The organism is Methylobacterium sp. 1A, assembly GCF_058072805.1.
On sequence record NZ_JBYQVE010000001.1, the window covers coordinates 3,365,915 to 3,421,186 of the forward strand.

The 55,272-nt window shown below is 68.2% G+C and carries 53 protein-coding genes, 1 tRNA gene and 2 pseudogenes (2 of these 56 only partly in view); 21 read left to right on the forward strand and 35 right to left on the reverse strand.

Annotated elements, in window-relative coordinates:
* The 5 genes from ACX9MN_RS16395 to ACX9MN_RS16415 form a co-directional block, all read right to left on the reverse strand.
* Window positions 1-807 carry the 5' portion of an NAD(P)H-dependent glycerol-3-phosphate dehydrogenase gene (locus tag ACX9MN_RS16395; RefSeq protein WP_100252081.1) on the reverse strand. 192 nt of this gene lie to the left of the window's left edge, so only the first 807 of its 999 coding nucleotides appear in the window; it begins with the start codon at window positions 805-807; its stop codon lies off the left edge, out of view.
* A complete protein-coding gene (locus ACX9MN_RS16400; RefSeq protein WP_020093223.1) occupies window positions 804-1,661 on the reverse strand; it encodes a GNAT family N-acetyltransferase in 858 nt (285 codons plus the stop codon). Before ACX9MN_RS16400 ends, ACX9MN_RS16395 begins: the two co-directional genes overlap by 4 nt.
* Complete coding sequence (gene tsaD, locus ACX9MN_RS16405) at window positions 1,658-2,722, reverse strand: tRNA (adenosine(37)-N6)-threonylcarbamoyltransferase complex transferase subunit TsaD (protein ID WP_091978264.1); 1,065 nt, start codon at window positions 2,720-2,722, stop codon at window positions 1,658-1,660. Before tsaD ends, ACX9MN_RS16400 begins: the two co-directional genes overlap by 4 nt.
* A 134-nt stretch (window positions 2,723-2,856) precedes the next feature.
* Window positions 2,857-3,066: a TOBE domain-containing protein gene (locus ACX9MN_RS16410; RefSeq protein WP_020093225.1), complete on the reverse strand. Its 210-nt coding sequence runs from the start codon at window positions 3,064-3,066 to the stop codon at window positions 2,857-2,859.
* Between the two features lie 95 nt (window positions 3,067-3,161).
* Window positions 3,162-3,500 carry a DUF2293 domain-containing protein gene (locus tag ACX9MN_RS16415; protein WP_042670839.1) on the reverse strand — a complete coding sequence of 113 codons (339 nt, stop codon included), beginning with the start codon at window positions 3,498-3,500 and terminating at the stop codon, window positions 3,162-3,164.
* A 102-nt stretch (window positions 3,501-3,602) separates the two neighbouring features.
* On the opposite strand from ACX9MN_RS16415, the gene ACX9MN_RS16420 reads away from it, so the two are divergent.
* Window positions 3,603-3,905, forward strand: a complete 303-nt coding sequence (locus ACX9MN_RS16420; protein WP_020093227.1) for a hypothetical protein — start codon at window positions 3,603-3,605, stop codon at window positions 3,903-3,905.
* 111 nt (window positions 3,906-4,016) lie between these two features.
* On the opposite strand, the gene rpsD is transcribed toward ACX9MN_RS16420, so the two are convergent.
* On the reverse strand, window positions 4,017-4,634 hold the full coding sequence (gene rpsD / locus ACX9MN_RS16425) for a 30S ribosomal protein S4 (protein WP_010686187.1): 618 nt from the start codon (window positions 4,632-4,634) through the stop codon (window positions 4,017-4,019).
* Window positions 4,635-4,827: 193 nt separating this feature from the next.
* Here rpsD and ACX9MN_RS16430 point away from each other — a divergent pair, with 193 nt between their 5' ends.
* Window positions 4,828-5,307 (forward strand): GNAT family N-acetyltransferase, encoded by a 480-nt coding sequence (locus tag ACX9MN_RS16430; protein WP_020093228.1) that lies wholly within the window; start codon window positions 4,828-4,830, stop codon window positions 5,305-5,307.
* 128 nt (window positions 5,308-5,435) lie between these two features.
* Here ACX9MN_RS16430 and ACX9MN_RS16435 read toward each other — a convergent pair whose 3' ends face one another.
* The gene (locus tag ACX9MN_RS16435) at window positions 5,436-7,070 is read right to left on the reverse strand and encodes an alpha-D-glucose phosphate-specific phosphoglucomutase (RefSeq protein ID WP_020093229.1); all 1,635 of its coding nucleotides are present in this window, start codon (window positions 7,068-7,070) and stop codon (window positions 5,436-5,438) included.
* A 217-nt stretch (window positions 7,071-7,287) separates the two neighbouring features.
* On the opposite strand from ACX9MN_RS16435, the gene ACX9MN_RS16440 reads away from it, so the two are divergent.
* The gene (locus ACX9MN_RS16440) at window positions 7,288-8,400 is read left to right on the forward strand and encodes an alpha/beta hydrolase (protein ID WP_489724938.1); all 1,113 of its coding nucleotides are present in this window, start codon (window positions 7,288-7,290) and stop codon (window positions 8,398-8,400) included.
* 55 nt (window positions 8,401-8,455) lie between these two features.
* On the opposite strand, the gene scpA is transcribed toward ACX9MN_RS16440, so the two are convergent.
* The 9 genes from scpA to ACX9MN_RS16485 form a co-directional block, all read right to left on the reverse strand.
* Window positions 8,456-10,621 carry a methylmalonyl-CoA mutase gene (scpA, locus tag ACX9MN_RS16445; RefSeq protein ID WP_056523306.1) on the reverse strand — a complete coding sequence of 722 codons (2,166 nt, stop codon included), beginning with the start codon at window positions 10,619-10,621 and terminating at the stop codon, window positions 8,456-8,458.
* 117 nt (window positions 10,622-10,738) lie between these two features.
* Window positions 10,739-11,458, reverse strand: coding sequence for an SURF1 family protein (locus ACX9MN_RS16450; RefSeq protein WP_489724939.1), 720 nt, complete (start codon window positions 11,456-11,458; stop codon window positions 10,739-10,741).
* Between the two features lie 74 nt (window positions 11,459-11,532).
* Window positions 11,533-11,928 (reverse strand): cytochrome o ubiquinol oxidase subunit IV, encoded by a 396-nt coding sequence (gene cyoD, locus ACX9MN_RS16455; protein ID WP_020093233.1) that lies wholly within the window; start codon window positions 11,926-11,928, stop codon window positions 11,533-11,535.
* Entirely contained in the window at window positions 11,925-12,557 is a 633-nt protein-coding gene (gene cyoC, locus ACX9MN_RS16460) for a cytochrome o ubiquinol oxidase subunit III (RefSeq protein ID WP_020093234.1), read from the reverse strand. Before cyoC ends, cyoD begins: the two co-directional genes overlap by 4 nt.
* Before the next feature lie 4 nt (window positions 12,558-12,561).
* On the reverse strand, window positions 12,562-14,562 hold the full coding sequence (gene cyoB / locus ACX9MN_RS16465; RefSeq protein ID WP_020093235.1) for a cytochrome o ubiquinol oxidase subunit I: 2,001 nt from the start codon (window positions 14,560-14,562) through the stop codon (window positions 12,562-12,564).
* Window positions 14,563-14,637: 75 nt separating this feature from the next.
* Window positions 14,638-15,870 (reverse strand): ubiquinol oxidase subunit II, encoded by a 1,233-nt coding sequence (cyoA, locus tag ACX9MN_RS16470; RefSeq protein WP_056523297.1) that lies wholly within the window; start codon window positions 15,868-15,870, stop codon window positions 14,638-14,640.
* A 139-nt stretch (window positions 15,871-16,009) separates the two neighbouring features.
* Window positions 16,010-17,341 (reverse strand): MFS transporter, encoded by a 1,332-nt coding sequence (locus tag ACX9MN_RS16475; RefSeq protein ID WP_020093237.1) that lies wholly within the window; start codon window positions 17,339-17,341, stop codon window positions 16,010-16,012.
* A 168-nt stretch (window positions 17,342-17,509) separates the two neighbouring features.
* Window positions 17,510-19,696, reverse strand: coding sequence for a glycosyltransferase family 2 protein (locus tag ACX9MN_RS16480; protein WP_091978268.1), 2,187 nt, complete (start codon window positions 19,694-19,696; stop codon window positions 17,510-17,512).
* Entirely contained in the window at window positions 19,696-20,739 is a 1,044-nt protein-coding gene (locus tag ACX9MN_RS16485) for a hypothetical protein (RefSeq protein WP_091926348.1), read from the reverse strand. The genes ACX9MN_RS16480 and ACX9MN_RS16485 overlap by 1 nt, the downstream gene beginning before the upstream one ends.
* A 476-nt stretch (window positions 20,740-21,215) precedes the next feature.
* Between ACX9MN_RS16485 and ACX9MN_RS16490 the strand changes: the two genes are divergently transcribed.
* Window positions 21,216-21,290, forward strand: a tRNA-Val gene (locus tag ACX9MN_RS16490).
* Between the two features lie 217 nt (window positions 21,291-21,507).
* Here the strand turns inward: ACX9MN_RS16490 and ACX9MN_RS16495 are convergent.
* Window positions 21,508-21,726, reverse strand: coding sequence for a hypothetical protein (locus ACX9MN_RS16495; protein WP_489724940.1), 219 nt, complete (start codon window positions 21,724-21,726; stop codon window positions 21,508-21,510).
* Between the two features lie 39 nt (window positions 21,727-21,765).
* Window positions 21,766-22,095 carry a hypothetical protein gene (locus tag ACX9MN_RS16500; RefSeq protein WP_331327886.1) on the reverse strand — a complete coding sequence of 110 codons (330 nt, stop codon included), beginning with the start codon at window positions 22,093-22,095 and terminating at the stop codon, window positions 21,766-21,768.
* Window positions 22,096-22,392: 297 nt separating this feature from the next.
* Between ACX9MN_RS16500 and ACX9MN_RS16505 the strand changes: the two genes are divergently transcribed.
* The 5 genes from ACX9MN_RS16505 to ACX9MN_RS16525 all read left to right on the forward strand — a co-directional run bounded on the left by ACX9MN_RS16505 (window position 22,393) and on the right by ACX9MN_RS16525 (window position 26,070).
* Entirely contained in the window at window positions 22,393-22,896 is a 504-nt protein-coding gene (locus tag ACX9MN_RS16505; protein ID WP_489724941.1) for a hypothetical protein, read from the forward strand.
* On the forward strand, window positions 22,893-23,390 hold the full coding sequence (locus ACX9MN_RS16510; RefSeq protein WP_489724942.1) for a hypothetical protein: 498 nt from the start codon (window positions 22,893-22,895) through the stop codon (window positions 23,388-23,390). Before ACX9MN_RS16505 ends, ACX9MN_RS16510 begins: the two co-directional genes overlap by 4 nt.
* A 247-nt stretch (window positions 23,391-23,637) precedes the next feature.
* The gene (locus tag ACX9MN_RS16515) at window positions 23,638-23,775 is read left to right on the forward strand and encodes a hypothetical protein (protein WP_020093244.1); all 138 of its coding nucleotides are present in this window, start codon (window positions 23,638-23,640) and stop codon (window positions 23,773-23,775) included.
* Between the two features lie 170 nt (window positions 23,776-23,945).
* The gene (locus tag ACX9MN_RS16520) at window positions 23,946-24,725 is read left to right on the forward strand and encodes an SDR family oxidoreductase (RefSeq protein WP_020093245.1); all 780 of its coding nucleotides are present in this window, start codon (window positions 23,946-23,948) and stop codon (window positions 24,723-24,725) included.
* A gap of 61 nt (window positions 24,726-24,786) precedes the next feature.
* A complete protein-coding gene (locus tag ACX9MN_RS16525) occupies window positions 24,787-26,070 on the forward strand; it encodes an amidase (protein WP_100252089.1) in 1,284 nt (427 codons plus the stop codon).
* Window positions 26,071-26,094: 24 nt separating this feature from the next.
* Here ACX9MN_RS16525 and ACX9MN_RS16530 read toward each other — a convergent pair whose 3' ends face one another.
* Window positions 26,095-27,300, reverse strand: a complete 1,206-nt coding sequence (locus tag ACX9MN_RS16530) for a serine hydrolase domain-containing protein (protein WP_081636480.1) — start codon at window positions 27,298-27,300, stop codon at window positions 26,095-26,097.
* Between the two features lie 233 nt (window positions 27,301-27,533).
* On the opposite strand from ACX9MN_RS16530, the gene ACX9MN_RS16535 reads away from it, so the two are divergent.
* The 4 genes from ACX9MN_RS16535 (at window position 27,534) to ACX9MN_RS16550 (ending at window position 29,981) form a co-directional block, all read left to right on the forward strand.
* A complete protein-coding gene (locus ACX9MN_RS16535; RefSeq protein WP_234082999.1) occupies window positions 27,534-27,884 on the forward strand; it encodes a GCG_CRPN prefix-to-repeats domain-containing protein in 351 nt (116 codons plus the stop codon).
* A gap of 124 nt (window positions 27,885-28,008) precedes the next feature.
* Window positions 28,009-28,263 (forward strand): hypothetical protein, encoded by a 255-nt coding sequence (locus ACX9MN_RS16540; protein ID WP_020093249.1) that lies wholly within the window; start codon window positions 28,009-28,011, stop codon window positions 28,261-28,263.
* A gap of 65 nt (window positions 28,264-28,328) precedes the next feature.
* Window positions 28,329-28,931 (forward strand): nucleoside deaminase, encoded by a 603-nt coding sequence (locus ACX9MN_RS16545; RefSeq protein WP_091978272.1) that lies wholly within the window; start codon window positions 28,329-28,331, stop codon window positions 28,929-28,931.
* Between the two features lie 246 nt (window positions 28,932-29,177).
* On the forward strand, window positions 29,178-29,981 hold the full coding sequence (locus ACX9MN_RS16550) for a class II aldolase/adducin family protein (RefSeq protein ID WP_091978273.1): 804 nt from the start codon (window positions 29,178-29,180) through the stop codon (window positions 29,979-29,981).
* Between the two features lie 219 nt (window positions 29,982-30,200).
* Here the strand turns inward: ACX9MN_RS16550 and ACX9MN_RS16555 are convergent, their stop codons facing one another.
* Window positions 30,201-31,100: a LysR family transcriptional regulator gene (locus ACX9MN_RS16555; protein ID WP_091978274.1), complete on the reverse strand. Its 900-nt coding sequence runs from the start codon at window positions 31,098-31,100 to the stop codon at window positions 30,201-30,203.
* Between the two features lie 142 nt (window positions 31,101-31,242).
* Here ACX9MN_RS16555 and ACX9MN_RS16560 point away from each other — a divergent pair, with 142 nt between their 5' ends.
* A complete protein-coding gene (locus ACX9MN_RS16560; RefSeq protein WP_489724943.1) occupies window positions 31,243-33,405 on the forward strand; it encodes a malate synthase G in 2,163 nt (720 codons plus the stop codon).
* Window positions 33,406-33,576: 171 nt separating this feature from the next.
* Here the strand turns inward: ACX9MN_RS16560 and ACX9MN_RS16565 are convergent.
* The 4 genes and pseudogenes from ACX9MN_RS16565 to ACX9MN_RS16580 form a co-directional block, all read right to left on the reverse strand.
* A pseudogene (locus tag ACX9MN_RS16565) lies at window positions 33,577-33,819 on the reverse strand (EscU/YscU/HrcU family type III secretion system export apparatus switch protein); the annotation flags it as partial.
* A 330-nt stretch (window positions 33,820-34,149) separates the two neighbouring features.
* Entirely contained in the window at window positions 34,150-34,734 is a 585-nt protein-coding gene (locus tag ACX9MN_RS16570) for a histidine phosphatase family protein (protein ID WP_489724944.1), read from the reverse strand.
* Window positions 34,735-35,211: 477 nt separating this feature from the next.
* Window positions 35,212-35,595: a hypothetical protein gene (locus ACX9MN_RS16575; RefSeq protein WP_489724945.1), complete on the reverse strand. Its 384-nt coding sequence runs from the start codon at window positions 35,593-35,595 to the stop codon at window positions 35,212-35,214.
* Window positions 35,596-35,692: 97 nt separating this feature from the next.
* Window positions 35,693-36,757 (reverse strand): annotated as a pseudogene (locus ACX9MN_RS16580) (P-loop ATPase, Sll1717 family).
* Between the two features lie 432 nt (window positions 36,758-37,189).
* Between ACX9MN_RS16580 and ACX9MN_RS16585 the strand changes: the two are divergent.
* Window positions 37,190-38,098 carry an ADP-ribosylglycohydrolase family protein gene (locus ACX9MN_RS16585; RefSeq protein ID WP_489724946.1) on the forward strand — a complete coding sequence of 303 codons (909 nt, stop codon included), beginning with the start codon at window positions 37,190-37,192 and terminating at the stop codon, window positions 38,096-38,098.
* Here ACX9MN_RS16585 and ACX9MN_RS16590 read toward each other — a convergent pair.
* The 4 genes from ACX9MN_RS16590 to ACX9MN_RS16605 all read right to left on the reverse strand — a co-directional run bounded on the left by ACX9MN_RS16590 (window position 38,088) and on the right by ACX9MN_RS16605 (window position 43,509).
* On the reverse strand, window positions 38,088-38,429 hold the full coding sequence (locus ACX9MN_RS16590) for a hypothetical protein (RefSeq protein ID WP_489724947.1): 342 nt from the start codon (window positions 38,427-38,429) through the stop codon (window positions 38,088-38,090). The genes ACX9MN_RS16585 and ACX9MN_RS16590 overlap by 11 nt on opposite strands.
* 489 nt (window positions 38,430-38,918) lie before the next feature.
* The gene (locus ACX9MN_RS16595; protein ID WP_489724948.1) at window positions 38,919-39,401 is read right to left on the reverse strand and encodes a hypothetical protein; all 483 of its coding nucleotides are present in this window, start codon (window positions 39,399-39,401) and stop codon (window positions 38,919-38,921) included.
* A gap of 116 nt (window positions 39,402-39,517) precedes the next feature.
* Window positions 39,518-41,494 carry a hypothetical protein gene (locus ACX9MN_RS16600; protein ID WP_489724949.1) on the reverse strand — a complete coding sequence of 659 codons (1,977 nt, stop codon included), beginning with the start codon at window positions 41,492-41,494 and terminating at the stop codon, window positions 39,518-39,520.
* A 1,010-nt stretch (window positions 41,495-42,504) separates the two neighbouring features.
* Window positions 42,505-43,509 carry a tyrosine-type recombinase/integrase gene (locus tag ACX9MN_RS16605; protein WP_489724950.1) on the reverse strand — a complete coding sequence of 335 codons (1,005 nt, stop codon included), beginning with the start codon at window positions 43,507-43,509 and terminating at the stop codon, window positions 42,505-42,507.
* Between the two features lie 316 nt (window positions 43,510-43,825).
* On the opposite strand from ACX9MN_RS16605, the gene ACX9MN_RS16610 reads away from it, so the two are divergent.
* From ACX9MN_RS16610 to ACX9MN_RS16620, 3 genes are read left to right on the forward strand one after another with little or no spacing between them, the layout of a single operon-like run.
* Entirely contained in the window at window positions 43,826-45,073 is a 1,248-nt protein-coding gene (locus ACX9MN_RS16610) for a chemotaxis protein (protein ID WP_489724951.1), read from the forward strand.
* The gene (locus ACX9MN_RS16615) at window positions 45,070-46,662 is read left to right on the forward strand and encodes a flagellar hook-length control protein FliK (RefSeq protein WP_489724952.1); all 1,593 of its coding nucleotides are present in this window, start codon (window positions 45,070-45,072) and stop codon (window positions 46,660-46,662) included. Before ACX9MN_RS16610 ends, ACX9MN_RS16615 begins: the two co-directional genes overlap by 4 nt.
* On the forward strand, window positions 46,622-47,167 hold the full coding sequence (locus ACX9MN_RS16620; protein WP_132367638.1) for a transglycosylase SLT domain-containing protein: 546 nt from the start codon (window positions 46,622-46,624) through the stop codon (window positions 47,165-47,167). The genes ACX9MN_RS16615 and ACX9MN_RS16620 overlap by 41 nt, the downstream gene beginning before the upstream one ends.
* Before the next feature lie 236 nt (window positions 47,168-47,403).
* Here ACX9MN_RS16620 and ACX9MN_RS16625 read toward each other — a convergent pair whose 3' ends face one another.
* Both ACX9MN_RS16625 and ACX9MN_RS16630 read right to left on the reverse strand, forming a co-directional pair.
* Entirely contained in the window at window positions 47,404-47,811 is a 408-nt protein-coding gene (locus ACX9MN_RS16625; RefSeq protein WP_042670689.1) for a hypothetical protein, read from the reverse strand.
* 198 nt (window positions 47,812-48,009) lie between these two features.
* Window positions 48,010-48,201, reverse strand: coding sequence for a hypothetical protein (locus tag ACX9MN_RS16630; RefSeq protein ID WP_489724953.1), 192 nt, complete (start codon window positions 48,199-48,201; stop codon window positions 48,010-48,012).
* 87 nt (window positions 48,202-48,288) lie between these two features.
* Between ACX9MN_RS16630 and ACX9MN_RS16635 the strand changes: the two genes are divergently transcribed.
* Window positions 48,289-48,561, forward strand: coding sequence for a hypothetical protein (locus ACX9MN_RS16635; RefSeq protein WP_489724954.1), 273 nt, complete (start codon window positions 48,289-48,291; stop codon window positions 48,559-48,561).
* Window positions 48,562-48,616: 55 nt separating this feature from the next.
* Here ACX9MN_RS16635 and ACX9MN_RS16640 read toward each other — a convergent pair whose 3' ends face one another.
* Window positions 48,617-49,234 carry a cell wall hydrolase gene (locus ACX9MN_RS16640; protein WP_331298492.1) on the reverse strand — a complete coding sequence of 206 codons (618 nt, stop codon included), beginning with the start codon at window positions 49,232-49,234 and terminating at the stop codon, window positions 48,617-48,619.
* A 136-nt stretch (window positions 49,235-49,370) separates the two neighbouring features.
* Window positions 49,371-49,697, reverse strand: coding sequence for a DMT family transporter (locus tag ACX9MN_RS16645; protein WP_020093265.1), 327 nt, complete (start codon window positions 49,695-49,697; stop codon window positions 49,371-49,373).
* A 337-nt stretch (window positions 49,698-50,034) separates the two neighbouring features.
* Here ACX9MN_RS16645 and ACX9MN_RS16650 point away from each other — a divergent pair, with 337 nt between their 5' ends.
* Window positions 50,035-51,264 carry a serine hydrolase domain-containing protein gene (locus tag ACX9MN_RS16650; RefSeq protein ID WP_020093266.1) on the forward strand — a complete coding sequence of 410 codons (1,230 nt, stop codon included), beginning with the start codon at window positions 50,035-50,037 and terminating at the stop codon, window positions 51,262-51,264.
* A gap of 49 nt (window positions 51,265-51,313) precedes the next feature.
* Here ACX9MN_RS16650 and ACX9MN_RS16655 read toward each other — a convergent pair whose 3' ends face one another.
* Window positions 51,314-52,735: an HdeD family acid-resistance protein gene (locus ACX9MN_RS16655; protein WP_489724955.1), complete on the reverse strand. Its 1,422-nt coding sequence runs from the start codon at window positions 52,733-52,735 to the stop codon at window positions 51,314-51,316.
* A gap of 634 nt (window positions 52,736-53,369) precedes the next feature.
* Between ACX9MN_RS16655 and ACX9MN_RS16660 the strand changes: the two genes are divergently transcribed.
* Window positions 53,370-53,798: a Ros/MucR family transcriptional regulator gene (locus tag ACX9MN_RS16660; RefSeq protein ID WP_020093268.1), complete on the forward strand. Its 429-nt coding sequence runs from the start codon at window positions 53,370-53,372 to the stop codon at window positions 53,796-53,798.
* Between the two features lie 221 nt (window positions 53,799-54,019).
* Here ACX9MN_RS16660 and ACX9MN_RS16665 read toward each other — a convergent pair whose 3' ends face one another.
* Both ACX9MN_RS16665 and ACX9MN_RS16670 read right to left on the reverse strand, forming a co-directional pair.
* Complete coding sequence (locus ACX9MN_RS16665; protein ID WP_244491817.1) at window positions 54,020-54,973, reverse strand: PAS domain-containing protein; 954 nt, start codon at window positions 54,971-54,973, stop codon at window positions 54,020-54,022.
* A gap of 140 nt (window positions 54,974-55,113) precedes the next feature.
* Window positions 55,114-55,272, reverse strand: partial view of a hypothetical protein gene (locus ACX9MN_RS16670; RefSeq protein WP_489724956.1) — the 3' portion only. 12 nt of this gene lie beyond the right edge of the window; the window shows 159 of its 171 coding nt (coding positions 13-171); the start codon falls outside the window, past its right edge; it ends in the stop codon at window positions 55,114-55,116.

Here is a 55,272-nt window from a genome sequence, read left to right on the forward strand (position 1 = left end):
GCTCGCCCCGGCGCCGAGGCGCTGGCCGAAGGCGAAGTTGCGCGATTGCGGCGAGGAGGCGGTGAGCACGAGATCGCCGAGGCCGGAGAGCCCCATCAGCGTCTCGGGCCGGCCCCCGAAGGTGCGGGCGAAGCGCATCAGTTCGGCGAAGGCCCGGGCGATCAGCGCCGCCCGGGCGCTCTCGCCGAGCCCGCGCCCGGCCACGATCCCACAGGCGATGGCGAGCACGTTCTTGCCGGCGCCGCCGATCTCGACGCCGCGCACGTCGTCGGTGTGGTAGAGGCGGAAGCTCGGTCCCGACAGCAGCGCGCTCAGGGCGGCGGCGCGGCCGGCATCGGCCGCCGCCAGGGTCACGGCCGTGGGCAGGCCGCGGGCGACGTCGATCGCGAAGCTCGGGCCGGACAGGACCGCCACGGGCGTTCCCGGCGGCAGGACCTGCTCGGCCACCGCGCTGAGGAAGCTGTCGCTGCCGCGCTCGATCCCCTTGGCGCAGAGGATGACCGGCCCGGCCGTCGCCAGGGGTCCGCGCAGGGATTCCAGCACGCCGCGCACGGTCTGGGCGGGCACGACCAGGAGCGTCGCCCGGGCACAGGCGAGGTCGGCGGCCTCGCCCGTCGCCCGGATCGCCGGGTGGAGCGGCACGCCCGGCAGGTAGCGCGGGTTCTCCCGCTGGGCCTGCAGGGCGGCGGCGGCCCCCGCGTCGCGCAGCCAGAGGGTGACGGGATGGCCGGCCCCGGCGGCGGCGTTGGCCAGCGCCGTGCCCCAGGCCCCGCCGCCGACGACGTTGATCGGGGTCTCGGCGCTCATGCCGCTTCCTCCCTGTCGGCGCAGTCCAGCCGGTAGAGCACGTGGTCGCGCAGCGGCCCCTCCGGCACCGCCGGGTGCGGGAATGTCCCGGCCGCGCGCATGCCGAGGCGCTCCATCACGGCGCGGGAGCGGCCGTTGCCGGCCGCCGTGAAGGCCACGACGCTCCGGATCCCGCAGCGCTCCGCGAGGTCGGCGCGGGCGAGCCGCGCGGCGCGCGTGGCGAGGCCGCGGCCCCAGGAGTCGCGCGCGAGGCGCCAGGCCAGCTCGACCGTCGAACCGGGCCGGTCGCCGCCCGGGAAGGGCAGGGGCCGCAGGATCCGCATCGCGCCGGCGAAGCCGACGAACCGGCCCGCGTGTTCCAGGGCCCAGGGGCCGAACCCGTCCGCCACGAAGCGGCGGTCGAGGAGGCCGGCCTCGGCCTCGCTCTCCGTCGCGGTCCGGGTCCGGGGACAGTGGGCCATCACCGCCGGATCGGCGTTGAGCGCCGCGAACGGCGCCGCGTCCTCCGGGCGCCAGCGGCGCAGGGTCAGGTCGCCGTCGCGGAGAGCCGCGGGCACCGGCGCCAGGGCGATCTTGCCGCGCCACGCGAGCGAGCGGCGGTTGAGGAGGGCGAGATCCGCGCGCCCCGCGAGCACCGCCTCGCCGAGCGCGATCGCCAGCTCCAGCTGCGCGAGGGGCATGGTGGCGTGGGCGGGCGGGCGGACATGGTCGCGCCAGGCACCGCCGCAGGCGTGGTCCAGGAGGATGCGGGCGAAGCAATGGTCGAGCCGCACCGGCCAGCCCGGCCGGGCGGCCCCGGGCAGGCGGCGCTCCACCAGGTCCCGCCAGTGGGCGCGCCGGTCCGCCGCGCTCATCCGGCCGGGACCGCCGCGCGGGCCGGGGCGGCCGCCAGCGGCCAGCGGGGCCGCGCCGGGGCGGTGAGGTCGTCCACCAGCCCGAGGCGCAGGCGCTCCAGCCCGGCCCAGGCGATCATCGCGCCGTTGTCGCCGCAGAGGGGCAGGGGCGGGGCCACGAAGCTCAGGCCCGCCTCGCCCGCCAGGGACGCGAGCGCCCGCCGGACGGCGCCGTTGGCCGCCACGCCCCCCGCCGCCACCAGGGCGGTCGGGCGTCCGGCGACGTCCGAGAAGGCGCGCAGGGCGACCCGGGCGCGGTCCACCACCACGTCGACCACGGCGGCCTGGAAGCTCGCGCAGAGATCGGCGACGTCGCGCTCGGCCAGCGGGGCGATCCGCTCGGCCTCGATCCGCACGGCGGTCTTGAGGCCCGAGAGGGAGAAGTCGGCCTCGCGGCGGCCGAGCATCGGCCGGGGCAGGGCGAAGCGCTCGGGATCGCCGGCCTCGGCCACGCGCTCGACCTCGGGGCCGCCGGGATAGCCGAGGCCCAGGAGCTTGGCGACCTTGTCGAAGGCCTCGCCGATGGCGTCGTCGACGGTGGAGCCGAGGCGCACGTAGTCGCCGACGCCGCGCACGGCGACGAGCTGGGTGTGGCCGCCCGAGACCAGGAGCAGCAGGTAGGGGAAGGCGATGCCGTCGGTGAGCCGCGCCGTGAGGGCGTGGGCCTCCAGGTGGTTGACGGCGAGCAGGGGCTTGCGGGTCACGAGCGCCAGGGTCTTGGCGGTGACGAGGCCGACCAGCACGCCGCCGATCAGCCCGGGCCCGGCCGCCACCGCGATGCCGTCGAGGTCCCGGAAGCCGGTCCCGGCCCGGTCGAGGGCGCGGGCGATCAGCCGGTCGAGCACCTCGACATGGGCGCGGGCGGCGATCTCCGGCACGACGCCGCCGTAGGCCGCGTGCTCGGCGATCTGACTGAGCACCTCGTTGGCGCGGATCTGAGCGCCACCCTCCTCGTCGACCGACACCACCGCGGCGGCGGTCTCATCGCAGGTGGTCTCGATGCCGAGCACGGTCTTCTGCACGCGCGGAACTCCTTGGTCCGGGCTCATCCTATCCGGCGGCGGCGGCGGCGCGAAGGCGGCCGGCCCCCGCCCGGGCCCGGAGCGTGGTGAATGCGCGCCGCCCTCCGTCCAGGAGGGCGGCGCGCGAGCCGTCGTCAGTCGACGGCGACCATGACGTCGGAGGCCTTGATCACCGCGTAGGCGGGACCGCCGGCGACGAGCTTGAGGGCCTCGACGGCCTCGTTGGTGATCGAGGCGGTGACCACCTGGCCGGGGCTGATCTCGATCCTCACGTGGGAGGTGGTCGCCCCCTTCTCCACCGAGACAACCGTACCCTTGAGAACGTTGCGCGCGCTGATCTTCATGGTCTTCTGCCAATCTCCACGAGCGGCACCGGAACGGGCCGCGGGGCGGCCCCGGGCCGGTCTCCTACAGCATGGCGGAGCCCGGCGCGACCGCCTCAGCGCGGATCGGCCCCGGGCGCGCCGGGCTCGTCCTCGGGGACCGGCGCGGCGCCCCAGGCGGCGAGCGCGGCGTTGAGGTCTTCGAGGACGAAGTGCCGGGCGCTGTCCCGGTCGTAGCCTTCCGCGAGGAGTTCGTCGTAATCCGTGAAGACGTGGCGCGCGTAGGCCACGAGGGCGAGGCGGGCCGCCGTCTCGGGGGCGGCCCGGCGGAGGCCGGGGCTCGCCAGCGCCCGGTCGAGGGCGGCCTCCGCCTCGAAATCCGGCAGGCGCGGGGCGAGGCGGGCCAGGGCCGCGGCGACGGCCTCCCGGCGGTTCAGGGGCGGACCGGCGCTCACCGGGGATCTGCCGTCGGCATGATTTTAAAGGTGTGATCGGGTAGGATCGCCGCCAGATGAGGCGGGGCCGGCACAGGATCCTCCGCCGGGGAGATCACGTCCATGGCAATTCTTCGTCCCGCGCTGCTTCTCGGCCTCCTGCTCGGGGCGACGCCGGCGCTGGCCCAGAGCCCGGCTCCGGGCGCGGGCCCAGGCCCCGCCGCCCCGGCCGGCCCCATCGTGGGCGGCCGCCGGGTCACCCCCATGAGCCAGACCAAGCCGACGGGCAACGCCGCGGCCACCGGGTTGCCGCAGCCCGTGAGCCAGGCCGAGATGATCAAGGCTCAGAAGGCCGCCGAGGCCCGCTCGAAGGCCTGGGACAGCAAGATGCGGCACACGATGGGCTCGATCTGCCACGGCTGCTGAGGCCCGCGCCCCGTCCCGGGTGCCGGAGGCCGGCCTTCGGGACGAGGGTATCGAAACGCGAAGGGGCCGCCCGAACGGGCAGCCCCTCCATCGGTCGCCGGGGCGACAGGATCAGCGGGAGTAGAACTCGATGACGAGGTTCGGCTCCATCTGCACCGGGTAGGGCACCTCGGACAGGCTGGGGATGCGGGTGACGCGGGCGGTCATCTTGGCGTGGTCGGCCTCGATGTAGTCCGGCACGTCGCGCTCGGAGAGCTGCGTCGCCACGATGACGATCTCGAGCTGGCGGGACGACTCCTTGACCTCGATGAGGTCGCCGGCCTTCACCTGGTAGCTCGGGATGTTGACGCGGACGCCGTTCACCTTGACGTGGCCGTGGTTGACGAACTGGCGCGCGGCGAACGGGGTCGCGACGAACTTCGCCCGGTAGACCACGGCGTCGAGGCGGCGCTCGAGCAGGCCGACGAGGTTCTCGCCGGAATCGCCGCGCAGGCGGATCGCCTCGGCGTAGTAGCGGCGGAACTGCTTCTCGGTGATGTTGCCGTAGTAGCCCTTGAGCTTCTGCTTGGCGCGCAGCTGCGTGCCGAAGTCGCTCATCTTGCCCTTGCGGCGCTGGCCGTGCTGGCCGGGGCCGTACTCGCGGCGGTTGACGGGGCTCTTCGGGCGGCCCCAGATGTTCTGGCCCATGCGGCGGTCGAGCTTGTGCTTCGCCTGAATCCGCTTCGACATATCTTCCGCGTCCTCTCGTGACGAGAATGAGGAACGCGCCCTCCTTTTCCCGGCCCTTCGCGGTCCGGGACGACAGGGCGGGAGGATCCCGCCCACGGGTGCGCGTGAAAACGCGACGGGGCCCCGTGCGGAGCCCCATCGACGGGCGGGTCTTTAGGGGACGGACGCGCCGCGGTCAACCGTGAGAGGTCAGATGAACGAGTCAGTCGCGCTCCGGCGCGGTGCGCCCGCGGACGCGGACGCGATCCGGGCGCTGGTGGAGGCGGCCTACACGAAGTGGATCCCGGTGATCGGCCGCCTGCCGATCCCCATGCGGGCGGACTACGCGCAGGCTCTGCGGGACCACCGCTTCGACCTGCTGGTGGCCGGCCCGGATCTCGCCGGCCTGATCGAGACGCGGACCGAGGCCGATCACCTTCTGGTCGTCAACGTCGCGGTGCATCCGGCCTTCCAGGGCCGGGGCTTCGGCAGCCGGCTGATGGGACGCGCCGACGCGGTCGCGGGCGAGGCCGGGCTGACGCGACTGCGCCTCTACACCAACAAGAAGTACACGGCGAACCTGCGCCTCTACGGGGCACTCGGCTACCGGGTGGAGCGGGAGGAACTCTACGACGGACCGGGCCGGACCCGCGACGACGACGTCACCGTGCACATGGTGAAGGACCTGGTTTGAGGAAATCGGCGCCGGCCCTGCCGCCATCGCGCCCGCAGCGAAGCGACCCGGAGTCGCGCCGCCGTCGAGCGTGGCGCCTCTGGGTCGCTTCGCTCCCCACGCAGAGACGGCACGTCTGCCGGCTCCCCTCAGGTCACCACGCTCGGCTCAGGCCTTCCGGTGCGCGGCGCGATCTCGGCGATCGCGCGGGCTGCGGCGGCCACCGGGGCCAGCACCTCGGCCACGGCCAAGTCGAGCCGGTCCGGCGCGTTCTCGTAGCGCTCCAGGTAGACCCGCAGCGTCGCCCCGGCGGTGCCGGTGCCCGAGAGCCGGAACACCGCCCGCGCGTCCTCGGCGAAGCCGATCCGGATGCCCTGGCGCTCGGTGAGCGAGCCGTCGACCGGGTCGCGGTAGGCGAACTCGTCGGCCGTCGACACCGTGAGGTCGCCGATCCGCGTGCCCGGCAGCCCGGCGAGCTTCTCGCGGAGCGCGTCCATCAGGCCGTTGGCGGCGTCGGAATCGACCTCCTCGTAATCGTGGCGGGCGTAGTAGTCGCGCCCGTAGGCGCGCCAATGCGCCCGCACCAGCGCGTCGGCGCGCTCGCCGGTGGCGGCCAGGATGTTGAGCCAGAGCAGCACCGCCCAGAGCCCGTCCTTCTCGCGCACGTGGTTCGAGCCGGTGCCGGCGCTCTCCTCGCCGCACAGGGTGATGAGGCCCGCATCCAGCAGGTTTCCGAAGAACTTCCAGCCGGTGGGTGTCTCGTAGGCCTCGATGCCGAGGGCGGCGGCGACCCGGTCGGCGGCGCGGCTCGTAGGCATGGACCGCGCGACACCGGCGAGCCCGCCGGCGTAGCCCGGCGCCCGGTGGGCGTGGGCGGCGAGCAGGGCGAGGCTGTCGCTCGGCGTCACGAACAGGCCCGGCGCCACGATCATGTTGCGGTCGCCGTCGCCGTCCGAGGCCGCGCCGAAATCCGGCGCGTCCGGGCCCTGCATCAGGTCGAACAGGTCGTGGCAGTGGACCGGGTTCGGGTCCGGGTGGTGGCCGCCGAAATCCTCCTTCGGCACGGCGTTGACCACCGTGCCGGCGGAGGCGCCGAGCATCCCTTCGAGGATCGCCGTCGCGTACGGCCCCGTCACCGCGCTCATAGCGTCGAAGCGCATGCGGAAGCCGGAGGCGAACAGCCGCGACACCGCGTCGAAGTCGATGAGCGTGCGCATCAGCTCGGCGTAATCGGCCACCGGGTCGATCACCGTGACCGTCATGGCGCCGAGGCGGGTGTCGCCGAGCGTGTCGAGGTCGAGGTCCGGGGCCTCGACGAGGCGGTACTCTGTCAGCGCCTTGGCCCGCGCGAAGATCGCGTCGGTGACGGATTCCGGTGCCGGGCCGCCGTTGGCGGCGTTGAACTTGATGCCGAAATCGCCCTCCGGGCCGCCCGGGTTGTGGCTCGCCGAGAGGACGATGCCGCCGAGCGCCTTGGCCTTCCGGATCACGCAGGAGGCGGCCGGCGTCGAGAGCAGGCCGCCCTGCCCGACCAGAACCCGGCCGAAGCCGTTTCCGGCGGCCAGCCGCAGCGTCTTCTGCACCACCTCGCGGTTGAGGAACCGGCCGTCGCCGCCCAGCACCAGGGTGGCGCCCGCCCTGTCGGGCAGGGTGTCGAAGATCGCCTGGACGAAGTTCTCGACGTAGTTCGGCTGCCGGAACACCGGCACCTTCTTGCGCAGGCCGGAGGTGCCCGGCTTCTGGTCGGGGAAGGGCGTAGTGGCGACGGTGGTCGGAGTCGTCATAAGCGGGCGTCTCCCGGGATCCTGCGCCTCAATGCCCGCCCGGAGGCGCGGCGTCACCAGCCCCGGCGACAGGGGCGGGCTTTTATCACGCGGATTCGCCGGATCGGGCGACGGAACCCGCGGCCTGTCCGCCGCCGGCCGCTCCGGAGCGTTGCGCCCGCCGGCACCCGCCGGTTCAATCGCCCGAGCCGCCAGACAAGGCGGACCGGAGGAAACCATGGCGGACAGACCGATGCGGACAGATCCGAACGCGGCACGACCGGGCCGGGGCCTGGCCCGGCGCGAGTTGGTCGGGGCGCTCGCCGCCGGAGCGGCGGTCGCGGCCTCGGCGGCCCCTGCCGTCGCGGCTCCCGCGGCCCGGCTGGCCACGGAAGAGTTCCGCCTGCCCTGGAGCGAGCCGGGCGTCGACATCTACGTGCGCAACAAGCGCCCGGCCGGCACCGACACGTTCCCGGGCGACCGGATCCTGCTCTACGTGCACGGCTCGACCTACCCGTCCTCTACGGCCTTCGACCTGCCGCTCGGCGGGATGTCGGCCATGGACTACCTCGCGGGCCTCGGCTTCGACGTCTACTGCGTGGACCTGCCGGGCTACGGCCTGTCGGGGCGCCCGGCCGCCATGGACGCGCCGCCGGACGACAACCCGCCGCTGATGCGCACGCCCGACGCCGCCAAGGTGGTGGGGCAGGTCGTCGACTTCATCAAGAAGCGGCGCGGCGTCGAGAAGATCGACCTGATGGGCTGGTCCTGGGGGACCTCCACCATGGGGCTCTACACCAGCACCCACAACGACAGCGTCAACCGCCTCGTCCTCTACGCGCCGCAATGGCTCGCGCGCACGCCGGGCCTGATCGGCGGCGGCGGCAAGGTGGGGGCCTACCGCACCGTCAGCCGGGACAGCGCCCGGGCCCGCTGGCTGACCGGGGTGCCCGAGGACAAGAAGGCCGACCTGATCCCGGCGGGTTGGTTCGACCAGTGGGCCGACGCGACCTTCGCGACCGACGCGGCCGGCGCGAAGCGGTCGCCGCCGGTCCTGCGCGCGCCGAACGGCACGGTCGTCGACAAGGACGCCTACTGGGCGGCCGGCAAGCCGCTCTACGACCCGGGCGAGATCCGCGTGCCGGTGCTGATCATCCACGCCGAGTGGGACGCCGACCTGCCGAGCTACCAGGCCCAGGAATACTTCGCCAAGCTCACCCACGCCCCCTACAAGCGCTTCGTCGAGCTGGGGGAGGGCACCCATACGGTGATGATGGAGAAGAACCGCATGCAGTTCCTCCACGCCGTCGGGGCGTTCCTCACGGAGGCGGACCCGCAGGCGCTGAACTGAGGCGCTTCGGCACAAGGTCCGCGGCGGCCAGCCCGGCCGCCGCGGGAGGCGCGCCCTACTCCGCCGCCTGCCGGGCCGCGTAGCCCAGCCGCTCGTTCAGCGCGCGGATCAGCTTGGCGGCGGCCTCGGCGATCACCGTGCCGGGCGGGAAGATCGCCGCCGCGCCCGCCGCCGTCAGCGCCTCGTAGTCGCCCGGCGGGATGACGCCGCCGATCGCGATCATCACGTCGTCGCGGCCCTGCTCGGTGAGCGCCGCCTTCAGCTCCGGCACCAGCGTCAGGTGGCCGGCCGCCAGCGACGAGACGCCGACGATGTGGACGTCGTTCTCCACCGCCTGCCGGGCGGCCTCCGCCGGCGTGGCGAAGAGCGGCCCGATATCCACGTCGAAGCCGAGATCCGCGAAGGCCGAGGCGATCACCTTCTGGCCGCGGTCGTGACCGTCCTGACCCATCTTGGCGACCAGGATGCGCGGCCGGCGGCCGTCGTTCTCCTCGAACGCCTCGACCAGCGCCCGGACTTCCTCGACCACAGGCGACATGCCCCCCACCTCGCGCTTGTAGACGCCGGAGATCGAGCGGATCTCGGCGCGGTGCCGGCCCCAGGCCTTCTCCAGGGCCTCGGAAATCTCGCCCACCGTCGCCTTGGCGCGGGCCGCGTCGACGGCGAGTTCGAGCAGGTTGCCGGTGCCGTCGGCGGCCTTCGTGAGTGCGTCGAGCCGGTCCGCGACCGTCGCCTCGTCGCGCTCGGCGCGCAGGCGCTTGAGCTTGTCGATCTGGAGCCGGCGGACGTTGCCGTTGTCCACCCGCAGCAGCTCGATCGCCATCTCGTCGTCGGCCCGGAACTTGTTCACGCCCACGATGGTCTGGCGGCCGGAATCGATCCGCGCCTGCGCCCGCGCGGCGGCCTCCTCGATGCGCAGCTTCGGGATGCCGGCCTCGATCGCCTTGGCCATGCCGCCGAGCCCGTCGACCTCGCGGATGTGCTCCCACGCCCGGGCGACCATGTCGGCGGTGAGCTTCTCCACGTAGTAGGAGCCGCCCCAGGGATCGACGATCCGGGTGGTGCCACTCTCCTGCTGGAGGAACAGCTGGGTGTTGCGGGCGATCCGGGCCGAGAAGTCGGTGGGGAGTGCCAGCGCCTCGTCCAGCGCGTTGGTGTGGAGCGACTGCGTGCCGCCCTGCGTCGCCGCCATCGCCTCGATGTTGGTGCGGGTGACGTTGTTGAACACGTCCTGGGCGGTGAGCGACCAGCCCGACGTCTGCGAGTGGGTGCGCAGGGCGAGCGACTTCTCCGACTTCGGATCGAACCCCTTCACGAGCTTCGCCCAGATCAGGCGCGCGGCCCGCATCTTGGCGACCTCCATGAAGAAGTTGGTCGAGATCGCCCAGAAGAACGACAGGCGCGGGGCGAACTGGTCGATGGTCAGCCCGGCCGCCAGCCCGGCCTTGATGTACTCGACGCCGTCGGCGAGCGTGTAGGCGAGCTCCAGGTCGTTCGTGGCGCCGGCCTCCTGCATGTGGTAGCCGGAGATCGAGATCGAGTTGAATTTCGGCATGTTCTTCGACGTGTAGGCGAAGATATCGGAGATGATCCGCATCGATCCCTTCGGGGGATAGATGTAGGTGTTGCGGACCATGAACTCCTTGAGGATGTCGTTCTGGATCGTGCCCGCGAGCTTCTGCGGCGGCACGCCCTGCTCCTCGGCGGCGACGATGTAGAGGGCGAGGATCGGCAGCACGGCGCCGTTCATCGTCATCGACACGGTCATCTCGTCCAGCGGGATGCCGGAGAACAGCGTGCGCATGTCGTAGATCGAGTCGATCGCCACGCCCGCCATGCCGACATCGCCCGAGACACGGGGATGGTCGGAATCGTAGCCGCGGTGGGTGGCGAGGTCGAAGGCCACCGACAGGCCCTTCTGCCCGGCCGCGAGGTTGCGGCGGTAGAAGGCGTTCGAATCCTCGGCCGTGGAGAAGCCGGCATATTGCCGGATCGTCCAGGGCTGGGTGACGTACATGGTCGGGTAGGGGCCGCGCAGGAACGGTGCGATCCCCGGATAGGTGTCGAGGAACTCGATGCCCTCCCGGTCCTCCGGCCCGTAGCGGCCCTTCACCGGGATGCCCTCCGGCGTCATCCAGGGCTCGCCGAGCGCCGGGGCCGACACCGCGAGCGATTCGCCTGAGAACGGGACTTCGGCGAAGTTCGGGATGCGGGAGGTCATGGCGTTGACTCGTTGTGGCGTTTGTCACGCCATTATAGGGACCCGCTCGGAGCGGGCTACTCCCCTATCGGTCAAGCCTCGCGCGGAGGCCGCGCGGCGCCGGCGCCCCAGCAGGCCTCAGCGGGCCTCGACGTCCCGGTCCCCCGGGCCGCGCCGCAGCAGGTAGATCACGGCGCCGGCGAGCATCAGCGCCATCCCGTACCACGTGATCGCGTAGACGAGGTGGTTGTTGGGGAAGGCGATCACCGTCAGCCCGCCCACCGGCAGGCCGCCCGGATTGGGTGTCGCGTCCGCGTCCACGAAGTAGGGGGCGACGTCGGTCAGGTCCCGGGCGGCGGCGATCGCCGCCACGTCGCGGGAATACCAGCGGCCGTCCTTCGGATCGTTGGCGCGCAGGAACGCCCCCCCGGGCTCGGTCAGCCGCAGGAGGCCGGTCACCGCGGTCTCGCCCGCGACCTGCCCGGCCGCCCGGGTCGCCGGGTCCCGCCGGTCGCCGGGCACGAAGCCGCGATTGACCAGCACGACGGTCCCGTCCGGCCGCCGCAGGGGCGTCAGCACCCAGAAGCCGCCGCCCAGCTCGGTGACGGCCTGAACCAGGGTCTCGCGCTCGTGCAGGAAAGTGCCGGAGAGCCGGACGTGCCGGTAGGCGTCGTCGGGGCCGACGCGCGGCCACGCGGCGGCGCCGGGCGCCGGCACGGGCGGCGCATGGACCCGGGCATCGACCCGGGCGATCAGGTCGAGCTTCCAGGCCCGCCGCTCCACCTGCCAGGTCCCGAGCCCCAGCAGCACCAGGAAGACGAGGCCCGCGCCGGCGCCGAACACGGCGCGCCGCAGCAACGAGAGCGGGGCCGGGGAGGGGCCCGGATCGGACCCCCCTCCCGACCCCGCGGGTCTCGAAACCGAACGCGCGCTCAGCGGGCGTTCTTCATGACGTCGTGGGCATCCATCGGCATCATGTTGTGGTTGAGGTGGTACATGACCCACACCGAGCCGGCGAGCATGATCACCACCAGCGTGATGGTGAAGATCAGCGCCATGAAGGTCCAGCCGCCCTCCGACTTCGTGCTCATGTGCAGGAAGTAGATGACGTGCACGACCATCTGGACGCCGCCGAGCGCCAGGATCACCAGGGTGGTGACGAGGCTGTTGTCGAGCACGTTGCCCATCACCAGCCAGAACGGGATCACCGTCAGGATCACCGACAGGACGAAGCCCGTCATGTAGCTCTGGAAGGTGCCGTGCCCGCCCTCGCTGTGGGCGTCGTGGTGGCCGTGCCCGGCGGCGGCGTTGTGAACGTCGGCGCTCATTCGAGCACTCCCATCAGGTAGACGACGGTGAAGACGCCGATCCAGATCAGGTCGAGGAAGTGCCAGAACATCGACAGGCACATCAGCCGGCGCTTGTTCTCGACGATCAGGCCGCGCTTGCTGACCTGCACCATCAGCACGACGAGCCACAGGATGCCCATCGAGACGTGCAGGCCGTGCGTCCCGACCAGGGTGTAGAACGAGGACAGGAACGCGCTGCGCCAGGGCGGCGCGCCCTCGTGGAACAGGTGGACGAACTCGCGGATCTCCAGGGCCACGAAGGCGACGCCGAACAGGCCGGTGATGGCGAGCCAGATCTGCGTCTGCTTCACCCGGTCCCGGTCCATCTCCAGCATGGCGAAGCCGTAGGTGATGGACGAGAACAGCAGCATGGCGGTGTTCACCGCGATGCCCGGCAGGTCGAAAAGCTCCTTCGGGGTGGGGCCGGCCGCGTAGCTGCGCCCGAGCACCCCGTAGGTCGCGAACAGGGTCGCGAAGATGAGGCAGTCGCTCATCAGGTAGAGCCAGAACCCGAGCATGGTCGAGCCCTCGGAATGATGGCCCTCCTCGTCGGTCTGGTAGAAGACCGGCGCCGCGGCGCCGGGGGGTGCAGTCTCCGCGTGCATCATCGGATCACGCCATCTCCAGTTCGCGCGTCCGCTGACCTTCCGTCCGACTGACGACGTCGGCGGGAATGTAGTAGTCGCGATTGTAATTAAAGGTGTGGGCGATCGCCACGACGAAGATCGCCACGAAGCTGAGGATCGCCAGCCACCAGACGTACCAGACCATGGCGATGCCGAAGGTGAAGTTCAGCGCCGCCAGGATCGCGCCGGCCGCGGTGTTCTTGGGCATGTGGATCGGCCGGTAGCCCTTGAGCGGGCGGTCGAAGCCGCGGTTCTTCATGTCCCACCACGCGTCGGAATCGTGGACCACCGGCGTGAAGGCGAAGTTGTAGTCCGGCGGCGGCGAGGAGGTGGACCATTCCAGCGTCCGGCCGCCCCACGGGTCGCCGCTGAGGTCGCGCAGCTTGTCGCGGTTCCGGATCGAGACCACGAACATGATGATCTGCGAGGCGATGCCGCAGGCGATCAGCGCCGCGCCGAAGGCCGCGATCACGAACCAGATCTGCAGCGACGGGTCGTCGAAGTGCTGCATGCGCCGGGTCACGCCCATCAGGCCGAGCACGTAGAGCGGCATGAAGGCGACGTAGAACCCGGTCACCCAGAACACGAGGGCCATCTTCCCCCAGAACTCGTCGAGCTTGAAGCCGAAGGCCTTGGGAAACCAGAAGGTCACGCCGGCGAACATGCCGAACAGCACGCCGCCGATGATCACGTTGTGGAAGTGCGCGATCAGGAACAGCGAGTTGTGCAGGACGAAGTCCGCCGGGGGCACAGCGAGCAGGACGCCGGTCATGCCGCCGATCACGAAGGTGACGATGAACGCCACCACCCACAGCATCGGCACCTCGAACCGGATCCGGCCGCGGTACATCGTGAACATCCAGTTGAAGATCTTCGCGCCCGTCGGGATCGAGATGATCATGGTCGTGATCCCGAAGAAGGAGTTCACGTCCGCGCCCGAGCCCATCGTGAAGAAGTGGTGCAGCCACACGAGGTAGGCGAGGATGGTGATCACCACCAGCGCGTAGACCATCGAGGTGTAGCCGAACAGGCGCTTGCCGCAGAAGGTCGAGGTGATCTCCGAGAACACGCCGAAGGCCGGCAGGATCAGGATGTAGACCTCCGGGTGACCCCAGATCCAGATCAGGTTGAAGTACAGCATGGCGTTGCCGCCGAGGTCGTTCGTGAAGAAGTGCGTGCCGACGTAGCGGTCGAGCGACAGCATCGCGAGAACGGCCGTGAGGATCGGGAAGGCGGCCACGATCAGGATGTTGGTGCACAGCGACGACCAGACGAAGATCGGCAGCTTCATCATGGTCATGCCGGGCGCCCGCATCTTCACGATGGTGGCGATCAGGTTGATCCCTGAGAGCAGCGTCCCGATGCCGGCGATCTGCAGGGCCCAGATGTAGTAGTCGACGCCCACGCCGGGGCTCATCGCCGCCCCCGAGAGGGGCGGGTAGGCCAGCCAGGTGGCGCGGGAGAACTCGCCGACGAAGAGCGAGACCATCACCAGCATGCCGCCGGCGACCGTCATCCAGAAGCTGAAATTGTTCAGGAACGGGAAGGCGACGTCGCGGGCGCCGATCTGCAGCGGCACGGCGAAGTTCATGAGCCCCGTGACGAACGGCATCGCCACGAAGAAGATCATGATCATGCCGTGGGCGGTGAAGATCTGGTCGTAGTGGTGCGGCGGCAGGAAGCCCTGCTGGTCGCCGAACGCGACCGCCTGCTGCGAGCGCATCAGGATCGCGTCGGCGAAGCCGCGCAGCAGCATGATGCCCGCGAAGATGCAGTACATGATGCCGATCTTCTTGTGGTCGATGGACGTGATCCAGTCACGCCACATCGGCCCCCAGAAGCGGTAGTAGGTGATGACGCCGAGCACGGTGAGGCCGACGACGGCCACGCCGGCGAACGTCCCCTGCAGGATCGGCTCGTGATAGGGGATCTGCTCGATCGTGAATCGCCCGACGAGCAGCTGCTGTAGGTCCAGGTTTGCGAACATGGGATCGGCCCGTTCAGTGGGTTCGACGGCGACCGCCGGTTGTGTGTGTGGAGTCCGCTGTCAGCACGCGCGGCCTCACTGGTTCAGCTGCTTCGGGGCGATCTGGATGCCCCCGCTCCGACCCCCGCCGGAGCCCTGGCCCGTGGCGTCGGGCGGCGTCGTCTGGCCCCGGACGTCCGGGTTGCCCATGTCGGGTCGCGGCTGCATGCCCTGCGGCTGCGTCTGGCCGTGCGGCGCCGTTCCGGAGGCCGGCGCCGTCGCGCCCGGCCCCTCGACGCCGCGCTCGGCGAGCCGGTTGTCGTACCGGAGACGCGCGTAGTTCTCCGCGGCCTCCGCGCCGGTGGCGCCGCCCTGCGCGTCGATCTTCGCCATCTCGCCGACGCACATCTGGTCGGGCCGGGGGCACATGCCGATGATCCGGTCGTACAGGCCCTTCATGTAGGACTTGTAGAACCGCGCCGGCTCGGCCTCGCTCGGCTCCTCCAGCTTCAGGTAGGCCTCCTGGGTCAGCTCGCCGCCCTCGGCCTTGGCCTTGGCGATCCACTGGTCGAACTTGTCGTCGGTCAGGCCGTGGAACTTGAAGAACATGTTGGAGAAGCCGGCGCCGCTGTAATGCGCCGAGCGGCCCTCGTAGGCGCCCTCACGGTTGATCACCGCGTGGAGCTGGGTCTGCATGCCCGGCATCGCGTAGACCATGCCGGCGAGCGTAGGCACGTAGAACGTGTTCATCACGTCGGTGGCGGTGATCTTGAAGCGGATCGGCCGGTCCACCGGCGCGGCCAGCTCGTTGACCGTGGCGATCCCGTATTGCGGGTAGAGGAAGAGCCACTTCCAATCCATGGCCACGGCCTCGACCTCGAGCGGCACCGTCCCGGCCGGGACGTCGCGCTTCGGGTCGATCTTGCTGAGCGGCCGGAACGGATCGAGGGTGTGGGTCCCGATCCACGTGAGGGCGCCCAGGGCGATGATGATCATCAGCGGCGCCGTCCAGATCAGCACCTCGAGCTGCGTCGAGTGGTGCCATTCGGGATCGTAGACCGCGTCCTGGTTGCTGGCGCGGTAGCGCCACGCGAAGATCAGCGTGAAGGCGATCACCGGGACGATGATCAGGAGCATCAGCCCGGTCGCCGCCAGCACGAGGTTGCGCTGCTGCTCGGCGACGTAGCCGGCCGGGTGCAGGACCACGAAGTTGCAGCCGCCGAGCAGGGTCAGGAGCGGCAGGGCGAGGAGCGGCAGGAGGCGCCGAGCGCGACCGCCTCGGCGGGTCGCGGTGTCGGTCCTGTCCGGTCGATGGATCGTGGATGTCACAGCACGCGTCTCGTCATCCCAGGCCGCTGCCGCGGCACTTCTGCCATGCCGCTGCCGCGGCGCTTCTGCCGTACCGCGCGAGGCGGCGTTCCAGTCAGCTCACGGGCGGGCCGGGCGGCCTGCGCCGCCGGCCGCCGACTCACATCTGGCGCAGTTCCGACCGGTCGGTGAACAGGGCCACGAGGCTGCAGACCGCGCCGGAGAGGAGGTAGACGCCGATCATCGCCAGGCCGTAGCGCTGCGACAGGAACAGGGCCACCAGGGGCGCGAAACCGGCCCCGATCAGCCACGCGAAGTCGGAGGTCAGCGCCGCGCCGGTGTAGCGGTAGCGGTTGCCGAGGCGGGCGCTCACCGCTCCCGCGGTCTGGCCGTAGGCGAGGCCGAGCAGCATGAAGCCGATCGTGACGTAGATGGTCTGGCCGATGGCGCTCTCGCCGAACAGGAGCGGCGCGATGATGCTGCCGACGGCGAAGAAGCCGATCAGCGAGCTGCTCATGATCAGGCAGTTGCGCCGGCCGATCTGGTCGGCGATCAGCCCCGAGGCCGCCACCGCGCCGGCGCACACGATCGCGCCGGAGAACTGCACGATCAGGAACTCGCCCGGCGAGCGGGTCGTGCTGTTCAGCGCGAGCCACGCGATCGGGAAGATCGTCACGAGGTGGAACAGCGCGAAGGCGGCGAGCGGCACGAAGGCGCCGCGGACCACGTCGCCGGCGTGGTGGCGGAACAGCTCCAGGGCCGGGACCGGGCGCAGCCGGTCGAGGTCCATCATCCGGGCGAACTCGTCGGTGGCGACGAGGCGCAGCCGGGCGAACAGCGCGACCACGTTGATGGTGAAGGCGCAGTAGAACGGGAAGCGCCAGCCCCAGTCGATGAAATCGGCCTCGTCGAGATTGACGATGAAGAACGCGAACAGGGCGCTCGCCACCATGAAGCCCAAAGGCGCGCCGAGCTGCGGGATCATCGCGTACCAGCCGCGGCGCTCCCGCGGGGCGTTCATGGCGAGCAGCGAGGCGAGGCCGTCCCAGGCGCCGCCGAGGGCGAGGCCCTGCAGGATCCGCAGGCCGGCCAGGATGTAGACCGCCGAGATGCCGATGCTGTCGTAGCGCGGCAGGAAGCTCACCGCCGCCGTCGACCCGCCGAGCAGGAACAGGGCCGTGGTCAGCTTGACGCTGCGGCCGTGGCGCCGGTCGATCGCCATGAACAGCACGGTGCCGAGCGGCCGGGCGATGAAGGCGAGGGCGAAGATCGAGAAGGCGTAGAGGGTGCCCTTCAGCGGGTCGACGAAGGGAAAATACACCTTCGGGAAGACCAGCACGCAGGCGATGCCGAACACGAAGAAGTCGAAGTATTCGGACGCGCGTCCGATCACCACGCCGATAGCGATCTCGTTGGGGTGGACCTTGTGGTCTCCCATCGCCTGCTGGGCGTCGCGCTCCAGGCCCGCGACCGTAGGGGTGTTCGCACTCATCTCTGATTGTCGCCCTCGCCGCGCGCCCGTGGGGACGCCTTGGCCGGAACTGCCTCTTGCGGCATGTCCAGAGGTACCGCAACCGGCTCCGGACGCAAGTTTACCCACTGACGCATGCATAGCACCGCGCGGTCGCGACCACCGGTGTCGCCACCGGGTGAGGACCGCTCACACGCGGTAATGGGCGGAATTCCGTGACAGGTTGATGTTGTAATAGGGGTCGGCACGCAGCTCCGGGCCCCAGCGGTCGAGCATGGTCAGCACCTCGCCCTCGAAGCGCTTCTGCTTCTCCGGCGTGTCCTCGGCCCCGCGGCTCTTCGACTCGTGATGAATCAATTTCGCGAAGGGGGTCCAGACGATCCGGTAGCCGGACCGGCGGATCTTCAGGCAGAGGTCGACGTCGTTGAAGGCGACCTTCAGGGCCTGCGCGTCGAAGCCGCCGACCTCCGCGAACACGTCCGCCCGCATGGCCAGGCACGCGCCGGTGACCGCCGAGACCTCGTGGGCGATGACCATGCGGCAGAAATAGCCCGGATCCGCGTCCGCGACGCCGAGATGGCTGTGGCCGGCCACGCCCCCGATCCCGAGGACGATGCCGCCGTGCTGGATCGTGTGGTCCGGGTAGAGGAGCTTGGCCCCGACGGCCCCGATCTCCGGCCGCACGGCGTGGCGGACCAGCTCGGCCAGCCAGCCGGGCTCGAGCACCTCGATGTCGTTGTTGAGGAACAGGAGCACCGCGCCGGTGGCCGCGGCGGCGCCGCGATTCGACAGATCCGAGAAATTGAACGCCCCCGGCACCGGCACGACGCGCACCCGCGGATCGTCCCGGTAGCGGGCGAACAGGGCGGCGGTCTCCGGCTCGCGGCTGTCGTTGTCGACGATGATCACCTCGATGTCGGGGTAGTCGGTCGCGCCGAGCAGTCCGTCGAGGGTCACCGACAGGATCTCGGCCCGGTCGCGGGTCGGGATGATCGCGGAGACCCGCGGCGGCGACGCCGGCAGCGGCCGGACCAGGCGGTTGAAGCCGCCGGGACCGCGCTCCGCGCGGCCGCCCCAGGGCGCCACGACCTCCTCCAGGGCGCGCAGGCGCGCGGCCTCCGCCCGGGCGAGCGCCCGGTCCGAGAAGGTCCCGGAGCCCTGCGCGGCGCGCCAGTGATAGAGCACCCGCGGGATGTGGCGGATGCGGGCGGGGTCGAGCCCGTCGGTCAGCCGCAGCAGCAGGTCGTGGTCCTGACTGCCCTCGAAGCCGGGGCGCAGGCCGCCGACGGCGCGCAGCGCCTCGGTGCGCACGACCGTGAGGTGGTTGATGTAGTTCTGGGCGTAGAGCAGCTCGCGGTCGAAGCAGGACTTGAAGTGCGGGTCGAATCGCCGGCCGCGCCCGTCGATCTTGTCCTCGTCGCTGTAGATCAGCACGAGGCCCGGGTCGCGGCGCAGCGCCCGGGCGACCTCGTAGAGGGCGTCCTCGGTGAGCGCGTCGTCGTGGTCCATGAAGGCGCAGACCGCTCCCCGGGCCATGCCCAGCGCGTCGTTGGTCGCCCGGGCGATGTGGCCGTTCTCCGTCCGGGCGAGGACGCGGATGCGCGGGTCGGCCTCGGCCGCCCGGCTCAGGATCCGCGGGATCTCGGGGCGCGTGGAGGCGTCGTCCACGGCGCACAGTTCCCAGTGGGGGTAGAGCTGCGCCCGCAGCGAGGCCAGGGCCGCGCGCAGCACCTTCGGGTCCGGATCGTGGACCGGCATCAGCACGGAGATCAGGGGCGGATCGGTCCAGGCGGCGATCTCGGCGGCGATCCCGTCCCGCTCCGCGCGGCGCAGGGTGTGGGTCCCGAGCCAGGCCTCGTAGCCGCTCACGCGCCGGTGGCGCAGCGCCCGGCCGAGGAAGCCCCGCGCGCGCACCTTCTTGCCGAGGATCCGCCAGGTGAAGGCCTGCACGGTCAGGCCGGGATCGCGCAGGAGCCCGCGGGCGGCCAGGACCGGCCGGGCGAGGCGGCGCACGGCGATCCGGCGCAGCCGGACCGGGACGCGCCCGGCCGGGTCGGCGACGCGCAGCTCGACGACGTCCTCGGGCAGGCAGCCGATCCACGCGAAGGCGCCGCCGCCCCGGGCCTCCTGCGGCAGCAGCGTGCCCGCCCGTCCGTCGGGACCGACGAAGCTGATGTCGGGGAGGGTGTCGCGGGCCTCGGCCGGGTCGTTGGACAGGATGATCTCGACCCAGCGGCCCGCGAGATCCGGCAGCGCGACGCGCAGCCCGTCGGAGCCCGCCCGCGCCGGGAGGGCGCGCCGCTTGCCCCAGAGCCCCGCGACCTGCGCCGTCGGGAGGCGGAGTTCGGGCACCGCCGGCCCGGTCGAACGCACCATCAACTCCAGCTCTTGTCGACCGAGGCCTTCACGGCATCCGACATGGCCACGTCGAACACGATCATGTCCTCGACCGCCTTGACGCTCTTCAGGCGCTCGGCCAGCGCCAGCGTCTCGGCCGGCACCGGCGGCAGCGCCGGGATCGGCGCGCCGATCCCGAGGCGGTCGAACAGCGTCGACGCGAAGGCGGGGAACCGGGTCTTGTGGCCGACGATCCCGACCCGGGCGAGAATCTCGATCGCCGCGATCGAGTTGCCCGGATGCAGCCGGTCGTCCGGCATGCGGGTCCCGAGCTGGCGGGTCAGGGGGTTGTAGAGCAGCCGGTAGGCGGGCTCGGGCAGCATCCGGAAGAAGCGCTTGAGGCTCTTCACGTCGGAGAAGTCGTACCCGTCCGCGAAGGCGGCGGCCTCGGCCAGCGGCCCCAGGCGCCAGCTGCGCGCCGGATCGGCCGCATCCGCGGCCCGGGCCTTCAGCCAGCGCATCCGGGCCGCCATCTCGATCTGCGGTTCCTGGAGCAGGATGGCCGTGACCATCAGGTCCGGCGTCATGAAGTTCTCGTAGCGCGGGATGGTCACGGCGCCCGACAGGAAGGCCGACGGGGCGGCCGGGCCGGCCAGGACGCAGCTCAGGATCTCGTCCGGCAGCTTGTGGATGCCGAAGTAGCAGTGCTGGAAATACGGGAAGAGCGCCGTCTGGAGGACGGTCTCGGGCTCGATGCCGGTGTTGATCAGCATGGTCCGCAGCCGGATCTGACCCTCGACCGGCATGCGGCGGTAGACCAGCACGTTGGTGTCGGCATCGTAGAGTTCGAGCCGCGGGATCTCGGACAGGCCCGGCACCTCGGCCTCGCTGACCACGAAGGTGCATTGCCCGGTGGCGTGCCAGCCGTTGCGCTTGAACGCCTCGTCGATGACGCTGGCCGGGACCTCGGCCACGCGTCGGCCGTCGACCGCGACCACGACCCGGCTGATGGCGAGGGGATTGTCCGGCACGATCCAGCCGCGGATCGAGTCGCCCTGATCGTGGTCGATGAAGTAGCGCATGTCCTGAAGCGTGAGGCGGCGGCATGCCGGCGCCGAGTGTCCGCCATGTGTCGCGGCGCGGCCGGATGCCGAGCGGCAGGGCCATAGCGCATTTTCCCGTCGGCGTGCACCATGGCGCGTTCGGCCCGGAGACGGATCCCGGCGGGTTGCCCCCGCCGGCTCGTTCTCCCCGTCTCTAAGCCATTGACGCAGAATGCGCTATCCGCGCGCGGCGCGGGGCGATCGGGTCGGCGCGCGCCGCGGCCGGACCATTGAGGGACGCGATCGATCGGCCTGATCACGCAGGTTCCGCTTGCGCCCTCGCCGGGCAGCCGCTATAGGCCCCGCCCACCGGAGCCCGAACGGCGCCGGCCCGGACGCGCAGCTCGGCGGGAGAGCACTACCTTGACACGGTAGTCGGCACTCTCATAAGTTACTGAGCAGTCTGGACTATTTCGATGGCTTGCAGGTTCGACGAACCTGATCGCGGTCGATACGGAGACGTAGCACAGCGGTAGTGCATTCCCTTGACATGGGAAAGGTCACAGGTTCGATCCCTGTCGTCTCCACCATTCGACGCCGTGACTCCCGGCCCGTCTCCAGATTGAACGCCCCAGACTGACGTCACGGCAGGATCGCCCACCGAGAGGGGTTCTCCGAACCCGTCGCGGCCTCTGGCATCGCGCCTGCCCGCTCCTCCCTCACGGCGTCGCTCGTGCCTCCTCTCGCGTGGCGAGACGGCGAGGCTCGAGCAGAACCGATGCCCGACCCGTCGGCGGGACCGGGATCCTACGGGATCGCGGCGCGGGCGAGGGCCGCGCGGCGCAGCCGACAGGCGGCCTCCGTGACACGGCGCGAGCGGTCCCGTCCCGCGCCCGGCCGCGCGCGGTCGCAGGTCTTCGCGACCGCGTCCAGCACGGCCGAGGCCGCCGCCATGAGGGCCAGCGTCGTCGCCGAACCGACCGAGACCAGGAAGAAGATCGTTGCGATGACTTGCGGAGCGGTCATGACGCACCTCCTCGGGTGCTTCGCGGTGATGCGGGAGACTTATGGCCGGTGCGGCGGGAACAGCGTGCGGCCGAGCACGGGCCGCGTCGCGTCGGGCGCACCGCCCGCGGGCTCCGGACGGGGGGAGAACCTCAGCTCGATCGTCCGGCCCTCGCGCGCGACGACCTCGCAGGCCTGGTTCAGCAGCAGGGCGATCGAGACGAGCCGGACGGCCTGCGGTGGCACCGCCTCCGGCTGGACCTCGATCCGCGCCCCGGATGTCCTGAGCTCCCAGATCAGGCAGTCACAGCATTCCTGCGGGTGCCCGAAGAAGATCTGTCCGGTCTTGAAGGCCGGCCTCCAGGCCTCGTCCATGCGGTTCCCGGCCATCGCGATCTCCTGCAGAACAACCATTTCAGCCCGTACCGATGAGCTGAATACGCGGTCATTCCGTGCGCGAATTCCGTATCAAACAGCACATCCGGCGAGCGCGCCGGCAATCCTGCCGCCGGCTTCGATCCGGCGATCCGGGGCCCGGCGCGAGGCCCGCCCGGCCGTGGCCGCCGCGCGCGGATCGGCCGCCGTCATCAATTGTCCAATACCCGATCGCCCGTCGTTTAATCCTTCGTTAACCATTCTAAACAGCTTAGTCGGATCAGAATCGCGTACACAGGGAGCAGGGGATCCGTGAGCGAGCTGCAGAGGCTTCTGAGCGATCCTCGGTTCCGGACCGCAGACAAGGCCAAGCGCGGCGCCGCGTCCGAACCCGACCTCGGCAACGTCCTGCGCGCCGTCGCGTCGCTGCACGCGCGGGCCGAGTCCCCGACACCGCCGGCCGCGCCGCGGGACTGGGACGCGCTGATCCACCGGGTGCAGACCGCCGCCCGCCAAGCGCGCGTGATCGAGGCCCAGGCGCGCGAGCGGGAGGCGCGGATCGAGCAGGTGCTGGATCAGGTCCGCGAGGAGGTCCACGCCTCCAACGAGCGCGCCCGGATGGCCGAGATGCAGGCGCGCGAGGCCCAGCTGCGCGCCGAGGCGCAGGTCGTCGCCGCCGAGGAGCGCGCCAAGGCGGCGGAGGCCCGCGCCCGCGCCGCCGAGGATCGGGCCCGGCAGGCCGAGGACTGGCTGGACCGTGTCCAGCAGGCGATCCTGTCCGAGTTCTCGGACCTCACCGAGCAGGCCGCAGCATGAGCGCCGCCCGCGCGTGGGCCGAGCCGACGGCGCCCCATCCCCTGTCCGACCCGGCCCTGCCGCGCGACGGCCACGCCGACCCGATCGACCGGGTCGTGGCGCTGTTCTCCGGCGCCGCGGCCGCATCCCCCACGCCCGCCTCCCCGGCGGCCGAGGATGACTGGTCGACCTCCCTGACCGCCGTGCGCGGCGCCGCGGCGCGGGTCCGCGCCCTGCAGGCGAGCGCCCGCGACTCCGTCCGGGAGGCTCAGAGTTCCGTGCGGGCGGCCGAGACGGCGCTCCGCGCGGCCGAGGAGCGGGCCCGCCACGCCGAGGCGCTCCTGCAGGCGGCGCTCGCCCGGGCCGAGCGGGCCGAGGCGCAGGCCCGTGCGTCGGACGAGCGGGCCGAACGGGCGGAGGCCCAGCGGGCCGAGGCGCGGGCGTGGCTGCGCCGGATGCACGAGTGCATGGTCAACGAGTTCGGCGCCCTGTCCGGAGCGGCGGATCAGCCCTGAGCCGGCGCGCACCGGCCCCGGTCGCCCGGACATCCGGCCGGGATCGCGCGGACCCGCGATGCGTCGGCCTCGGCCGAGCGTCCGACGCCGCCCTCACGCGCGATGGCCGCCGCGACGCGGGCCGGCCGCGCAGATTTCCCTCAGGTTCCCGCAATTACGAGCACTCGCCTTAAGTCGTCGAAAACAATTCTCAGGATATGAAATTCTGATCTCGTCGCCTCGACACCGTCCGCCTGGCAGGATCGCCGTGACCCTCAGCCTCGTCCTCAGCACGTCCCTTCCGCTCCTCACCGGGGCGGTGGCCCTGCTGTGGGCGGGCTTCGTCGCTCCGGAGCGAGAGGAGCGTCCGGACGTGCCCGGCGCCCGCGACCTGCGCACGTGGTGAGCGCCGGATCCCGGTTCCGGCCGTGAGGCGCCCGCCGAACCGGCCCTCCGGAGGCGGAGAGACCCCGAGAGGCCCCGCGCCCCGTCCCGGGCCGCTTCCGGGGACGGCACCCGGCGCGCTATGACGCGCCGGACGCCCTCGCGGCGAGGGCCGGCTCACGGAGGCTTCCCATGGATCTCGGCTTGAGCGGACGCCGGGCGCTCGTCTGCGCGGCGAGCAAGGGACTGGGCAAGGGCTGCGCCCTGGCGCTCGCCCGGGAGGGCGTCGCGGTGACGATCACGGCCCGCACCGCGGAGACGCTGGAGCGGACCGCGGACGAGATCCGCGCCGCGACGGGCGTCACCGTCACCGCCGTCGCGGGCGACATCGCCACCGAGGCCGGCCGGGCCGCCGCGCTCGCCGCCTGCCCCGAGCCCGACATCCTGGTCAACAATGCCGGCGGCCCGCCCCCCGGCGATTTCCGCGAGTGGGACCGCGACGCCTGGATCCGGGCGCTCGACGCCAACATGCTGGCGCCGATCGCGCTCATCAAGGCGACGGTCGACGGGATGATCGACCGCGGGTTCGGCCGGATCGTCAACATCACCTCCGGCGCCGTGAAGGCGCCGATCGAGCATCTCGGCCTGTCGAACGGCGCCCGCTCGGGGCTGACGGGCTTCGTGGCCGGCCTGGCGCGCAAGACCGTGCGGCACGGCGTGACGATCAACAACCTGCTGCCTGGCCCCTTCGACACCGACCGGATCCGCGGCAACGCCGCCGCGGGGGCCGCCAAGGCCGGCACCTCCGTGGAGGCGTTCCTGGAGGCGCGGGCCCGCGACAACCCCGCCGGCCGCTTCGGCCACCCCGACGAGTTCGGCGCCGCCTGCGCGTTCCTGTGCAGCCAGCAGGCGGGCTTCATCACCGGGCAGAACCTGCTGATGGATGGCGGCGCCTATCCCGGCACGTTCTGACGCGGACCGGCCCGACCGGCCCTCCGCTTGCAGGGCCGGATCAGATCATGCGGTGAGGACCATGAGCGTACGCGAGACCCTCGAGGCCCGGCTGGCCCGGATCGCCGCGGGGGACCCGGCGGTCTTCACCCGCCTCTACCCGGAGCAGGCCCGCGCGGCGGCGGACGCCGCCGATGCGCGCCGCCGGGACGGGATCTCCCTCGGCCCCCTCGACGGCGCGATGGTCTCGATCAAGGACCTGTTCGACGTGGCGGGCGAGACGACGCGCGCCGGCTCGGTCCTCTTGGCCGACGCGGCGCCGGCGCGGTCCGACGCCCCGGTGGTCGCCCGCCTGCGCCGCGCCGGCGCGGTGATCCTGGGCAAGACCAACATGTCCGAGTTCGCCTTCTCGGGGCTCGGCCTCAACCCGCATTACGGCACCCCCGGCAACGCCGCCGATCCGGCGCGCATCCCGGGGGGCTCGTCCTCCGGCGCCGGGGTCTCGGTGGGGCAGGGGACGAGCGACATCGCGATCGGGTCCGACACGGGCGGCTCCGTCCGGATCCCGGCCTCGCTGAACGGCGTCGTCGGCTTCAAGCCGACCGCGAGCCGCGTGCCGCTGGAGGGGGCGTTCCCGCTGTCCTACGCCCTCGATTCCCTGGGGCCGCTCGCCCGGACGGTCGCGGATTGCGCGGCCGCCGACGCCGTGATGGCGGGCGAGGAGCCCGCGCCGCTGGAGGCGCTCGCCGTCGCCGGCCTGCGCATCGGCGTGCCGCGGGGCCTGCTGTTCACCGAGACGGAGGCGCCGGTCGCCGAGGCCTTCGAGCGGGTGCTGTCCCGCCTGTCCCGGGCCGGCGCCCGGATCGCCGATCACCCGATCGACGACCACCTCGCCGCCATGGACGCGGCGCTCCCGGACGGCTCCCTCGCGGCGATCGAGGCCGCGGCGATCCACGCCGACTGGCTGGACAGCGCGGCCGGCCGCTACGACCCGCGGGTGCATCGCCGCATCGTGGCCGGCCGGAATGCGACGGCCGCGGGCTACATCCGGACGATGCGCCGGCGGGCCGCGCTGATCGCCGCCTTCGACCGGCACCTCGCCCCGCTCGACGTGCTGGCGCTCCCGGCGACCGCCGCGACGGCGCCGCTCACCGCCCCGGTGGCGGCGGACGACGCGGCCTTCCTGGCGGCCAATCGCCTGATGCTGCGCAACACCGCCTTCGGCAACTTCTTCGATCTCACCGGCCTGTCCCTGCCGATGCCGGGCCTGCCCCGGCCGGCGGGCCTGATGCTGCTGGCCCGGCACGGACAGGACCGCCGGCTCCTGGCGATCGGGGCCGGGATCGAGGCCGCGCTGGCGGGGTGAGCGCCCCGCGCGGCCCGGGCCCGCTCAGCGGATCTGGCGGGACAGCGCCACGCCGAGGCGCTCCGCGCCGATCTTCGGCTGGCCGCCGGCCACGAAGACGACGAGATCCTTGCCCGGATTGACGACGACCACGCTGTTGAAGCCGTCGGTCCCCCCGACCTTCAGGAAGACCGGCCGCTGGCCCGCGTCCGGGTCGCCGATCTCCTCGATCCAGGCCATGCCCTGCCGGAAGGTCTGTCCCTCCGGCTGGTAGAGCGGCGTCATCGCCTCGCGCAGCGCCCGGGTGAGCGCTGGCGGCACGGGCGCGCCGTTCACCGCCTCGTGCCCGAGCGCCGCCTCGCCGAAGGCGAGCATGTCGGTGGCGGTCGAGCGGAGCGCTCCCGCGGCGTACCACGCGAAGACCGGCCAGGGCATGACCGGCTGGCCCTCCATCCCGTAGCCCTGCGCGAGACGCGCGCGGTCGGCCGGCTTCACGGTGACCGCCGTGCTGGTCATCCCGAGCGGCCCGGTGATCCGCTCGTGCACGAGGCTCTCCCACGGCGCGCCGAGACGTTCGGAGAGAACGTAGCCGAGCAGGCCGATGCCGGCATTCGAGTACCGGTAGGGGGCGGGCAGGGCGCAGCCGCCCGCCTCGGATCCCTCCGGGCTCCAGCGCGACACCCAGGCCAGGAACGCTTCCGGCGGGTAGGTCCGGACGCTGCGCTCCGCCAGGGCACGCGGCAGGTCGCCCGGCAGCGTCGGCATCCCCGAGGTGAAGTCGGCGAGCTGCAGCGGCGTGATCTGGGCCGTGCAGGGCCGGAGCCGCAGGTTCGGCAACAGCTCCTGCAGCGGCGTGTCGGGACGCAGGCGGCCCGCATCGACGGCCTCGGCGAACAGTGCGGTCGTGAACACCTTGGTGATCGAGCCGATCTCCACGATCGTGTCGGACCGGTAGGGCGCGCCGCCGGCCCCGTTGAACCCGAAGTAGCTGCGCCGCCCCCGGTGGCTCACGCCCACGATCAGGCCCGGGATCGCCCCGCGCGCGACCCAGGCGCCGGCCAAGCGCTCGACGACCGGCCGCAGCGCGTCCACCTCCGCGCCGGCCGCGAGGTCGGCCGGGCGCCCGGCCCCCTCACCGAAGCCGTCCTGCGCGCCGCCGGGACCGGCGGCGAGCGCGAGGACGAGGGCGGCGAGGCCGGCCGTCACGATGGGTCGAGACCGTCCGCCGGCCCGACGATCCGTGCTGTTCATGGTCCTCCTCCCGATCCGTCACCGGCGCGCCGGGTGCGTCAGATTGGAACGGATGCATTGACGAACACTGAATACAGAACGGAAATCGCGCGGCTCATAAATGATGATGCGTAGTCGATACAGGTATTGACTGAATGCGGGCCATTGACATTAATCTTGGCTCGCAAGCAGCATGATGCACGATCCGGACGCGGACAGCGCGCCGGTCGCGGGAGGATCACGCCGTGCATTTCATGCGGATGATGGGGCTCGTGGCCCTTGTGTTGAGCGGCCTGGGCCTGGCGGGCCCGGCGTCGGCGGCCCCGCTCTCACCGGCTCCGCTGGCCGGCGACGCGAGCGGGCTGACCCGGGTCGGCTACTGGTGCGGGCCCGGATTCCACCTCAACCCGTGGGGCCGGTGCGTCCCGAACGCCCGCCGGTTCTACGGCCCGGGCCCGGCCTTCTACGGAGCCCGCTACTACGGAGGCCGGCGCTTCTACCGGACCTACAACTATCGCTGGCACCGCAATTACCGCTGGCATCGCAACTATCGCTGGCACCGCAACTATCATTGGCATCGCAGCTACCACTGGCGTCGCCGCTGACGAACGCGCCGGCGGCGCTCCGGACGGTCTCGCCCGGAGCGCCGCCGGCCCCACATACCGCTTCCCAGATCCGCGGCCGGCCGGACAGCGGCCACCGCGGCGCCGTATTCGGAGACCTGTGACGATGCGCCTCCCGCTGATTGCCTTCGCGACCGCCATTGCCCTGACCACGGGGGCGGCGGCGCAATCCGTGCCGGAGCCACCCATCCAGAGCCCGCAGGACGCCGCCTGCCGCGAGCAGGCGCGGGCCCAGATCTTCAGCTACCCCAACCCGAACAACCTCAGCCTCTACGACCTCGGTTCGCAGATCTGGCACCTGTGCATGGCGTCCTATCACGGCCGCGGCCCCAACCCCGGCCGCACGGAGCAGCGCTTCTAGGACGGCCCCGGGCCGCGGTCGCGGCCGCCGGGACGGCCCCTCGAGACAGCTCAGCGGAACCGATCATGACGAGCAAGCTCCGCGGCACCGGGCCGCACGGCCACGAACCGCCCGTCGCGCCCGATGCGGGCCGGCGCGCGTTCCTCGGGGCCGCGGCGCTCGGCGTGGCGCTGTCGACCGGCGCGCGCCCCGCGTCGGCGACCACCGCCGCGCCGGCCACGGCCGCGGACGAGACCTTCATGCGGGCGGCCATCGCCGAGGCGCGCCGCGCCGACTTCCCGTTCGGCGCCGTCATCGTCGCGGAGGGCGAGATCCGCGCCCGGGGCCTGAATCTCGGGAAGCAGCAGCGCGATCCCACGGCGCACGGCGAGATGGTGGCGATCCGCCGCTTCCTCGCGGAGCACGGGCCGGAGGCGCTGCGGGGGACGACCCTCTACACGTCCGGCGAACCCTGCGCGATGTGCATGGGCGCGATCGTCTGGTGCGGGATCTCGCGCGTCGTATTCGCCGCCTCGCTGCAGCAGCTCGCCACGAAGATCGACCAGATCATGATCACCTGCACGGAGGTCGCGGACCGGTCGGCGTTCCGCCCGATCGCGATCACGGGCGGCGTCCTGGCGGAGGAGGCGCTCGCGCTCTTTCCGCCCGGCGACCGCCCGTCCAAGTAAGGGACTGGAAGACGGCTCGGGCGACCGCCCGCGCGGCCCGGCAATCCGGTGGGACGCGGCCGTCGCTCCCCCGGAGGTCCCGCCGCATCCCACCGGATTGCCGGGCCGCCCGCCCTGGTGCACCCTGCCGGCGATTCCCGGACCTCGCCCCGAGCCCCCGCCTCGGGCGCCCGGGGATCGCGGGACCGCCTGCGCCGGGCGGCGATCCCGGAGGGCCGACAGGGCCGACCGGCAGGGAGCCGTCGCATGAGCGCAGCCACACCGTCGACCGTCGCGGACCGGGATACGGACCCCGCCGATCGCGCCGCGATCCGCGCGATGCGCGTCGACCTCGCGGCCGCCTACCGGCTGATCCACCGGCTGGGCCTCGACGACAGCATCTACACCCACATCTCGGCCCGGCTGCCGGGCGCCGGGCACCGCTTCCTGATCAACCCCTACGGGATGCGCTTCGAGGAGGTGTCGCCGGAGAACCTCGTCACCGTCGACATCGACGGGAAGGTGCTGGAGGATCCGATGGGGCTCGGCATCAACCCGGCCGGGTTCACGATCCACAGCGCCATCCACGCCGCGCGCCACGACGCGATCTGCGTGCTGCACACCCACACGGTCGCGGGCGTGGCGGTCTCCTGCCAGGAGGAGGGGCTCCTACCCCTGAACCAGTGGTCGATGCAGTTCACGGGGCGCGTCGCCTACCACGCCTACGAGGGCATCGCCCTCGACCTCGACGAGCGGGAGCGGCTGGTGGCCGATCTCGGCGACAAGCCCGTGATGGTGCTGCGCAACCACGGCCTGCTGACCTGCGGCCGCACGGTCGGCGAGGCGTTCCGGCTGATGCACAACCTGGAGCGCTCGTGCCGGGCGCAGCTGGCGATCCAGGCGGCGGGCGCGCCGGTGATCCGGCCCTCCTCCGCCATCGCCACCAAGACCGCCGGGCAGTACGCCGCCGGCTACGACCGCGTCGTGGTCCAGGGGGCGCCCGACAACGAGTGGGCGGCGTTCAAGCGGATGCTGGCGCGGACGGATCCGGACTTCTTCGCGAACGGCTGAGGGCGGCACGGCCGCCGGCTGAGCCGTTCGGTCGATGCGCCGCTCTCCGTCATCGCGAGCGCGGCGAAGCGACCCAGGGCAGCGCGACGTCCGACCTCGTCACGCCGACCGGACTGCTTCGCTCCACCCGCAACGACGGCGGTGCCGCGATCGGCGACGGCGTGAGACGTCGAGCGGGCGTCTCCCGCTCAGCAGGAGCGATACGCCGCAGCACGGGCCTCACCCCTCCGCCCAGGCCCCGCTCGACCGGTAGGTCTGCTTGAGGAACGCGATGAAGGCCCGCGTCTTGGCCGGCACGAAGGCCCGGCTCGGGTAGACCGCGAAGATGCCCGCCGAGGCCGCCGCCGCGTAGGCCGGCAGCACCACCTCCAGCAGGCCGTCGCGCAGCTCCGCGTGCACGTCCCAGGTGGAGCGCAGCGCGATCCCGAGGCCGCCGATCACGGCCTCGCGCACCACCTCGTTGGAATGGGTGCGCAGCGGCCCCGACGCGCCGACCGTGCAGGGGCCCTCCGGCCCGACCAGCCGCCAGGGATTCTGGTTCTCGGTGGCGAGGCAGACATGGCCGCGCAGGTCGTCGAGGCTCCGCGGCCGCCCGGCCGCGTCGAGGTAGCTCGGCCGCGCGCAGAGGACCCGCTGCACCGGCGCGAGGCGCACCGCCGTCAGCCCGGAACTCTCCAGCGCGCCGACCCGGATCGCGAGGTCGTAGCCGCGCTCGACGATCGACTCGAAATCGTCGCTCAGCTCCAAGTTGAGCACGATGCCGGGATGGAGGGCGAAGAAGGCCCGCAGGTGCGGGACGATGTGCAGGCGCCCGAAGGAGCTCGGCGCCGTGACCCGGAGCGTCCCCCGCGCCCGCGTCGCCGTCTGCGACACGAGGCTCTCGGCCTCCGCGATGGCGTCGACGATCGGGGCGATCCGCTCGAAGAAAGCCGCCCCGACATCCGTGGGCGCCACCCGCCGCGTGGTGCGATGCAGCAGGCGCACGGCGAGCCGTTCCTCCAGCCGCTTCAGCCGCTTCGAGACCACCGCGACCGACAGGCCGAGCTCCGACCCGGCCTGGGTGAGGCTGCCGGTGCGGACCACCCGGGCGAAGATCTCTAGGTCGCTCTGGTCGTGCATTGTCAACGCTGCGGAAAAAATCAAATCCCTTTTGCCGCCTTTCTCGCGGATGCCAAGCAATCTATTGAGGAGACCTCAAAAATTTTTCACGGCGCGTTCGATTTTTTCTGACGCGCATCGCCACGCATCCCCGAGGATCGCCATGTCGAAGCTCGTCGTCGCCGAGGATCTCCGCACCTTCCTCTCCGAGGAAGCGCTGCCCGGGACCGGCCTCTCGGCCGACCAGTTCTGGTCGGGCTTCGCCGCGATCGTCCGCGATCTCGCACCGCACAACCGGACGCTGCTCGACCGGCGCGACGGCCTCCAGGCCGACATCGATGCCTGGCACCGCGACCATCGCGGAGCGCCGCACGACCCGGCGGCCTACGCGGCCTACCTGACGCGGATCGGCTACCTGCAGCCGGAGCCCGAGACCGTGCGGGTGACCACCGAGAACGTGGACGCGGAGATCGCCGCCATCGCCGGGCCGCAGCTCGTGGTGCCGATCTCCAACGCCCGCTACGCGCTGAACGCCGCCAATGCCCGCTGGGGCAGCCTCTACGACGCTCTCTACGGCACCGACGCGATCCCGCAGGACGGCGAGCTCGCGCCCGGCGCCGGGTTCAACCCGGCCCGCGGCGCCGCGGTGGTGGCCAGGACCAAGGCGTTCCTCGACGCGACCGCGCCGCTGAGCGTCGGCTCCTGGGCGGATGCCGTGGGCTTCTCGGTGACGGACGGCCGCCTGGCCGCCGATCTCGGCGCCGGTCGCAGCGCCGGCCTGACCGGATCGTCCGCCTTCGCGGGCTACACCGGCGACGCCGCGGCGCCGACCGCGCTCCTGCTGCGCCACAACGGCCTGCACATCGAGGTCGTTATCGACCGCGCGAGCCCGATCGGCCGCACCGACCCGGCCGGCATCGCCGACGTGGTGCTGGAGGCCGCCCTCTCGACCATCATGGACATGGAGGATTCGGTGGCGGCCGTGGACTCGGCCGACAAGGTCGCGGTCTACCGGAGCTGGCTCGGCCTGATGCGCGGTGATTTGACCGCCACCCTGTCCAAGGGCGGCCGCACGGTCGACCGGCGGCTCGCCGAGGACCGGACCTTCACGGCCCCCGATGGCGGGCGCCTGACCCTGCCGGGACGGTCGCTGATGCTGGTCCGGCATGTCGGCCACCACATGTACACCGACGCCGTGACCCTCGACGGCGCCGAGATCCCGGAGACGTTCCTCGACGCGGCCGTCACCGCGCTGATCGCCCTGCACGACCTGAAGGGCACCGGTCCGCTCCGCAACAGCCGGACCGGCTCGGTCTACATGGTCAAGCCCAAGCTGCACGGTCCCGACGAGGTCGCCTTCGCGGTGGCGCTGTTCGGGCGGGTCGAGGCGCTGGTCGGCCTCGCGCCGCGGACGCTCAAGATCGGCGTCATGGACGAGGAGCGGCGCACGACGCTGAACCTCAAGGCGGCGATCGCCGCGGCGTCGGACCGGCTGTTCTTCATCAACACCGGCTTCCTCGACCGGACCGGCGACGAGATCCACACCTCGCTGGAGGCCGGCCCCGTGGTCCGCAAGGATGCCATGAAGGCGACCGCCTGGATCCAGGCCTACGAGGACGGCAACGTCGATGCCGGCCTCGCCTGCGGCCTGCCCGGCCACGCGCAGATCGGCAAGGGCATGTGGGCCGCCCCCGACCGGATGGCGGCGATGCTCGACGCCAAGGGCGCCCACCCGGAGGCGGGCGCCAACACCGCCTGGGTGCCGTCGCCGACCGCCGCGACGCTCCACGCGCTCCACTACCATCAGGTGGATGTCCGCGCCCGCCAGGCGGCGCTCGCCGGCCGGGCGCCCGCGACCCGCGCCGCCATGCTGACCCTGCCCCTCGCCGAGGGCGCGTTCGCGCCGGAGGCGGTGCGGGAGGAGCTCGACAACAATTGCCAGGGGATCCTGGGCTACGTGGTCCGCTGGGTCGACCAGGGTGTCGGCTGCTCCAAGGTGCCGGACATCCACGAGGTCGGGCTGATGGAGGACCGCGCCACCCTGCGGATCTCCAGCCAGCACATCGCCAACTGGCTGCGCCACGGGATCGTGGACCGCGACGAGGTCGCCGCGGCCCTGCGGCGCATGGCCGAGGTCGTCGATCGCCAGAACGCCGGCGACCGGGCCTACCGGCCGATGGCCCCGGGCTTCGACGGGCCGGCCTTCCGCGCCGCCGAGGCCCTGGTCTTCGAGGGCGCCGGCCAGCCGAACGGCTACACCGAGTTCGTGCTGCACCGGTTCCGCCGGGAGGCGAAGCGGCTGGACACCCGCGTTCGGGCGGCCTGAGGCCGCTCCCGGATCCCGGACGCGCAGCGCCCCGAGACCGCCCCGGGGCCCGCCGACGGCCTGTGCGGCCTGAATCGCCGCGCCGCGGATCTGCCAGGGTCCGCGGCCTCTGCCGGTCGGAACCGGCCGACCGGTCGACGCCGCTGACACGCCTCGGCCACGCCGCGCCGGTCAGCGGCGCTTGCGCGTCATCACGTAGACCAGCAGGTTCGCCACCGCCCGGTAGAATTCCGCCGGGATCGCCTGGTTGACCTCGACATGGTCGTACATCGCCCGGGTGAGCGCCTTGTCGACGACGACCTCGATCCGGTGCTTCTCGGCGATCTCGCGGATGCGGAGGGCGATCAGGTCCGCGCCCTTGGCCAGAACCGTCGGGGCGTCGTTCTCGCTCTGGTCGTAGCGCAGCGCGATTGCCTAGTGTGGACCTAGTATCGCAGCGTACATGCTCATCCAACGATCCGCCGACCACTCTCCTTCAATCAGAAAACCATTTCATTTCAGCGCCTTAGGACGACATAGGCTACCATAGTCAGCGATGGTCGGGAAGCCGAAATCGGAAGCGTTTTTTGGGGTTGGTGTGCCAGATTGTGACCAGTTTGCGAGGACAAGACGCACCTAACGACCGCTGATCCTATGCTCCCAGGACAATCGGGCGAGCGTCGAGTCACTTATCGAATTGAGCACCAGCCGACGATCCAGGGTCAGTGTGAAGCCGTAACAGATCGTCGGCTGATGCCCTTGATCCTAACCTTCGACCTGCGAGAACGGTGCATCGCTGTTCCCACCCATCAGACGTGGGGATAGTTGGCGGAACGACCAGGGCGCGTCAGGCACAGCCCTGTCGAACCGTAGAGCCACGTCGAACCGGTCAGAGTCCCACTTGGTCGGAACGCCGGGGATGGTCTGAGAGCCCTTGAGAGCCGGGATCAGGTCCGTGACAATCGCCTTATGCTCCCAGAAGACGATCACCACCCCGGTAAGGCTCCGCATCTCCTCCGCCAGTTCGTGCTCCTGTGTGACCCCGTAGTTCGCTCTGAGCGGGAGTTGCAGGCGTTCGGCTAGAGGTGTCGCGGTCTCAAACGGTCGGTGGCTGAACTTGGCCTTCTTGAACACGGGCTCGGGCTTGGCCGCATAGATAACGTTCGGCCTCGGATAGTCGGCGCTACACAGATCCGAACCGAACAGTGCCGCCCATGCTCCGGCCCTCTGCCATCCCCGGATCACAAGGGACTTATCGTCAGTAGTGCCGTCTGCCGCAGTGCCATCCCCGGGGAAGCTACCACCCGGCTTCTCGGCATGACGGATGAACATGACAGTCAGTGCGGACATAATGGCTCAGTGGCTCGGGCTGGGGCTGGGGCTTGTTGGTGTGCCGGCTCCCGGTAGCAACTAGTGCCCATTGCTAAGCCTAACAGGGTGACCTCCCGGCCGAACTGAGAGGGCACAATGGCTGCAAGTGGGTGCGCGAGACCGTCAAGCTGGATCCAGGCGTCGATCCGAACCACGGCTGGCGGCACACTTGGAAAACGTTCGCGCTCGGAGCCGGCATCGAGGAACGGTTGAGAGACGCGATCACCGGCCATAGCGTGGCATCAGTCGGTCGGCGATACGAGACACCGACCCTCAATATGCTGGCCGACGCTATGGGCCGGTTCCCACGCTACCATATTAGACCGTGACAGAAGGATGGGCCACGGGAAGCCTCAGACCGACTTACCCGCGCCGATGGATGAGCGCCCGACTATCACTTGGGGACTGTCGTCTCAAAACTTTGCCGTATTTGGCAAATCAAAAGCCGAAATACCTCTAGACTATATCTGATTCTGGTGTCATTTCATCCGCCCCTTCCGCAGATCCATATGCTCGACCCTGCTTGAGGCTAAGCGCCTCCTTCAACCCATTGTGCACTCGAAATATTGTCGCGCGTTCGTCATACTCGGCGTCCGTGTCTTCATACTGATACACCCACTCCGAACCACCACCCATACCCCCAACCTTTAAGTATCCGATGATGGAGAAACTATAGAGCATCTTCAAAGTTGAAGAATAACTTGGAAGTTCGATTTCACGATCCTTGGCTGCGGCATGGTCTTCCTTGAACCTGTCGATGGAGAAACTTGTCGTCCCAATCGTACGCAACAAATCAAATACAGCCGCTTCATGGGGCATATGTTGGTGGACTTCATCCACCAGCTCTTTGCGAAGATACTTGGAGTATTCAATCCTAGCGTTCGCGATATTTTGATTCCTAAACTTGGATTCTCTATGAGGGTCACGCTTATAAGACCTAGAGAACCTCATTGCTAAGTTTGATTATGTCCCTAGGTCTCTTGAATGTTCTATCCAGCATGTACTGATATTTGGTTTGACGTCCGGGCATTTGAGCATCCTCATCAAAGACGGTGCTCCATGCATCTTCTTCTCGCACGCCCAGTACCTTCGAGAATCTTTTGGCCATGAGGTTTTTCAATGTCTGAGATGCCGATTCCTTATCCCACTCGATAACAGCCGCCGAGTCTTCTATAATCTTGTTGCGATCTTCGAACTTTAGATACCTAAGTATGTCATCACGAAGGAATACCACAACAGAAGTCTTGACCTTTGCGGCCCTGAACTTCTTATTGAAATCGCGCGCGGCGATTAGTAGGCCAGACAGACGAAACCGATAGTTGTCATCACCAGCGATGAAGCCTCTGTCCAACTCATCAAAGCACACGTGGTAGCTGTGGTGTGGGTTAATGCACCGGATCACCGTGTCTAGCAGAGCCTCATTCACTTCATAGATGATCGTTGGCAGACTAAGAACTTCTACCTTCTCGGCAGAAACACTTGCCTTCACTGGCCCCCAACCAGCGGTGAGGGACGGCTTGAGTTTCAGGCAGGTCTCAGGCGAGAATATTCTGTTCAACTCCGGATTTTTCGTCCCGTAAGTATCAACCAAAAACGTTTCCAATCAAGTCATGGCCTCGAGAGATTCTTCTGTCCATGGCTCAGATGCATCGTTAATAACCAACTTGGCCAAGGATATCAGTATAACATATTCCCAACTGTATCGGTAACATTCATTATCTGGAACTCCTGTCTTTTTCTGTTTGTCATGATGAAACCAGGGGTAATCCGAGAATGAATGACCATGACAGAACTGATTATAAGTCTTCTCAGAATACAGTTTTCGGAATATGGCGGTCTTGCCGGAGCCTTTGCGGCCTACGATAAGAAACTTCTTGTGAAGCTTAGCGGCCAAATAAGCCTCATGATCTTGAAAACAATCCAGTAGAAGGTCATCGGTGTCCGCTTCGGCCGCTCCGAACGAATCCACTTCCAGTATATTCTTCATTGATCCCCGGCTCATGGAGAATGTTTGGACACGCCGAGCTACGGCAAGATGAAAGAGAATGACGTTGTCTTAAACAGGCAACACCAAGGGAGGCGGTGGCGTGAGACAGACCGGTCCCGCAAATAGCGTCTCAATGGGGTTGCCAGGCGACAAGGCTCTTGGGTCTAGAACCATACACGACGAACGCTCCACAGATGGCAATCTACGGTTTAAGTCCCCCTCAGCGCATCATCTCAGAGTTTGGTGACCCAGCAAAGGGGGTTGATAGCCTCAGGTTGCAACCGGATCCGATTCGACAGCGTGACCGGAACCCAGGTGTAGGGCAAAGGTCGAGGGCTTCTACAAGGGCGGAATCAGCCCCCTTGCTCAGACGGTTCGGGGATTGGAAGGGCTGTTTGAGGAGTCGCATATCCGTAGAACGCCGACCCGAGTACAAGGCCCTTTTGAATGTCCGAAACGATCCGCAACCGTGCTCTAGGCGCGCTCATCGGCCTTGCTGTCGGTGATGCCCTGGGGACCACTCTTGAGTTTGAGGCCAGGGACGCGAAGGCACCGGTCTATGACATGGTGGGAGGCGGCACGTTTGATCTGCTCCCGGGACAGTGGACTGACGACACGTCCATGGCCCTATGTCTCGCCAACTCACTGATAGCCTGCGATGGCCTGGACGAACGGGAACTCATGGAACGGTTCTGCCGGTGGTATGAGGCCGGCGAGAACTCCTGCACGGGCGGGTGCTTCGATATCGGCATGACGACCCGGGATGCCTTGGAGCACTTCCGACGCACCGGTGATCCATTGGCCGGTCCGACGGATGCCAGGACCGCGGGGAATGGTTCGATCATGCGCCTCGCTCCGGTGGCCTTGCGCTACTGGGACGATCCCGACGGTCTGAGGGACGTGAGTCGGCGTCAGAGCTACACGACGCACGGTGCTGACGAGGCCGTGGACGCCTGTGATGCCCTGGGGAGGGTGCTGGCCTCACTCATCGCCGGAAAGCCTCTCAGTGACGTTCTCTCAGCATCCTATGGGCCATTCTGTCCTGGCGTTCAGGCCGTCATGAACGGTTCGCATCGAGGGAAGGCACGATCCGCGATCCGATCCTCCGGCTACGTGATCCATACCCTTGAAGCGGCCCTTTGGTGCGTATCCGAGACCAAGACGTTCAGGGATGCCGTGCTTCTGGCGGTGAACCTTGGCGACGATGCCGATACGGTAGGAGCGGTGACCGGGCAGATTGCGGGAGCGGCCTACGGTGTCTCGGCTGTCCCTGAGGAATGGTTCAATCGGCTGTCCTGGAATGATCGTCTAGTAGAGACGGCACAACAGTTATACGAGGCGAGCCTCAAGGCGTGACGATCTCAAAGTCGATGCCCGCGTGATCGTAAGTCGCATTCCATTCGCCACCATCCTGTAAGCGGAAACCGAAGGATAGGGCGTGGTCCAGCCAATCGGTCGCTTCCATCCAGTCGTAAAACTCACCGGTATCCGTGAAGGCCCGGTCGAAAGTCATTTGGAACTGCGCATAGCCTGAGATGGTGGGAAGCGGGCCGTTCTCGAAGCTGCATGATAACAGTTGTATCGATTGAGCACGGATGGCACCCCTAGGATTTAGAAGGCCATTATCGTAATGCTCGGGCTCCGGTTCGATCCTGGCATATAACAGTTGTTCAACCACTTCCTTCACGAACGCCCACTGATCCTGAGACCACGATCTGCTCCTGCCCAGATCCTTCCATAGCTGTTCGCACTCGATGAGAGGAGGCGGAAGGATGGGCGTTGGCTGCTCAGAATGATCTGGCGAGCCGTTCTTGAGCCGAACCATGACAGTGTGGAGGTGCATTGCCAGATTATAGCACCGATCCGCATCAAGGTCTCTGAGCGGTCGTATGACAGTTGTTGATTGGTTGCCCTGACATTCCAGACCACAAAAGATAACGAGTGTGGGGTTGGGAATGACCAAAACAATCTGCCAGGACCGTTTGCGCGGGCCTCGTTGTGGGTCATCCCCGTTCTATTTAGTCGATCTAGACTGCTGAACCGTGTGCGCCTCAGGATCAATCTACGTTCACATAGGGATCATGCAACGAGACAAAAGGACGGCCTGAGGCTTTGCCAATAAATGTTATGGACCTTGGCGCAGAATAGCCATCAGATCGCGTTCACCCCGGTCGGATCAGGCTTTCGAGTGAGGCCGACCGTCTATCAGCCTCAAAGGCGATCCCAAGGGCCATTGTGGATCATTCAGGGGGCAGAGGATGCCCTTATGTAATGCCGCGATCTCTTCCGTCTCGCTATCCTCCTGCACGTGAACGAGATTATCTATGATGGCGTCGTATTGGGCACGGGTCTCCCTTTGGTCCAACAGAATCAGATGGCGGGATAGGATGACAGCCTCTAAGATCGTCGCCATGTATTTTGGTTTGATCCGCTCACCATCGTTCAGATAGTGTTTGATATCGCTCGCCATCTCATCCAGTTCATAGGAGAGACGCCTGTATTCCTTAGCCTTCTCACCGGTCGTCAAGTAGTAGCGACGATCCGCTTCATTGGCCGCTCTAAACAGCGTCATACGTAGAAGGTATGTATAATCGCTATTCGAGCAATGCCCAAAATGGCGGAAGTCTTCTGTTATGTAATCGATATTGAAGTTGATCATGATGTTTGGTGAAAATGGGGTTGAAGATTTTGGTTGGAAGGGGCTAGAAGAATGGTAATGTTCTACCGAAAATCCGGCCCACATCGTCAGCTGGAGCCTCTAAGTTAAAAAATATTTCAACGGCGCTTCATGTAACGCTCCATGTCTCTGAGTCGGTCGTGCGGCGATCTACTCTCTCTTGCAGCAAGTGTAAGAGCCGCGCCTCGTTCGTATGACTCAACGTTGGCGCGCTTTAGTGATTGATTGAGAACGAATAGAGCCTTATTGCTACTACCAAGTTCCCCTGTTGCGGGATCAATGCTATTAATGAACTTCCGATATCGTCCCATAGCCGCCTCAATCAGCGGAGTAGACTCAGAAACCTCCCGTTCAAGCTCTGTAACTGTTATAATCTCCTCAAACTCATCATCGTCGAACCGAGTGCATATCGCATTGTTGATCCATTCGCTGACGCAGATTGGTCGCCGATTCTTCTTGTAGTGGAAGTAGAAGCCTTTTCCGATCTTGGGCTGGCAAGGTAGGTAGAACAGATTCACGATGTTCGGCTTGTTATCGATACCGTGAAGCTTGCGCTCGCCCTTCGGTCGATAACTGTTGTTACCAAGATACCCCGAGTTCTCGATCTTCTGGACAATCTGCCGCCACATAAACTTATAGGTTGACGGAGAAACCAATCCTTCGGTTAAAAATACTACTCTATACCTAGGCGACTCTTCGGTATGATTGAATGAGCTATAGACAATCATCTCTATGTGCGGGAACATTCGACTTAAACGAAGGTGCCTTAGATTTCCTCCATCAATATCGAGATAGATGTGACGCCCAAATAGTGCGTTCTCCACACCCCTGTCCGTATCCACTCCTGGAACTGTTATACATAGGCCGGGCATGATGAGTTGGTTCGCCTCCTTGGTCGGATAGGTCCTTTTGTGCAATCCACTCATATAGATGCCGAAATCCCGAGTGCTCATAGTGATGGGGAATGACATACCTTCGAATGTGCCGTTAACTATAGATCCTTGGTATGTTGTCACAGATTCACTTAAAGTGTTGTAGGAGAACTTGTGACACGACATATGAAATCCGGCTTCTAAGATGCGTTCAGCGCCCAAATCGTGCTTCTCTACCAGTCGATCTTGTTCCTCCTTGTCCCTCAGCCTCTTAGCTCTCTGTCGTTCCATGCTGTTCTCGTATTTCCTGAATGGTCCCGGTTTCTTGGGTTTTCTGTGATCTAAGTTCATTGAATGGACCCGAGAACCAACAAAGACCTGTGATTGCCATTCCGCATTCGGTCGGTCGGACAGAATAACTGTCTTCCTATTTCTGTTATTCGGATCACGGACAGAGATGCGCCCAATGGTCTGCATGGTGTTGTGGAAATCATGCGCGATCTTCTGTTCATGCTTCGAAATGCCGGCCACACCTTCCAAGAACAGACTCTCGGGCGGTGGGAGATTGAATGCCGTAAGCACAACAAGATTATGTAGATGCTGGAAGTCGTTGCGACCATGCGAGCCGTGCGGTAGTTTCAGACCGTTAGGCATTGACCCGAATGGACTGCTAGACTCAAACTCAACATTATCAATCCAGCAGAACGGTTGATTGCCGAGATGCTTTATGGCACCAGCGACAAAGACATTCCTTAGTTCAGGGTGTTGTTCTTGCGTATAGAGCGACCAATTTGTTTCAGAAAGATAATAGAAGTCTATCAGGTCACCGTTTGGCTGCTCTCTGTAACGTAACGTAGACAGGATTTCTTCGTCGTCTTTGAACCTGACGCCGCATCGATCAAACCACTTGAACAACATACTTTCGTTAGCTCTAGCCCCAAGGATCGACACTGACCGGAAGCCCATGAAGACATCAGGCATCAGTAGCGAGAATGTCCTCAAAAACGGCTCATCCGCGCTCCCTCTGAGTAGTCCTTGATGCTGCTCTATGTTCACAAAGGTCTTGAACTTAGAGTCCAATATGTTCAGCGCACACGGTTGAAAGATTGTATCAATAGCATCAATGTTTTGGTTTTCAGCTATTGCGCGTATGGAACCTTTGTCGATGACTGTGATCTCCCCGTAGGATGATCCCTGAGGCACTATTCTAATCGTCTCTGTTAGGCGCGTGTGATTCCGTGGTAGCCGCGCACTGAACGACTTGAACGCCTTAGGAACCTCGTCGATCTTAAGGTGGAACTTGTCTTGGTTGAATAAGCGCGGGAGCCTTACGAAGGATTCCCACGTGGTGATAACTAGGTGCGGGTGATCTGGCGGTCGTCTAAGATGCTCGGATAATCGAAACACTGAGCGGTTCGGATATTTCTCCCCGTTGATGACCTCGACGTGTATGTCCGGCGCAAGTAAAATAATGGCTCTAAGTATCTGATTACTGAGATCGATTGTTGGTAAAGTGAGTATGCAGTTCTCGCCATTCCGTATCAGTTTGATCAGTTGGCGGATGGTTGACTCTGTTTTTCCACTACCCATGGCTGTAGATGATAGTAATACTTCTAACAATGTTTACTTCCTATATTGATTGAGTGCGCGCAAAATGATGGCCCCGCCTAGATCGGAGCATGATGATTGAGCGACAGTTTGGAGAGGGAGCCCCAATCAAGCTTGAGGCTGTGAATATACCCGCCGTAAGTTGGCGCGGCATGCCATCTTATAGACCAATGTTATTAAGTTGTAAACCCTATTCAAGGTACTGTTTAATCAACGCTAGATTTTTGTTTTGAACAACTGTTATTTCTAAATCAGTCAGAAGTCGTAGAGGGCTGTCGATATAACTGTTGTATGCCCCTGCTTCACTGAACCTTGCTGTGGGGATTGTGAGGCGACCGCGGCTTGTTCAGGCTGCGCTGGATCCGAGAAGGCCAGATCGGACGATAGCCATAGGTTACCCTTGACGATCACACCAAACTCTCACACATACGGTCTCTAGGATTATCTTTCTCAAGTCGTCTGCCCTGAGACTACTGGTAATATGACGGTGAAATAGCCGTTCATCGGGGGTTCGATTCACCACGCCTGAACCAGCCCCTATTCGAACAACAGCGAGAACGCCCGGCAGGAGATTAGTTGGTTCTCCCCTGCCGCGCATTCAATCATCAACTATTATTGAAAATCGCGGCAAGTTTATTTGCGACTGTTGTAGGATGGATGTGCGTGTATCTTCTCAGCATTCGATAGTCACGGTGTCCTGATATCATCGCAACTTCGGGAACACTAAGCCCATATTCGAAATGTCTAGAAATACCTTCATGCCGCAGATCATGCCATCGCAGGTTATTGATCCCGGTAGCCTTAAGCAACTCGGCCCACCAAGAACTCAAAGTGTAGTAGTTGATGGGTATGATGGTATCCACGCCATCTCGTCTTTCGATTGATCTTATTATTCCAATTGCTTTTGGTGTGAGTGGAATCGTTCTCGGATAGTCGTTCTTCGTCTTAGGGATGTGAAGTGTAGACTGCTCCAAATCAAGATCTTTCCATTCCGCTCTGAGAAGCTCGCCTTTCCTCATTGCAGTTTCGACGGCCAACTCGATGATATATCGCATCGATCGTAAGCCCCTGCGGCCATCAGTTTCAACGATTCGGTCCCATTTGTCTTTTGAGATACGTCGCTCTCTACTGTTTCGAATCTTCGGTTTCCGTACAGATTTGAAGGCATTAGCAGTCAGACTGACGCCCCATTCGCTTTGGGCAATAGTCAAACAGTGCGAACCAATACATAGCTCTCTTACAACCGTGGCAGGCTTAACAATCGTCAGTCTTTTATCTCTGTAGCGAGCGACATCTCCTTCGGTTAGATCGTTGATCTTTATGTTGTACAGGTCTGATCTTTGAAATCGTCTAAGTATCGAACACTCCCTCCTATACCAATGCCTTTTCGATAGAACCTCGACGTAGTACCGTTCAAGTAAGGTTCCAAAGGTCTCTTTGCTGAATGGCGCCTGGTTTCGCGCTACTGGATTGCGATATCTGTCGGACTCGGTAGCTCTAGACCATGTTATTGCTTCCGATTTCGTTCGAAATGTTCGTGTTATCGACTGAGTTCCTTTCACACGTATTTGGACTTGGAACTTCCCATTCCTTTTCCTGATGGTAGCCATCTTGATCCTCAATGTGCCCGAAGTTGTGCCCAAACGCGCGGATCAGGGTTTTCCGATAGAGATCGATGGTTCTTGGTCGACAGTTAAGCCATTGTTTTACAACGATTTTACCATCGACTGGAGTGGATTGGATGCATAGCAGCGCGATTGCCTAGTGTGGACCTAGTATCGCAGCGTACATGCTCACCCGGGCCGGGATCGACGAAGCGCGGATCTGGCGCGTCGAGGGCGCCGCGGACCGGACGCCGCGCAACGCCGCGGATCCGAAGGCTCCGGAGAACCGGCGGATCGAGATTCTCCTGCAGGGATCTCCAGGATGAAGGTGTCCCGGACCGGGCGGATCGTGGCGGCCGCCCTCGGCCTGCTCATCGCGGGGAGGGCCGCCCCCGTCGCCGCGGAACCGGCGGGCGGCCCTCCCGCCGCCCCGGCCGCAGAGCCGCAGGCGCCGACGGGCGATCCGGTGCAGTGGGTGCGCACGCTCCAGTTGCTGCAGGATCGGGTCGCCGCCGGCTCCCGGGCCGCCCACGAGAGCCAGCCGCTGCTGATCGCCCGGATCAACGCGGATCTCCTGGCCGTCCCGCCCGAGATCTGGGGCCGCCGGAGCAATATCCGGGCCGCGATCACGTTCGCCCTCAGCGGCGGCGGTCCTTCCGTCCTGCGCCGGCTGACGGCGCAGGACGGCCTCGGCGAGCCCGAAGCGACGCTCGCGCGCGGGGCGCTCGCCTATGTCGAGGGGCGGGAGGCCGAGGCGCGGCGCCTGCTCCAGGACGTCGACACGACGGATCTGCCGCCGACGCTCGCGGGCGCCATCGGCCTGACGCAGGCGTCGCTCGCCGTGCCCGACCAGCCGATCCGGGCGATCGCCCTGCTCGACCGCGTCCGGGTGCTGCTGCCGGGCACGCTGACCGAGGAGGGCGCCCTGCGCCGCGAGATCTTCACCCTCGGTCAGATCGGCGACCTGAAGACGTTCGAGGCGCTGGCGATCCAGTACCTGCGCCGCTTCCCGCACTCGATCTACGCGGGCAACTTCCGGCAGCGACTGGCCTATCAGCTGACGCAGTTCGATATCGGCCACGACGCGGAGCGCTTCGCGACCCTCAACAGGATCCTGGACGAGCTCGGTCCCGAGAGCCGGCGCGACCTGTATCTGGTGGTCGCCCAGACGGCGATCCAGGCGGGTCAGACGGCCGCGGCGCTCCGCGCCAGCGAGAAGGCCCTCGCGCTGTGCGCGCCCGGAAGCGCGGAGGCGACCCGGGGCCAGCTCTACCGGGCTGCCGCCGAGATCGTGAGCCTGGCGACGTTCCAGTCCGGGTCGCGGACGCTGAGATCGCTCGACAGGGCCAAGCTCACGGCCCGCGACCTGCCCCTCCTCGAGACGGCCCTGTCGACCGCCGAGGCGATCGGACGCGGGCTCGCCGGCCGGCCCGGCCTGCCGGAGGCCGACGCCGCCGCGAAGCCGGCGCGGGCGGCGCCGGATCCCGCCGACGGGCCCGCGAGCCTGATCCCGAAGGCGCAGGCCACGATCGACCGGATCGATCTGATGCTCAGCAAGGCGACCCCGTGAACACGATCTCCACCGCGGTCCAGAAACCCGTCCCCAAACCCGATCGGGATGTCGCACCGTCCCCGCATCCGGCGGCCGACCTTCAGGCGCGGCCGGATCCGGCGGTGCGGGGCGCCTTCGACCTGGTCCTGCGCGCGGTCTCGGGGGGAACGCCCGCCGCCCGACCCGAGACCGACGGGGGTGAGATGGACGAACCGGAGGGCGCGACCGGGGAGGATCGGCGGCCCGAAGCCGGCGCATCGCCCGCGCCGCCGCCGTCACCGGGCGATCCCGGCAGCGCCGCCGCGGCGCTCGCCGAGATCCTGAGCGCCGCCGTCCTGTCGGCCCGTCCGGAACTGCCCGCGGGCCACGGGACCGGTGCTCCGGGACCGGCCCCATCCGCCGCATCCCCGGCGGGCCCCGACGCGGCCCCGGAGATCAGCCTCGTGGGAAATCTCGAGGCGGCCCGCGCGGACGCGTCGCCGCGCGCCGGGCCGAGCCCGGGCACCCTGCTGCAGGGCGGCCCCCCGCAGGTCGAGGTCCTCGACCGGGCGGTTCACTTCAAGCCCATCCTGCCCGAGGCGGCCCGCCACGCCCTCCCGGCCGCCGCAGCGGCAACGTCCGCGTTGCCGGCCGTCCCGAACGCGGCGGACGCTCAGCCTCGACCCGTCCGCCCCGGACCGGTGGCTCCGGCCGTCGCCGGGCCCGATCCCGCTCCGATCGCGCCGGCCGCCCAGATCGCCGCCCAGATTGCCGCGCAAGTCGCCACCCAGATTGCCGCGCATGTCGCCACCCAGATCGCCGGGACGGTCGCCGGGAAGGTGAACGCAGCGCCGCCGAAGGCGACGGTCGCCCTCGCGACCGATCCCGAGCCTCGAGCCGGCGATGCGTCGGCCCGCGCTGATGCGTCGGCCCGCACCGCGACGGGGATCGATGGGCCGGGGGGGCTCACGGCACGCGAGGACAACCGTTCCCGCTCCGGCATCGCCGGACTCCTCCTCGCCCCCACCGGCCGGCAGGGGCCGCCGGGCGTCCCCATCCCGGGTCCCGGCAACGGATCCGGGACCGAGCCGGCCCAACTCGCCGCCGTCCTGCCGACGATCGCGGCGGCCATCACGGAGGAGATCGAGCGCGCGACCGCGGCCGGACCGGAGCGTCGCGTCGGCGCCGATCCGGCGATCCCCGCGGCTCAGGACGGGCCGCTCCGGGTGCTCAAGATCCAGCTCCGGCCGGAGAGCCTCGGGATCGTCACGGTGGAATTGCGGCTCGTCGACGGTCAGCTCGAGACCCATCTGCGCGCCGCGCGTCCCGAGACGGCGGCGATGCTGCAGCGGGATTCGGCGATCCTCACCGAACTGCTCAAGCACGCGCATTACCGGCCCGAGATCATTGTCGAGCCGGTTCGCCCCGGCGACGCCGGGTTCTCCGCGGGAGGATCACCGTCCCAGGGCCAATCCGGGCTCACCGACGGCGGCGCCCGGCCGGGTCACGGCGGGGACGGGCAGCGGCAGGCAGACCAGCGCGCGGCGCAGCGGCCGACGCTCGGCAGGCGCGACGGGGAGCGGACAGATGAGACGGTACGTCCTCGCGACGGCGGCGTTTATCTGTAGCGCCGCCCCGGTCGCCGGGACCGTGTGCGAGGCCGAGATGAGCCGTGCCGCGGCCCGTTACGGCGTGCCCCTCGGCGTGCTCTACGCGGTCGGCCTCACGGAGACGGGTAAGCGCGGCTCGCTCCAGCCCTACGCCATGAACATCGAAGGGGCGGCCTATTTCGCGACCGGGCCCCAGGACGTGCTGGCCCACTTCGCCGCGGCGCGCCGCCGGGGCGCGCGCCTGATCGATCTCGGCTGCATGCAGATCAACCACCACTATCACGGCGAAAAGTTCGCCTCGGTCGAGGCCATGATCGACCCGCGCGCGAACGTGGACTACGCGACGCAATTTCTCCGGGATCTGAAGCGGCGGGAAGGCAGCTGGACGATGGCCGTGGCGCGCTATCATGCCGGCCCGCACAACAACGCCGCGCAGAAGATCTACATCTGCCGGGTCGTGGCCAACATGGTCGCCACGGGCTTCGGCCAGTGGACGCCGGCCGCGGCGCATTTCTGCCGGTGATCGTCCCGGCCGGGGCGGAAGAATGCGGACCGGGCCCGGTCAGGGAACCAACCGAAGGACCGGGCCCTTTCGGCAGAGGCCCCGTCACCGGCCCGGAGGAGCCGCATGACCGACGCCCCAGACCCGCCGGAAGGACCGCCCGGGAAAACGGCGCTGCTGGTGGTCCTCACCCTCACGGCCGTTGCCGCCGCCGCGTACGTCCTGATCCACATGGACTAGGTTGCCCGGCGACGCACCTACAGGGTCCGACAATTCCCGTAGCTGACCTTGACGTCGTTGCGCTCCTCGGGATTGAGCTGCGCCTCGACGAAGTTCATCTTGTTGAGGTCGATCAGAAGGAAGTAGACGCCGTTCTGACACTTGATCGCGTTGCGCGGCGTGCGCTCGTTCAGCCGCGGTGAGGCCGTCTGGCACTCGTAATAGTCGGAGCGCCCGGCCGAGATCACGGTCAGCAGGCCGCCGCTGGAGACCAGCGAGAATGTCCGGGCCTTCTGGGATTGCGGTTTGGCGCCTTCGGGTGCGGCGACATCGAGACTGGTCGACGCCTCCACCGTACACGTCATCGGACGGCGCAGCTGGGGGACCGCGGGCGTGATGCTCAGCAGGAGGAGCGCACCAGCGAGCGCTACCCGTTCGGCGATCATCGGCGAGGGATCCGTGATTCGTGGGTAGTTTCTACCCAGAAGCTAGACCGTTATCCATCCTTGTAAATGCCGCCTGCTCGGATCCATGGGCCGATCAACAGATTTGCCGCCCGCTCCATTGCATCGCGCCAAGGATTACGGGCCAGGCCGGCCCTTCCGCCGGGACCCGATCCGACCGGAATGCCGGCGAAGCGCGCTCTAATCCTCCAGGGCGTCCGGATTGTCGTTGGCGGCCGGATCGGGATCGCGCCGCGCCGCGATCTCCGTACCGATCTCCATGAGCAGCAATCGGGACAGGAGCTGCATCGTCGCCGTGCCGTGCGCGACCACGAGTTGATGGGCCAGGATCGTCGTCTCCACCATGCGGTCAAAACCGTCGTCGTCGGACATGGCGGTGCAGTAACCTGGTTGAATGCCGAGCATACAACTTAAAGGTAAGGATCCGGTTCGACCGCCCGCGCAGAAACAGGATTTCCCATGATCCCGACCATCCAGGCCGACGCGCTCCTGGGGAGACTGGCCGAGGCCCTGGGGAGCCCGGTCGAGATCTTCTTCGCCGAATGCGCGCCGGCGACCGGGCGCACATCCGGGGACGCGTCGCCGGATTGCGACGCGCTGCCGACGCTGGAGCTGCTCCGTCTGTGGGAATCGCTGCGGGAGCCGGTGCGCCGGGAGCGGGTGCTGGCCGCCGCCCGGCAGGAGGCCCGAACCCTGCGGGCGAGCCGCGCGGAGGACGCGGCGGCCGGCTGACCGGAGCTCACCGCGCGCAGATCCGGGACGCGGCTGTCGGATCGGGCCGTCTCGATCAGGGGCCCGCGGCGGGCGGCGCGGGTACGGCCGCGAAGGTCAGGGCCGTCGCGGGCAGGGCGGGCGTGGCCGGCCTGTCCTGCTGAGCCGGCTTCTCCAGCTTGGCCGTTCGCCTGTCGCGCTTCTCGTAGAAGGCGTTGCCGCCGGCGACGGCCACGTAGTGCATGTTCGTGTAGGGGAAGCGGTGGCCCGCGGTGTGGAAGAACATCGCCTTCCCGACCTTCGGGTGCCGCTCGCCGGCCAGGACGGCGTCGGCGGCGTCGGCGACCTTCTGCAGGTCCTTCTCCTGCATCGGCTTGGTGAGGACGCCCGGCGCGAACTGGCCCGGCTGCCCGACCACCGCGCAGATGCCGCCCGGGAAGATCGCGTTCTCGAGCCGGTTCATCACGACCGTGCCGACGGCGACCAGCCCGTCGCTGTCGCTCCTGTTCGACTCGAAGTACATGGCGCGGCCCAGACAATCGCGCTCGGCGTCGCTGACGACCATCGGCGGCTTGCGGTCGGGGATCGATCCCGTCGTGAGCACCGGCGACGCGGTGTTGCAGGCCCCCAGGCCGCCGGCCGCCGCCAGAACGATCAGTGCAGGACCGACCTTCGTCCTCTCGCTACCCCGCATGCATCCGCGCTCCGTGCTCCTCCAGCCTGACCAGCCGGGCGGTGTTCCGCTCCGACCGGACGAAGGCCAAGCTTGACGGCACGTTCGCGGCGAGGATGTGGCGAGGCTGTCCCGTTTCGGGACCGGACCGGGAGCCTCAGTGCTGGCCCTGACCCGCGGCCAGGACGGTCACGCCCAGGGCGATCACCCCGATGCCCACCAGCATCGTCGGGTTGAGCGCCTCGCCGTACAGCCACGCGCCGCCGAGCGCCGCGCCGATCATGCCGATCCCCGACCAGATCGCGTAGACCACGCCGATCGGCAGCATGTCCATGCTGGTCGACATCAGCCACAGGGCGGTGCCGTAACCGAGCGCCACGATCACCGTCGGCCCCGGGCGGGTGAGGCCGTCGGCGGCCTTCAGCGCCAGGGTGGCGGTCACCTCCGCGCCGATGGCGAGCCCGAGGATCAGGTACGGATTCATGGCACGGCGGACTTTCGGGCTGCGCGGGCTGGGTGAGTCGGGCGGTCGAGGCGTGTAGAACCAGGTTCGAATCGGACGCCCGCGCGGACGGGGCGGCGCTGGGCCGGCCCGGATCCGCGTCGAAACGGCCGCGGGACGTCGGCGGCCGCCGGACACAAGGCCACAGATCCGTGAACATTTCCGAACCGGCGGCTCGCCGCTTCGCGGGCGACGGACCGGCCCGGCGCCGGGGCCGATTGGGGCTTTCGTTAAGGCCTGCTGATCATGGTGACCGCGCGCCGTCCCGCCCCGGGGCCGGCCGCGCGACAGCGACGATCCAGAGCGACACAGATCCAGCATGACCGCGTCCTTGGCGATCCCGGATTCTCCGGCCCGCGCGCGCCGGGGCCGCCGCTGGGGCGCGATCGCCGCGGCGGGCGGCGCCGCGATCGCGGGCTGCGCCTGGACCGCGGCCGCGCTGATCAACGTCCCCGATCCCGTCACCCTGACGGCGCTCGCGGTCATCGAGCCGTCGTCGGTGGGCACGTGGTTCCCGAGCCGGATCGTCCAGGCCCCGGCCCGGGCGAGCGACCTGCCGGCGCGGCCGCGCCCGATCCTCGACCGCGTCCCCTGGAAGGGGAAGACGGTCCCGCTGATGACGGTGCTGGAGGCGACCCACACCAACGCGTTCCTGGTGCTGCAGGACGGCGTCCTGATCCACGAGTGGCAGCGCGCGGGCACCGGACCGGAGACGCTGTTCCCCTCGTGGTCGGTGGCGAAGTCCATCGTCTCGCTGCTGGTCGGCGCCGCGGTGGCGCGGGGTCAGCTCGCCGAGACCGACCGGGTCTCCACCCTCCTGCCCGAGCTGCGGAACGGCGCGGTCTTCGGCCAGATCACCGTGCGCAACCTCCTCGACATGGCGAGCGGCATCGCCGTGCCGGAGAACTACGACCCCCGGCATCCCCTGACCGGCACCGCCGGCATGTACCTGACGCGCGATCTCACGGCCTTCGTGCGCGACAACGCCCACCTGGCGTTCAAGCCCGGCACCAAGGGCCGCTACCGCAGCATCGACACCGAGCTGCTCGGCCTGATCCTCGCCCGGGTCGAGGGCAAGCCGCTGGCCGACATCCTCTCGGAGCGGATCTGGAAGCCGATGGGCGCCCAGGCCGACGCCACCTGGAACCTCGACCGGCCCGGCGGCATCGAGAAGGCGTTCTGCTGCATCAACGCGACGGCCCGCGACTTCGCCCGCCTCGGCCTTCTGGTGGCCGACCAGGGCCGGTCGGGCGATCACCGCATCATCCCGGGCCGCTGGATCGAGCGGATCATGACGCCGGCCCGGCGCGACGTCGACGGCTGGCAGTACTCGGCCCAGTGGTGGCACGCCCCGGGCGGCGAGGACGACGACATCTCGGCGATCGGCGTCTACGGCCAGTACATCTACGTGAACCGCGCGACCGGCACGGTGATCGTGAAGCTCAGCGACCACGGCGCCGAGCAGGACGAGGTCGACACGCTGGCGGTGATGCAGGCCATCGCGGGCGACCTCGCCGCCGGCCGCCCCGCCGCCCGCAAGGACCCCTGAGCGGGCGACCGCGGTCCCGAGTCCCGATCGGGCCGGGATCAGGTCGGGATCAGGCTTCTGTCGGGCCGGCTCCCGGCACGGAGGGATGCCGGGCGATCGGGCTCAGGGGCGCGAGGTCCCGCGCCCGCCAGTTGCGCAGGAGCCGCCAGCCGACCCGCTTCCAGGCGATCGACGGCACCGGCGAGGCCGGATCCACGAGGGCGCTCAGCGCCCGCGTGTAATCGAGCACGAGGCCCGGGGTCCAGGTCATGGACCGCGCCCCGTTGCGCAGGAAGGCCGCCGCCCAGAACTCCGGCGTGGTCAGCGCCGCCGCGAGCCGCCGCCAGGGATGCCCGCCGCGGCTGAACGCGCCCTCCACGGCGATGTCCAGCGCCCGCGCCACCGTGGTGGAGCAGTTGCGGCTGATGAAGTTGTAGGTGGTGTCGCGGCTGTACTGCGCCCAGAACGCCCGCAGCCGGGCGGCGTCGATGCCGTTCAGCGTCACCGCCACCGTCGCGGGGCACCAGTCCGCCACCTCCGCGGCGTGCGAGGGCAGGAAGCGCCCGGGCACGTCGTTCTCCGGGCCCGCGCGCAGGCTCGAGCGCAGGTTGGCGGGGGAGCGGTCGATCTCCACCGCGGGGTAGTGGCTGACGTAGAGGTCGTCGCCCTGCTGCAGGGCCGCGTGGCCGGTGGAGAAGCGCCCGGCCTTGTCGACGGAGGCGACGTAGCGCCGGATCAGCCGCTGGCCGGCGGGGGTGGTCGCCTGCCCGGTGGGCGTCCAGACATAGACCGTCAGGCTGCCGGGCTCGTCGCCGCCGACCGACACGACCGACACGGCCGGCTCGGCGGTGCCCAGGCGCCGGGTGCGCAGCCCGACCAGCGCGAGGTTGGCGCCGTTCAGGATCAGGAACATGCCGATGCAGTAGCCGACCGTGCCGGCGTACCAGGTCGGCCAGGGCTGGAGATGGAACAGGCCGAAGGCGATGCTGAGGCCGCCGAGGGCGACCGACATCCGCCAGCCAGCGAATTTCAGCAGGCCGGCGATCGTGATCCGGACGAGGCCGTCGACCACGAAGGCGACGCCGAAGATCATGGCGAGCAGGAAGGTGCTGTGCTTCGTGGCCATCATGATCAGCACGGCCATGACCGACAGCAGCGCGCCCTTGGCGAGGCGCAGGCGGCGCGCGGCGCCGATCGCGGACGCGCCGACGAGGAGGGAACTCACGCCCTCGGCCAGGAGGATCAGGCCGAACCACCGGTCCGGGACGTGGAGCGCACCGTCGAGGGAATCGATCACCACCAGGAGGCCGAGCGACGACCACAGCAGGCCGGTGGCGGCGATGAGGTGCCAGTGACGGCGGACCGCGGCCCGGCCGACGAGCAGCATCCAGAGGGGCGGCATCCGGCCGCCGACCGCGTCCGCGGCGCCCGGTCCGGGCGCTTCGAGCGCGGAGAGCGCGCGCGGGATAGTGGTCGCACAGGGTCCGGACATAGGGGTCGCCCTCGATAGCGCGCGTCGACGGGCCTCTCGCACGGATGCCGCCGTGCCGTCACGGCCGGAACGAGGCTCCCGACGCGCGAGCGTTTCGCGACGCGCCCGGCGCGCACGATCCACGCCTTGCCTGAGAACTTTGTTAATCGCGGCCCGGTCGCGGCGCCAGCGCCCGCGGAGAGGCCGTGGAGAAGCGCCACGGCCCCCGGGATCCCGTCGCGCGCCGCCCGACCGATGGTCAGCAGGGACGCGGGCCGCGGTCCGATCGACCCGTAACCGGGCGGCATCCGCGATCCGTCCCTGTCTCCGCCGCTGATTCGCGCCCCTACAGCCCGTCATCGTGCGGCCGTTCGCAGTCATCGCGGACAGCCTCCCAGACCGGAGGCCGAAACTGCGCACTGTTTGCGAGACGCCGCTGGCCTGGCAACCTCATGTTGCCTCGCAAGAACAGAAAATGTTCAAAGAACATCCTAAGATAAAGTATAGACAAAATAGACAGTTTTTGTATAGTTACGCGCCAATCTTGGCACACTCGAAGCAATTCGGCGCATGCTTGGGCGGTAAAATCTGATCCTAGCCTCAGCTTTATCGATGCGCCGGTTTTCATGCCTCGAATTTCGGTACTGGGGGATTCATGAACACCATCGATCTGAACGAAAAGACCTCGGACCTGAACACAGACCTGATCAAGTGCACGGCATCACTGGTCGCGGCCTACGTGTCTCGGAATGCGGTGGGCGTGGGCGACCTGCCGGTTCTGATCGACCAGGTGCACACGGCCATATCGGTGCTGCAGGGCGGCGGCTCGGGATCCGGTCCCGGCTGGACCGGCCCGACGGCGGCGCAGATCGAGGCTTCGATCCAGCAGGACGGCCTGATCAGCTTCATCGACGGCCGGTCCTACAAGACCCTGAAGCGTCACCTCACGGCGCACGGCCTCACGCCGGAGCGTTACCGGGCGAAGTACGGCCTGCCGGCCGACTACCCGATGGTGGCCCCGGGCTACGCCGCCAAGCGCTCGGAGATCGCCAAGGCGATCCAGCTCGGACACAAGGCGGCCTGAGGCGGCCAGGCCCGCACCGCCCTGGATCGGCGGCCCCGTCCGGGCCGCCGCGGGACACGGGCGCGGGAATGCCTGACGGCGGATCGCCCGATCCGCCCGTCCCGGTCTCCGCGCTGGGGTCGGGGGCCCCGGGGGGGGGGCCAGCGCGGAGACCGACCCCGATGACCCGGTGGGGCGGGGCAGGGCGGATCCCGCGAGCGCCCGTCGGCCGCGCGGGCCGCTCAGACCCGGGCGACCGCCAGGGTCCCGTCATCGATGGGGACGAACCGGACGCCCGCCCGGCGCAGCGCCTCGACCGCGTGCAGGCGGGACCGGCTTCCCCGATGCTCGCTGTCCTCTTCCAGACGCCGCACGGTGGAATGCGACAGGCCGCTCGCCTGAGCGAGCTCCATCATCGACCAGTCGAGGAGCGCCCGCGCGGCCCGCAGGTGGTGGCCGCTCACGGAATGCTCCAGCCCCTCGTGCAGGCCGCCGGGGGGCGGGGCGTGGTTGCGGACGGGGTATTTGAGCCCGCAGCGCCCCAGATAGGTCCCGTCCGGATCCCAGACGGGCATCGTGAGGATCCGGAAGTGCCAGAGCTCACCGTTGGCGAGGCGCTCGTGGGCGCCCCCCTGGAAGAACGCCCGCCGCTCGATCTGCTCCAGGGCCGCTGCCCGGAAGCCCGCGCGCTCCTCGGGAACGATCAGGATATACGGCTCGGCGCAGATCTCCTCCAGCGGGAGCCCGTGGACCTGGGCGACGGCGAACGGGATGTCCCGGACGCGGTCGAGCCCCATCGAGAAGGTCGTGATGTGCTCCGTGAGGTAGAGCGCGCTCTGCCGGCGGCGCTCTTCCTGCCGCAGGCGCGCCAGCTGTTCGCGGTCGCTCACGTCGAGCGCCGTGCCGCTGAGGGCGACGGGCCGCCCCTCCGCCGAGACGCGCACCTCCATCGTCAGCGAGAGCGTGCGCACCGTGCCGTTCGTCCGGATCACCCGGACGATGACCTCGCGGGGCACGTGCCCCTGCCGGATGTCCGCCAGCGCCGGCATGAGAGGCCGGTCCTCGGGATGGATCAGGCTCAGCAACAGGTCGTAGCGCGCCTTCGCGGCGTTCGGAACGAGCCCGAGCAGCCGGTAGAACCCGGGCGACCAGACCTGCTCCTCGCCCGCGAAGATCCAGCTCCAGGCCCCACTCACGCCCCGACTTTCCGTGAGAGTCAGGAACTCTCCCGACGAGAAAGTCAGAGCGCTTAAAGCAGTATGGAACATCTCAGCACCGTTCGAACCGTATCACCGTTCCCGCCGTTCGGCCACGAGAATTTTTTCGGCACAACACTTCACCATTCATCCGGAATTTCTTCAGATCCGGCACGTATCTCCATCGAGATGGCGCCCGCGATCGACAAACATCTTGCATCGACATTCCAGCCCGAGGCGATTTGTTCCCGATCGAACGGATTCGTTCCTGCCGCGCCGTGAACGGAGGTTTCCGGGAT

What these genes read in the sequence shown, in the direction of transcription:
- ACX9MN_RS16655 (WP_489724955.1), bottom strand. Translation starts at nt 52,735, where the DNA reads ATGTCCGGACCCTGTGCGACCACTATCCCGCGCGCGCTCTCCGCGCTC.
- ACX9MN_RS16660 (WP_020093268.1), top strand. Translation starts at nt 53,370, where the DNA reads ATGAACACCATCGATCTGAACGAAAAGACCTCGGACCTGAACACAGAC.
- ACX9MN_RS16595 (WP_489724948.1), bottom strand. Translation starts at nt 39,401, where the DNA reads ATGATCAACTTCAATATCGATTACATAACAGAAGACTTCCGCCATTTT.
- ACX9MN_RS16570 (WP_489724944.1), bottom strand. Translation starts at nt 34,734, where the DNA reads ATGTCCGCACTGACTGTCATGTTCATCCGTCATGCCGAGAAGCCGGGT.
- rpsD (WP_010686187.1), bottom strand. Translation starts at nt 4,634, where the DNA reads ATGTCGAAGCGGATTCAGGCGAAGCACAAGCTCGACCGCCGCATGGGC.
- ACX9MN_RS16430 (WP_020093228.1), top strand. Translation starts at nt 4,828, where the DNA reads ATGAACGAGTCAGTCGCGCTCCGGCGCGGTGCGCCCGCGGACGCGGAC.
- ACX9MN_RS16555 (WP_091978274.1), bottom strand. Translation starts at nt 31,100, where the DNA reads ATGCACGACCAGAGCGACCTAGAGATCTTCGCCCGGGTGGTCCGCACC.
- ACX9MN_RS16650 (WP_020093266.1), top strand. Translation starts at nt 50,035, where the DNA reads ATGACCGCGTCCTTGGCGATCCCGGATTCTCCGGCCCGCGCGCGCCGG.
- ACX9MN_RS16440 (WP_489724938.1), top strand. Translation starts at nt 7,288, where the DNA reads ATGGCGGACAGACCGATGCGGACAGATCCGAACGCGGCACGACCGGGC.
- ACX9MN_RS16500 (WP_331327886.1), bottom strand. Translation starts at nt 22,095, where the DNA reads ATGGCCGGGAACCGCATGGACGAGGCCTGGAGGCCGGCCTTCAAGACC.
- ACX9MN_RS16550 (WP_091978273.1), top strand. Translation starts at nt 29,178, where the DNA reads ATGAGCGCAGCCACACCGTCGACCGTCGCGGACCGGGATACGGACCCC.
- ACX9MN_RS16525 (WP_100252089.1), top strand. Translation starts at nt 24,787, where the DNA reads ATGAGCGTACGCGAGACCCTCGAGGCCCGGCTGGCCCGGATCGCCGCG.
- ACX9MN_RS16540 (WP_020093249.1), top strand. Translation starts at nt 28,009, where the DNA reads ATGCGCCTCCCGCTGATTGCCTTCGCGACCGCCATTGCCCTGACCACG.
- scpA (WP_056523306.1), bottom strand. Translation starts at nt 10,621, where the DNA reads ATGACCTCCCGCATCCCGAACTTCGCCGAAGTCCCGTTCTCAGGCGAA.
- ACX9MN_RS16620 (WP_132367638.1), top strand. Translation starts at nt 46,622, where the DNA reads ATGAGACGGTACGTCCTCGCGACGGCGGCGTTTATCTGTAGCGCCGCC.
- ACX9MN_RS16420 (WP_020093227.1), top strand. Translation starts at nt 3,603, where the DNA reads ATGGCAATTCTTCGTCCCGCGCTGCTTCTCGGCCTCCTGCTCGGGGCG.
- ACX9MN_RS16545 (WP_091978272.1), top strand. Translation starts at nt 28,329, where the DNA reads ATGACGAGCAAGCTCCGCGGCACCGGGCCGCACGGCCACGAACCGCCC.
- ACX9MN_RS16400 (WP_020093223.1), bottom strand. Translation starts at nt 1,661, where the DNA reads ATGAGCGCGGCGGACCGGCGCGCCCACTGGCGGGACCTGGTGGAGCGC.
- ACX9MN_RS16560 (WP_489724943.1), top strand. Translation starts at nt 31,243, where the DNA reads ATGTCGAAGCTCGTCGTCGCCGAGGATCTCCGCACCTTCCTCTCCGAG.
- ACX9MN_RS16495 (WP_489724940.1), bottom strand. Translation starts at nt 21,726, where the DNA reads ATGACCGCTCCGCAAGTCATCGCAACGATCTTCTTCCTGGTCTCGGTC.
- ACX9MN_RS16435 (WP_020093229.1), bottom strand. Translation starts at nt 7,070, where the DNA reads ATGACGACTCCGACCACCGTCGCCACTACGCCCTTCCCCGACCAGAAG.
- ACX9MN_RS16640 (WP_331298492.1), bottom strand. Translation starts at nt 49,234, where the DNA reads ATGCGGGGTAGCGAGAGGACGAAGGTCGGTCCTGCACTGATCGTTCTG.
- ACX9MN_RS16520 (WP_020093245.1), top strand. Translation starts at nt 23,946, where the DNA reads ATGGATCTCGGCTTGAGCGGACGCCGGGCGCTCGTCTGCGCGGCGAGC.
- cyoD (WP_020093233.1), bottom strand. Translation starts at nt 11,928, where the DNA reads ATGAGCGCCGACGTTCACAACGCCGCCGCCGGGCACGGCCACCACGAC.
- ACX9MN_RS16530 (WP_081636480.1), bottom strand. Translation starts at nt 27,300, where the DNA reads ATGAACAGCACGGATCGTCGGGCCGGCGGACGGTCTCGACCCATCGTG.
- ACX9MN_RS16635 (WP_489724954.1), top strand. Translation starts at nt 48,289, where the DNA reads ATGATCCCGACCATCCAGGCCGACGCGCTCCTGGGGAGACTGGCCGAG.
- ACX9MN_RS16510 (WP_489724942.1), top strand. Translation starts at nt 22,893, where the DNA reads ATGAGCGCCGCCCGCGCGTGGGCCGAGCCGACGGCGCCCCATCCCCTG.
- cyoC (WP_020093234.1), bottom strand. Translation starts at nt 12,557, where the DNA reads ATGATGCACGCGGAGACTGCACCCCCCGGCGCCGCGGCGCCGGTCTTC.
- ACX9MN_RS16645 (WP_020093265.1), bottom strand. Translation starts at nt 49,697, where the DNA reads ATGAATCCGTACCTGATCCTCGGGCTCGCCATCGGCGCGGAGGTGACC.
- ACX9MN_RS16585 (WP_489724946.1), top strand. Translation starts at nt 37,190, where the DNA reads ATGTCCGAAACGATCCGCAACCGTGCTCTAGGCGCGCTCATCGGCCTT.
- ACX9MN_RS16410 (WP_020093225.1), bottom strand. Translation starts at nt 3,066, where the DNA reads ATGAAGATCAGCGCGCGCAACGTTCTCAAGGGTACGGTTGTCTCGGTG.
- ACX9MN_RS16605 (WP_489724950.1), bottom strand. Translation starts at nt 43,509, where the DNA reads ATGGCTACCATCAGGAAAAGGAATGGGAAGTTCCAAGTCCAAATACGT.
- ACX9MN_RS16485 (WP_091926348.1), bottom strand. Translation starts at nt 20,739, where the DNA reads ATGCGCTACTTCATCGACCACGATCAGGGCGACTCGATCCGCGGCTGG.
- ACX9MN_RS16625 (WP_042670689.1), bottom strand. Translation starts at nt 47,811, where the DNA reads ATGATCGCCGAACGGGTAGCGCTCGCTGGTGCGCTCCTCCTGCTGAGC.
- ACX9MN_RS16480 (WP_091978268.1), bottom strand. Translation starts at nt 19,696, where the DNA reads ATGGTGCGTTCGACCGGGCCGGCGGTGCCCGAACTCCGCCTCCCGACG.
- cyoB (WP_020093235.1), bottom strand. Translation starts at nt 14,562, where the DNA reads ATGTTCGCAAACCTGGACCTACAGCAGCTGCTCGTCGGGCGATTCACG.
- ACX9MN_RS16630 (WP_489724953.1), bottom strand. Translation starts at nt 48,201, where the DNA reads ATGTCCGACGACGACGGTTTTGACCGCATGGTGGAGACGACGATCCTG.
- ACX9MN_RS16535 (WP_234082999.1), top strand. Translation starts at nt 27,534, where the DNA reads ATGCGGATGATGGGGCTCGTGGCCCTTGTGTTGAGCGGCCTGGGCCTG.
- ACX9MN_RS16475 (WP_020093237.1), bottom strand. Translation starts at nt 17,341, where the DNA reads ATGAGTGCGAACACCCCTACGGTCGCGGGCCTGGAGCGCGACGCCCAG.
- ACX9MN_RS16610 (WP_489724951.1), top strand. Translation starts at nt 43,826, where the DNA reads ATGAAGGTGTCCCGGACCGGGCGGATCGTGGCGGCCGCCCTCGGCCTG.